We start from the raw sequence: 57,479 nt of genomic DNA, 5'->3' as shown, positions 1-57,479 counted from the left end.
CTTTTTGTGCACGATTTATATGGTCGGCTCCTTCATAGCCGCCTTGCCAGAATGTGACAAATGGATCATCGGCTGAGGCCTTCATAGACTGAATGCTGCAAAAATAATTCTATGGCTCACTGACATCACTAGCTGTTTCGATTCCAATCCTGTTGCCCTGCTCATTAAACTGTCCTTCATTGGTTCACAGGTTGAGACTACCCATAGTTGCTGAAGCGACGCCGGTGAAGCGTCTGCCATAAATCACCATAAAGGTTGCTGAGGTGACACTGTTGTAGCCCCTGTTATAAATCACCATAAAGGTTGCTGAGGTCACACTGTTGTAGCCCCTGTTATGAATCACCATAAAGGTTGCTGAGGTGACACTGTTGCAGCCCCTGTTATAAATCACCATAAAGGTCGCTGGGTGACACTGTTGCAGCCCCTGTTATAAATCACCATAAAGGTTGCGGAGGTGACACTGTTGCGGCCCCTGTTATGAATCACCATAAAGGTTGCTGAGGTGACACTGTTGTAGCCCCTGTTATGAATCACCATAAAGGTTGCTGAGGTGACACTGGTGCGGCCCCTGTTATGAATCACCATAAAGAAAGCTTAAGAGCATCTCTGTTCGGTATCGTACTCTTTATATCTTTGGTTATTTCTGGGGCCATTTTTGCGGTTGTTTCAGGGCATGGTCTGAGTAATTTATTTAAAAGGGGGTTCTCTGCCGCCAGCGCTGAAGCCGTCAGATAAATCAACCTTGGGGTAACCAAAAATCCAGCACGTCAGGCTGGTGGAGAACAGGGTGAAGCTAGGATGAACTGCTTAGAGCTTGTATAAGTTCCAGCTGAGTCATAGATGAACTGCCACTGATATGCTTTTTTCGGGCTTTTTTACGCAAGGCGTCAATAGGCTCTTGCTCTAATCTGCCAGGTTCAGCCTGGCTATGCTGCGTTTTATCAGCATTTTTTGCTGAATGTTTCCGCTTCGCATGTTTTTCCCTTTTAGCCGCCGTAGAACCTGATGCTGCGAATTCATCCACACCGGATCCTTTCGTCATAGGCGGGCGGGCCACAGGCTGAGTTTTTTTGTAAGAAACTGCTTTTTCTTCCTCGTTTTCTTCAAGGTATGTTGCTTTTTTTCTTTGATCTTTGGTGTATTTCTCTTTGTTGCCAGCAGCCATCTCACTCCCCTACAGACTCTCACACCTGCTTCAGCACAGGCTCAGTTTTATAGTGGTCAGGCATTAACTGCCAACAGCCCTGACTGCTGGCAGCAATGACTCTGTTTATTCTTTATCGTGTGTTGCGGCCAACTCTTTCGCCATTTTTAAATGGTTTTGCAGTTTAGGTAAGGTTTTAGTCGCAAAAGCTGCAATCTCAGCATCATCAGAGAGCGTAGCCCGCTGGAATAATTCGATAGTGTCCTCGTGTGCTGCAACCTGGTTTTTTGCATAAGCTTTATCGAAGGATTCACCATCACGTTGTTCCAACATGAATTTTTTCGCTTTGTTGGTCATCTCTGCTTCATCAGAAACCTCCAGATTTTTCCGGCTTGCAATACCTGCAAGTTCCGCATTAGCGGCTGTATGATCAGTAATCATTTTTGTGGCGAAAGCTTTGATATCAGCAGAGCTTGATTTCTGTTGCGCCATTTTTGCGCTCTGTACTTCTGCAATGCCTTTTGCAGATACTTCTTCCACAAAGTCGTCGGCATCGATTTTGTCTGCAGCAAAGGCCAGGCTTGATGCCGCACCTAAGATACATACCAGAGCGCCAGTGGATAGAATTCTCTTCATGTTCATCATTGAATACCTCATTGGATTAATTTTGAATTCAGTCAGATAACCAACAACAGGGTTACCAGAGCGAACCCCATACTGGCGAATAAAAACCCAGGTTTCGGTATGGTATCGAACATTGAATGGTAAAAACCGTAACTCCGGAACAGATAGGGTCACTGTTATTTTTCATCAGAAAAAACAGTTAAATCTTTAGATCACAAACTCATTTTACGGAAACAGAATTCTCTGTACGGCGCCGTACAGACCAGAGAGGATAATAAGATAATGCTAATGCTGGTCAATGTTGACCGTAAATTTATACATGGAGTTTTGGATGCCTCATTTAAAAGGCCCACAGCAGAATCATCTGCTGGCTGCCCTGCCTGCCGAAGTTCGGGAAAGATTGTATCCGCATATGGAGTTTGTTGAGTTGCCTCTTGGCAAAGTGTTGTATGAATCCGGAGATACACTGCGTTACATTTACTTTCCCACCAATTCCATTGTCTCTTTGCTGTATGTGATGGAGAGTGGCGCTTCTGCCGAAATTTCAGTAGTAGGTAAAGAAGGCTTAATTGGGGTTGCACTTTTTATGGGCGGCGACAGCACCACCAGCAGGGCCATAGTACAAAGCGCCGGCCAGGCTTATCGTTTACTGGCACATCGCGTAAAAGATGAGTTTCATCGTCATGGCGCCTTGCTGCACACATTTTTGAGGTACACCCAGGCCCTTATCACTCAAATGGCACAAACAGCTGTTTGTAACCGCCATCACTCTATTGACCAGCAATTGTGTCGCTGGTTGTTATTGTCGCTGGACAGATTGGAGGGTAATGAACTGAGAATGACGCAGGAGCTCATTGCCAATATGCTGGGCGTACGCCGTGAAGGCGTTACAGATGCCGCCGGTCGTTTACAGCGTTTAGGTGTAATTGAATACCACAGAGGCCTCATTCAGGTGCTTAATCGCCCCAAACTTGAAAGCTTAAGTTGTGAATGTTATGCCGTAGTGCGTAAAGAGTCAGACCGTTTATTGCCCTGGGCCAAACAACCCGCCAAAGTATAAGTTCGTTGCCGGTTTGTTTTATTCGCCGGTAGTGGTTGCCTGATGTCTTTTCACTACCCGCTTTAACCGACAACGAAGTTTTTGCAAAAAAGCAGGGGGTAAACATAGCCTGTTTTTTTCTGCCTGCACAGCGTGCCCTGAAGCAGGTAGTACGAGTGACGGTTTCTTCATCTGATACCTATTACTCAGTCAATTCCATTCTTCCTTGCACCCAACAAATCAACGCCAGTCCTTACAAAGTTCAGCCTGACACAGGGCCGGAATAGCTTTCTGTGCGTCAGCGCTCTGAGCAAAGAGCTTAGTGCTGTGGCGAACAGAAATCTGCAATCGAATCAAACAGAATAGAGTTTAGTACTCATTAACAAGGCGCGTCTGATGCATACAGACCAACCGCAAAACAAACTTTTGCAACAACTGTCTGACGAGGAACAACAAAGGATCATGCGGCACTGTAAAACCGTCAACATGGAATTTGGTCAGCTGTTATGTGAAGAAGGAAAAAACTGTGGTTATGTTTATTTTCCTTTGTCGGGTTTTATTTCAATTCTGACGTCTTTGCAACATAATCAACGCTTAGAAGTAGGTTTAATTGGCAATGAAGGCATGCTCGGCGCTTTATCTTGTGTAGATGTGCATGCTTCGCCCGTGCAGGCCGTGGTTCAGGGCGATGGGACCGCCTTACAGATTGAAACTGAAATTTTTGCCACTGAACTGAAGCACTGCGTTAAATTACAGCAACTGCTGCAACAATATCTGGCATTTTATGTCGTTCAACTGACCCGTTTAGTCTGCTGCAATCATTACCATGAAACTGAACCCCGTTTAGCCCGTTGGCTGTTAATGACCCACGACAGGGCTGGCGGCGATCAATTTTTCCTGACCCACCAGTATCTGGCGTCGATGTTAGGAGTAAGACGCAGCAGCGTAACTGAAGCTGCAGGTTCTCTGCTCCAAAAAAAAATCATCGATTATCACAGAGGCCAAATTCATATTTTAAATCGTGCCGCACTGGAGAAAGCCTGCTGCAGCTGTTACCGCGATTTACTGGATAAACAGCAGCTTTTTTTACCTGATTTACCTTATCCAAACACTGGCTTTGTTCGTTGACGAACGGAAGCTGTTGCCTGAACGGGGCAGACTCGGGGTCCGGTATGATGCAGCTGCGCCGGCAGCTCAGGCGAAAGCCTCAAGGAGTTCTCAGTGAATTACAACGATAAAGACCAATATGGCATTTATAAAACCAGTAGCCTGCCTGAACATGGTAATCAGGGCCCAGGCCCAAGCCTGATGGGTGCAGAAACCCTGATAGGTAACGATGTCTACAATCACCATGAAGAACAAGTGGGTGATATCAAAGAGCTGATGTTGGATATGAAGGACGGCAAAGTCAGTTATGCCGTCTTGTCCTTCGGCTCTTTTTTAGGCATGGGTGAAAAACTATTTGCAGTGCCTTGGAATGCACTGATCCTGGATACGGAAAACAAAAGATTTAAACTGGATATTGATAAAGACAGGTTAGAGAACGCGCCTGGTTTTGATAAAGATAATTGGCCGGATATGGCTGACAATACCTGGCGTGAACTGATCCATAGTTACTACAACAGAACCAACTGATTGTACAGCGCTTGATTAAAGAGTGCTGATGGTATCAACAAGCTAAGCCCTGAACCCTGATTTCAGGGCTTTTTCATTATAAGTACGCCAACGCACAGACCGCTAAAACCACTTCACTCAAAGTAGGCTTTTCGCCAACTATATGGAGTACTTCATGTTAGAAACTATTGTTGCGGTGCTGGTGATCTTATGGCTTTTGGGCATGGTTTCATCTTATTCGCTGGGTGGTGCACTGCACCTGTTATTGGTTGTAGCCTTAGTGCTTTTTGTACTGCGTATAGTGCAAAGACGCCGTCTCTGACCACAGAACCCCGGCATTATTCTGCTGTTTTATTGACTCAGGTTGCCCAGTGAACCAGCCCTTTCCGGGCCTGAACCAGGCAACCTTTATTGGAGAATACTTATGACTATTAAACCATTTTTGCTGGCTACCTTGCTGGCAGTGACAGTCCTTGGCAGCGTGAGCTGTGCATCCACCCGTACCTCTGAAGGCACTGGCGAGTATGTCGACGACACAGTGATCACCGCTAAAGTGAAAGCGGCATTTTTGGGCGAAAAAGGCCTAAAAGTGGCAGAGATTAACGTCGAAACTTTTAAAGGCGTAGTGCAACTAAGTGGCTTTATTAATTCACGTACTGATGCAGACAGAGCTATTACTCTGGCTCGTGGCGTATCTGGCGTAATGTCGGTAAAAGATGACATGCGTATTAAATAAGCTTTTCTGACTTTAGCGCGGTAACGCACCGAAGTGCGCTTTGATTCCTCCTACTTTAGTTAAGCGTCACCCCCTGCATGCTTTGCACTTTCGCAGAAGCATGCAGGTCAAGGAGAATACTAATGACTACATCTAAAGATAAAACAGCAAAGATCAGTCCTATTATTGCCGGCACACCTATTAGTACGACCACAACAACCAAAGATCCAAAAACGACTAAAGCCTCAACAGCTGCAACCACACAAAAAAGCCAGAGCCTGGCCAGCCCACAGCAAAACAAAACAACAGACGATGCCTGGAAAAAGCGTGTAGGCGCTGCACATAAAATGTGGAGCAAGCTGTCCGAAAGCGAGCTGAAAAAATCAGCAGGCGAACCGGCTAAATTATCTGAACTGGTGCAAGCACGTTATTCCATCAGTGGCCCGGAAGCCGACAAACAAGTGAAAAAGTTTATCGACAATCGCAGTTAATTAAACCGAGAGAGCCACATGAAACTGATAAAAAAACAACATTCCGCCTTACTGGTACTGATGCTCAGTAGTTTATCAGTTCCAGTGCTGGCTCAGGACAACAAAGCCAGGCAGGAAGTACTTGACGCACGGCTGGAAAGTCAAATTCTGACCACCTATCAGCTCAGCCCTTATTTACGCCACGATGATATCAGTGTTGCAGTGGAAGATGGAAAAGCCACCATCACAGGTAAGGTAGAAAGTGATGTAAATAAAGATTTGGCGACCGAAATTGCACAAGGTGTCAATGGCGTAAGCGACGTTGATAACAAGATGATCACTGAAGAAAACTATCAGACACCAAAGCGTACTGGTGGTCCAAGTTACGCCGAAATCATCGATGATGCCAGCGTTACCGCCGCAGTGAAATCTAAACTGATGTGGAGCCGCTACGTCGACAGCGGCAGCACCAAAATCACCACCCAAAAGGGCATGGTGACGTTAACCGGAACAGCTGAAACGAAAGAAGCAGTTGAACTGGCAGGAAATTTAGCCATGACCACCAGAGGCGTCGTGTCGGTGGACAATAAACTGACGGTAGAAGCCAACCCGGATAACACATCCAAACCCGGCACTGTAATGGCAGACAGCTGGATCACGACCAAGGTTAAATCCACTTTTATGTACTCCCGTAATGTCGACGGTTCGGACATTGCGGTAAATACCACCAAAGGTGTGGTGACTCTTGAAGGCCTGGTTGACAGTGGCTCTGAAAAAGCTCTGGCCGTGCAACTGGCTGAAAATATCAAAGGTGTGCAAAGCGTAAAGGCTGGCAGTTTAACCTTTAAATAACGTGTTTTACGTCACGATTTTGCGGTTACAGCTGCTGATATGGCCCAAAGCAGCACCTGTGACAGCATGAATTAGCTAGTACTCTAATCCAGGTATTAGCTAATTTTTTTTTGATTTTTTCCCCGCCAAACCTTCTCTTTCGCATTTATCCAGCAGATCCGCATAAAAATAAGCCAACTAACCCAATAAAGACTTCAGCCGAACTGGAAAGCCATAGCTAATTGCTGCAGTATAAAAGCCATTATTTGCTTAACTCTGTGTAATGGGAAGCTGCTGTGCCTGATAGTTTAAGTTTATTACCTGCCATAGTGGCTATTGCCGTTGTCATCTGGCGCAAAGAAGTGATTCTGGCGCTGATCCTGGCCGTCGCTTGTGCTGAAGTTCTGCTTTATTTAAAACAACCCGAATTGAGTGTATTCGGCGCTTTGTTGCATGGTCCGGTGCAAAGCCTGGAGCGTATTATTTCTGTCACCTCTTCTGCCGATAACAGCAGGATCCTGTTATTTTCCTTACTAATAGGCGCGCTGATGGCTTATATGCGGGATTCCGGTGGGGTGTCAGCTATGGTGGACTGGTTTATCCGCAAGGGTGTAGCCCTTACTAAACGTCAGGCCGGCTTTATCAGTTATGGCATAGGCATTCTGGTTTTTATTGAATCCAACCTGAGTGCTTTAACAGCAGGCATAGTCTCACGTGGTTTGTACGATAAATTTAAAATGAGCCGCGCCCGTCTGGCTTATATAGTCGACAGCACCAGCGCTCCTGTTTGTATTTTGGTGTTACTCAACGGCTGGGGTGCTTATGTACTGGGGCTTTTAAGCACTTACAACTTGCCGGAGTCGGCTATCTCCGTATTAATTGGCAGTATTCCCCTGAATTTTTATGCCCTCTTTACACTGATGGTGGTGTTCTACACCATCTATACCGACAAGGTCTATGGCCCGATGAAACAGGCTGAAATTGATTTAAATACAGTGTCTAACCAGAGTGATATTGAAATCCCTCCGGGCAGTATGTCGCTGATGTTAGTCCCCTTGCTGACTCTGGTTCTGGGCATGGTTGCCTTTATGCTCTGGACAGGCAACGGCAGTTTAGTTGAGGGTTCAGGCGCCAAAGCAGCCTTGTACGCCACCACTTTAGCTTGTGTGGTGGCTTATGGCCTGATGGCTTACAGCCGGAAATTTAACCATCAGCAACTGGTGACTATTGGTTTTAAAGGCATGAGTGAGCTGCTGCCTTTAGTCTGTATAGTGCTGTTGTCGCTGGCTTTGGGCAGTGCGATGAAAGATCTCGGCACCGGGGCTTATGTCGCTTCTTTTGTCAAAGAGTCCACCCCACTGGTCCTTATTCCCGCTTTACTTTTTATCGCTGGTGCCATTATTTCTTTTACCACAGGCACTTCATGGGGCACTTTTGCCATTTTAATTCCAATTGGCATGCCGCTGGTGGAAATGCTGGGCTTGCCCCCTTCTCTGCTGCTGGCCGCTATTTTAAGTGGTGGGATCTGGGGCGATCACTGCTCGCCTATCTCCGATACCACTGTGGTCAGTTCAGTCGCATCAGGCTGTGACGTATTAGAACATGTAAAAACTCAGCTGCCTTACGCGTTATTTTGTGGCTCTTTAGCGCTGATCGCTTTTTTAATCAGTGGGTGGCTCATGATTAAATAAGTCATTGATTACTCTTTGGGCTAAAACCGGATAAAAGTTGGATGAATAGAGAATGAAAACAAACACCTTAGTCATCTTTAGCTGTTTTTTAGTGATGTCTTGTGCAAACACTGTCCAGCAACAGAGTTCCGCCCCCAAAACTGCAGAAGCAAAAGCAAAACCAATCAAAGTGCAGCAACCTGTTCGGATTGAAGCCACTAAACCTACAGATATAGTGGATGTACTGACGGTTACCAGCAAAGTTCAGGTGAGTATGGCTTATGCTGGCGATAGCAACTTTACCGGCAAAGCAGTACCAGGATATCAGGCCAATAGCTGCTATTTAGAAAAGAATGCAGCACAAGCTCTGGCCAAAGTAGCACAACAGGCAGAGCGTCTGGGTTATCAGCTGCAACTGCTGGATTGTTACCAGCCTCAGCGCGCATCCAACCACTTTATGTTGTGGCTTACCAATGCAGCAGATCAAAGCACCAAAGCGGAGTTTTACCCAAACCTGGAGAAAAACCAGTTAACCCCGGATTATATAGCCGCCCATTCAGGCCATAGCCGCGCATCCACTGTGGATTTAACCCTACTGCGAAAAAATGCCGCAGGACAGTGGCAACAGCTGGATATGGGCGGAACTTATGATTTATTTGACCCTGTGTCGCATTCAGACAGCAATGCGATTAATTCGCAGCAAAAAGCCAACCGTTTATTGCTCAAAGATCTGATGCAACAACAGGGATTTTTCCCTTATGCCATGGAATGGTGGCATTTTACGCTTTCAAACGAAAAATACTCTGGCACCTACTTCGATTTTGAGATCAGCCAGCCGTTAAACTAGTAAAGCTACCAGTGGGCAATTCAATAGCTGTAGCTATACTCAGCAGTGGCACGTCAGCTGAAAAGCTGCACACGCAAAACTATGGGCCTAAGGTTGGATCAACTAAGGTTGCCAGGTTGCAGCATTCTATCAAGAGAATTGTAAATTCATCTGTTTGCTTCAGCCCAGTATGTCCTCTGCCCGTAGTTTTTCCTCCTCGCCAGTAAGCCAGGTACTTTGCGCTCTAAAAATGCAGCGTGCTGCTTAAGGATCACTAGCAGGAACTGATTAAGACTACAACGGAGGTATGGGCAATGTTCGACACCAGGCTAAAAACCGAGTTAATGCAAAGTCAGCAGCAACTTCAGTCTTACACTCATTATCTGAACTCAATTAAGCAAAATATAGCGGTGATCGAATTTACCCCATTAGGTATCATACTGAGTGCCAACCAGACATTCCTTGATACTGTAGGTTATAGCCTGGATGAAATAACAGGCCAGCATCACCGTATTTTTTGCGAAGCAGACTACGCGCAAAGCCGTGACTACAGCAATTTTTGGCAGCAACTGGCCGCGGGCAAAAGTCAGTCCCTGACCTTTTTACGTTTGGGTAAACAAGGCCAGAAAATTTGGCTGGAGGCGACTTATTTCCCGGTGCTGGAACAAGGCGTCGTGACCAAAGTGGTTAAGTTTGTTTCTGACGTCAGCGATAAAACCCGCCAGCAGAAAGAACAGGAAGCTGTGATTGATGCCTTACAAAAATCACAGGCCATTATTGAATTCACCCCTGAAGGTGAAATTCTCAATGCCAACGAAAACTTTTTAACTACTGTAGGTTACCCTCTGGAGCTGATCCGTGGTCGTCACCATCAAATGTTTTGTTTTGATGATTTTTATCGGGAAAATCCGGATTTCTGGCAGGATTTAAAGCAAGGCCACTACAAAACAGGCCAATTTGAACGCAAAAACAGTCAGGGAGACTCGATTTGGCTTGAAGCCACCTACAACCCTGTGTTTGATGAAGACCACAAGGTAGTGAAAGTCATTAAATTCGCCAGCGATATTACGGCGCTGATCAAACAACGTCAGGCCGTAAGCCAAGCCAGCATGACAGTGCAGCAAATCTCACAGCAAAACAGTGCACTGTTTTTGCAAGGCGTTGAATTGCTGAGTCAAAGTGTTCTCAACTCGCTTTCTATTGAACAGGAAGTGGCACAAGCTTCTGAGCTATTGCAACAACTGGCCGAGCAGTCTCAGGCCATTTATGCCATGGTGAATACCATTCGCAGTATTGCCGATCAAACTAATCTGCTGGCGTTAAATGCCGCTATTGAAGCTGCCAGAGCTGGTGAGCATGGCCGTGGCTTTGCAGTGGTTGCGGATGAAGTGCGCAGCCTGGCTTCACGCACTGGTGTCTCTACTGTCGAAATTGAGCAGGTAGTAAAAACCAATCTGGGCCTGACACAAGATGCATTGAGCAGAATGGAGCTTGCCTGCGCTGAGTCTGAAAAAGGCAGTCAGCTGAGTCATCAAACCTCTACTGTGTTCACTGGCATTCAGCAAGCCAATACCAAAATGACAGACGCCATCGCTGAACTGGCAACTTTTGTCTGATGCCATTTGTACCGGAACATCACCTGAGGTAAGGTGCTCCCTTCATCCACATTGACGAAGGGGATAGTTTTGTCTGCACTTTCAGGTAGTCGCCATCTGATCATCATCTGCTGTTCTCTGCTTATTCTTGCCTGTAGTCATAGCGGAGAAATACACCAAGAGAATGTACTTTTGCCTTTACAGCACAAGTTACATCAGGCTGGCTTACCTGCAGATGCCCTCGCCTTTGTCGCTTATCCGCTGGACAATCCGGCTGAAAAAGTCAGCTTTCAGGCCGAAAAATCCATGCAACCGGCCTCGACTATGAAGCTGCTGACCAGTATTACTGCATTGGAACTATTAGGCCCGGCTTACAGAGGTAAAACTCAGTTACGCTCTTATGAACAAGCGCAAAACACCATGCAACAACCGTTGGTGCTTAAAGGTTTAGCTGATATGGATTTTACGCTGCAAGAACTCTGGTATTTGCTGCAACAAGCTTATGATCAGGGCATACGTCAGGTGCCGGCTTTTCAGATTGACCGCAACTGGTTTAATCCGGCCCGTCCTGAGCTAACGGCCTTACCTTTTGATGAAACTCCACGCGAATATTACAACCTGCTGCCAGATGCCTTGTTTTTACAACGTAATATGCTGGGTATCAAACTAGAGTCCTCTGCGGATAAAATTTCAGGGCAATTCTACCCTTCGCTACAAGGCCTGGAGCTGGTGACCACTCAGGTACAGTTAACAGATATGCCCTGCGCCCAGTGGTATCCGCATCCACAACAGCTGGCCTTTAAACGTCAGCCAGACACTGTACAACTGGTATTGCAAGGTGAGTTTCCAAAAAACTGTCAAAAACGTGATTATTTGCAACTGATCAACAGAGTGGATTTCAGCCGTTTAGTCATTCAGCAACTGTGGCAACAGATCTCTGGACAAAAAGAAGTACCTGTAGTGGAGCAAAAGACAGCAAACGCCTCTGTGCTGCTGGCCGAACATCAAAGCCGCACTTTGGCGGAAGTGCTGCGGGATATCAATAAAAGCTCAGACAATGCCCTCACCCGTCAGCTGTATTTAGTGTTAGGCGCACAACAAGGCACAGCTGAAGCTGAATCGACAGCAACAATCTCAGAGCAACAAATACGAGACTTCATTAGCAGTCTGGCTTTGGATCACAGCAGCCTGACGTTAGAAAACGGCTCTGGTTTATCCCGCACTGAACGCATCAGCCCGCTGTTGATGACAGCCCTGCTGCAGCATGCTTACCAGGCCAGCTATCAGCCGGAATTGATCGCAAGCATGCCCCTTGCTGGCGTGGACGGCACTTTAAAGCGACGTTTTACTCAGGCTCAGACCCAAGGCAAAGCACGATTAAAAACCGGCACTTTGCGTAATGTCGTGGCGCTGGCGGGTTTTGTGACGGACCAAAGTGGCCGCACCTGGGTGGTAGCCAGCTTTATCAACGACCCCAAAGCTGGCCGTGGACGGCATGTACTGGATGATTTGATTGAATGGATCACCAGACAAAACGACAAAAATAGCCAGCAATAGGTCCGTCTGTCTGGTGTAGTGCTTTACTTCATGTTAATCTTCTTGATAACTATTCTCATCTAAGTGTAATTAATGGAGTGTTTGATGAAAAGTTCTGCATTGGTATTCAGTTGTGTTGTGTTAGTCGCCAGCTCATTTACGGCTATGGCGTCTGAGCGCCCGGATCATTTTAAAGGCAAAGAAGTCAAAACTCTGGCTGAAGCTGTGGCTAACTTTAAAGAAGCCAATCAACGTTTTGCCCAGCTGCAATCAGCCCCGCTGACGCCTGAAGCTATGGCGGAAATTCATCAGCTCACCTACAGCATGGAAGTTGCGCTGGAAAAAATTCATCAGGAAACCGCACAACTTAAAGTGGTGTTGGAAGAAGTGCATCTAGCTTCTGAAAAAATGGATACCGACACAGTGCAGCAACAAGGTGCTTTGTATCTGAAAAATGCGACGACACTGGTCAAATAACGCCTGGCGACTACTAAACCCTCTTTCGCCTGTGACTTAAAGCCCAGGCGAAAAAAAGGCCAGTCTCAGGACTGGCCCCGCAAATCCTATCAAAAACAGGATTCTGCTGCTTCAGGACATTCATCAGGAATGCGGGTATATACCCGTCGTCCTTGAAGTTGCTGCTTTGTTGACTACGTCATCTCGCCCCAGTCACATAGGTTTACTATGCTCCAGGGGTCTCACTGACTTGTCGCCTCGCCGAAACTTCAAGTAACTTGGGTATACACCCTATTTTTCGTAACTCAAATCCATTTTAGCTACGAAATATTTAGCCCGGTCGCACCCGGACTAAAACCATGCAGAGCAACCCAAAGCGGCTCTGTCAGAATACAAGGACAAACAAAAACTGATGAGTCAGTTTATGCTCCGGTAAGTTCATCTTTACAATGTAACCGATTACAAATCCATCTGTAGTATGCCAGACCCTGAGCTGAAACAGAACGCCCATTCTGAAAAAAATGGCTATTAATCAAGCAAGACACTGAGCAGATCCAGCGCTTGCCAAGTGATTTTGAATAAGCTTCAATGTCAGCTGTAATTCATGAACTGGTCAACAGAGCCAGCAGAGGAATAATGGCTTCTACTTTTTCACCTTTAGACTGGCTGATGTTTGTGTTGTATTTTGTGCTGCTGGCCCTGACCGGCTGGTGGATTAACCGCAGTGGTGCAAAAAACAGTCAGGAATATTTTATTGGCAGCAACAGCATGCCGACCTGGCTGGCAGCCATCTCTGTATTGGCTACAGCTCAATCTGCCGCTACTTTTTTAGGTGGCCCTGATATTGGCTATCGCAGTAATCTGACCTACCTTGCCAGCACTCTGGGTGCTTTAATGGCGGCCTTTTTTGTTGGCTACTTTTTAATTCCACGATTTTATCGCTACAAAGTCAGCACTGTTTATGAACTGCTTGAATTACGTTTTGGCAGCAAAGCAAAAAAACAGGCGGGGTTAATGTATTTGTTTGGCCGTATTTTTGCCAATGGCGCCCGGCTTTATATGGCAGCTATAGCTGTGTCTATGATCTTATTTACCGATATCGCTTTGCACCATGTGATTTGGTCCATCGCCCTGCTTTGTCTGGTGGCATTGTTGTATTCGATTTTTGGTGGCATTAAATCTGTGATTTATGGCGATGCTTTTCAATGTTTTGTTTATGTTGGCGCCGCAGTTCTGGTGCTGCTGTATTTATGGCAGTCTATTCCTGCCGATTTTGCTACGGTCTGGCAGGCGTTAGAGCATCCGCCTGAAAACGCCGCCAGTAAACTGCTTCTGATCGACACCAGTTGGGATTTTAGTTCAGCCAGTGCTTTTACAGTCTATTCCAGTGTCACTGGCCTGTTTTTGCTTTACATCGCCTCTTTTGGCTTGGATCAGGATATGACCCAACGCGCTTTAACCTGTAAAAACGCCCGTCAGGGCTCTTTAGCTATTATCTGGTCTGTGGTTTTAGTCATACCTGTGACCCTGCTGTTTATCGTCATTGGTTTTTTATTACATATCTTTTATCAAAGACCGGATCTGATGGCAGGCTCTGGCGCCCTGATGCAAAGCAGTCAGTTCAGCGGCGAAAATATCACAGTCTTTATGTATTACGTTTTGCATGAAATGCCTGCCGGCTTGCGTGGTTTAGTCACAGTGGGCGTGATAGCTGCAGCAGTCTCTACTCTGACATCAGGTTTAAATTCTATGGCTTCTGTGATTATTCAGGATCTATACAAGCCCTGGCAGCAGCAGCGCTCAGAGAAACCAGAACAGTATTATGTTGCAGCTGCACGCTGGTCTATGTTGCTTTGTGCTACAGCCCTGGCGTTGATGGCGATCTTATGTTTCTACTGGCAACAAAAAAGCGATATGCCCCTGCTGACTTTTGCTTTAGGCGTGATGGTATTTAGCTATAGCGGTTTACTTGGGGTCTATGCCAGCGCACTTTTTAGCAAACGTGGCAGCCCTGCATCCGTATTAGCCGCTTTAATAGCCGGTTTTGTCATCACTTTGCTGCTGCAACCTTATCTGCAAAGCTATTATTTACCGGCCGACTGGCAGTTTGATTTGGCCTTTAGCTGGCAGCTGTGTATAGGTTTTGCCTGCTCTTTTGTGATTTGTCAGTTGGGAAAAAGCAGTGATGTTGTGGCACAAACAACACTGAACGGAGTGCCCGCCTGATGCGTAAATTTCTGCTTTTAGTCTGCTGCATCGCTTTTAGCTCTACTACTTTTAGCTGCGTGGCTCAAACCAAAGAAATCCAAACAGGGGCCAGCCAGCTGGCAGCAAGACCTGACTCCTCCCCTGTTGAGCTGGCATCTAAACAGATAGGTTTGGTGGTCAATCAAAGCTCAGTGGTGGGCAACAGCCATCTGGTTGAATTGTTATTACAGCAAGGCCTGCAGGTAAAAAAGATCTTCTCACCTGAACATGGTTTTCGTGGCACTTTTGATGCAGGAGCCAAAGTAGAAAACAGCATAGACCCGCAAACTGGTTTAGCTGTGTTTTCGCTCTATGGCAAAGACAAAAAACCAACAGCAGAAGCACTCGAAGGTATCAACCTGTTGATTTTTGATCTGCAGGATGTGGGCGTGCGTTATTACACCTATTTATCTACTTTGCATTATGTGATGGAAGCAGCCGCAGAGCAGAATATTCCGCTCTTGGTACTCGACAGACCCAACCCCAATGGCACTTATGTTGATGGCCCAATGCTTGAAAAAAACTATCAATCTTTTGTTGGGCTACACCCTATCCCACTTTTGCATGGTATGACGCTGGGCGAGCTGGCTTTGATGATCAAAGGCGAAGGCTGGATTAGTAAAGCTGAACAGTTAAAGCTCTATGTTCTGCCCCTCAAAAACTACCAACGTGATATGCCTTATAAGCTACCAGTGCGACCCAGCCCAAATTTGCCCAATGCTCAGGCAGTGGCTTTGTATCCGTCTTTAGGTTTTTTTGAGGCAACGCCTTTAAGTATTGGCCGGGGCACCGACTTTCCGTTTCAGGTGTTGGGTTATACCAATCCACCTTTAGGAAAATTTGCCTTTAGCCCTGTGCCTAAAGCTGGCGCAGCCCTTCATCCGCCATTAAAAAACCAGCTGGTTTTGGGGCTGGATTTACGGGAAGTAAAAGCTGGCGGTCTTGATTTAAGTTACTTAATTCAGGCGCAGGCGCTTTTTGCTAAACACCAACTGAAGTTATTTAATTCGCCAGATTTTATGGACAAGCTGTCAGGTAGCAACAAGCTCAGGCAACAACTGGAGCAAGGCTGGACTGAACCCCAAATTCGCCAAAGCTGGCAGAGTGAGTTAATGAAGTTCAGGCAACAACGCCAGCCTTATTTGCTTTATGCGGATCAGCATTAATCAAGCCGGGAAAAGCTCTGCCATCTGAGTCAAAGTAGCACCAGTCACCCTGTTAATGCGCCAGTCGTGCAGCATCACAGCACCTAAGGACTGATAGAAGTCGATAGCGGGTTGATTCCAATCCAGCACAGACCACTCCAGACGGCCACAATCACGCTCTACCGCCAGCTTCGCCAGATAAGTGATCAAGGCTTTGCCTACACCAGCGCCACGGCAAGCGGGTTCGACAAACAAATCTTCCAGATAAATACCAGGCTTGGCTAAAAAGGTGGAGTAGTTATGGAAAAACAACGCAAAACCCACGTCTTTGCCCTGATAATTAGCCAGCACTACTTCAGCATAAGGGGTGTCATTGAATAAGGTGTCACGCAACTTTTGTTCAGTCGCCACCACCTGATCTGACAATTTCTCATACTCAGCCAGTTGCTGAATAAAACTTAAAATAGCAGGCAGATCCGCTTCTGTAGCTAAACGCAGTTCAAGACCCTCTATACGGGTTGAAATAATGCTCATCAGAACTCCTCAAAAATACAATAAGACAAAAAACAAAAGGGGCCAGAGTCATTGATCCGCGATTCGCTTATCAATGACTCTGACCCCTTGGTCAACAACGGGCTAATTACTTAGCGCGGCTGCGGTATTCGTCAGTACGGGTGTCGATTTCAATCTTGTCGCCGATTTCAACGAAAGCAGGAACCATTAATTCGAAACCTGTGTCCAGCTTAGCTGGCTTCATTACTTTACCTGAAGTGTCGCCACGTGCTGCTGGTTCAGAGTAAACCACTTCACGAACAACGAATGGAGGTAAGTCAACAGAGATAGCACGCTCACCGTAGAACACGACTGAACACTGCATATCCGGAACCAGATATTTCAGAGCATCAGTCATGTTGTCTGCTTCGATTTCGTACTGGTTGTACTCAGCATCCATAAATACATACATTGGGTCTGCGTAGTAAGAATAAGTCACTTCTTTAGTATCTAACATGACTTGTTCGAACTTGTCGTCAGCACGGTAAACAGTCTCAAGACCGCCACCAGTTAACAGACCTTTCATTTTCATTTTTACAACAGCGGCGTTACGACCAGATTTGTTGAATTCAGCTTTCTGAACAACCATTGGCTCGTTGTTGACCATGATCACCTGGCCAGCGCGTACTTCTTGAGCAGTCTTCATCATAATTGAAATATCTTCTTGTTAGGAAAAATTGCGCGACATTATAAGTTTATTTTCAGCAAAACGCACGAGGTTGCTGGCAAGATCTTGCTGCTGAATTAAATATTCCTGCCACTTTTTGTTATGCACCTGAATTTGTTCACTAAATTCTTTGAATATCGCAAATTCTGTACTGATATCCTGCTCAAGATTCCATGCCATATGCAGTTTTTCTATACAGGCTTTTTGTTCATCCGTGGCATGCTGCAGGTACTTGTCTAAAAAGGCCTGCAGTTTAATTAAATGCGCCTGCTCTTCCTGTCGGTAAATTTGCCAGATAAAAGGCTTGCCCGCCCAATGGGCTCTGATCACAGAGTCTTCACCGCGCACAAAGTTAATATCACAGCAGGCCAAAAGCTGGTCATACATAGGCTGTGGCATAAAGTCTAAAATGCGGATACTTAATGATTTTTTATCCAAACGGCCAGTTTTTAGTTCGGAGAAAAGTTGGGTTAAATCTGTCGCCAATTGCCCTTGCGGCACCAGTAACAAGGTTGTTTCTGCTGCATCAGCCAGTTGTTCCAGCCAAGGGCAGATCTGGGCCTGGCTATAAGCAAACAAGGAAATTTTTTGCTGATACTGCATCGCATCCAAAAGGCCCAAACTCTGCCAAAACTCGTGCTGTAACCGGTCTGACTGGCTTAATTCTGCCAAAAACCCGACCAGACCCTGCTCTCTTAATAAAGCGCCCGTTTGTGCTGTAAAACCAGGGAAAAAGAAATATTTTTGCAACGGCAACTGTGGATGAGGTGATGGCAACGCATGGCAACCATGCACCCAGTCTTCTGCAGACAGGTATTCCAGATTTAACCATAAAGGTTTTTCGGCAAAAGACGCCATCCAGTGCAAATACGAGGACGGAATAGTGCAGGCCAAAGCTTCAATCACCAGATCTGGCCTGTCCGCTGCTGTAAGCTCGGGCAATACAGCAGCCCAATGCCGCACCAACACATCCTGTTGCAACTGAGTGGCAAGCTCTGGGTTTACACTATGGCAAATTTTCTGAAAGCTGTTTAAATCGTCCACCCACAAGGTGACCTGCCATTGATGTTCATTGTGCAATTGCCGGGCTAAACGCCAGCAAATGCCAATATCGCCAAAGTTATCTACTACAGAGCAAAACAAATCGCAGCGCATGCTTTACCTTTCACCTATCCGATCAGTTGGCTGATCAAAGCTTTCAGCGCTTTGGCCATTAAATACAAAGTGGCGATACTAAGCAGCAGGCAGCCCCAAAGCAAGGCCTGATACCATAATTTGTGAGCACCCTGTTTTAGTTTTTGCCACCAGCTTTGTTGGGGTTGCCAGTCTGGTAAATGCCGGAATAATAACAGCGCCAGCCAGGCTAACAGCACCCAGCCTAATAACACCACTGACAATAACAAAGACACTTCATAAAGCACTGACGGGCCTTGCAGCAGATAATAAACCCCAAAACCCAGCGCATAACACCCCAAAAACACCAGGCCAAGACGCCAGACATAAAGCCGCTCTGCCAGGTACTGTGCTTTGCTCAGCAATTTCATGGGTTCTGCTCTTTCTGCTTATTTGCCAGGGTCAGCGGATACAAAGGCACAAGCCCGGCCTGCCCTGTCATATCCGCCACCAGCCAGATTTGTTCAAACGGATGTTTTGGTGGGATCTGTAATAAATGCGGTGTTTGTTCCAGCTCTTGCGCATGCCAATCCGGATGAGCGTTGCGGATCACCAACCAGACTTTGTCTGAGTCATAACTTTTTTGCGCTTTATTGATAATGAGTTTATCCAGCGCTTGTAATAAACGCTCTGCGACAGGCCACTGTTCAAGCGACTGCAAGGCTTCGAGCGTGCCGCCTTTCAGTTCACGGCCCAGAATTTTCATCGCTTCGGCTTCGCTGCCATATAAATGTGCAATTTCCAGATCCAGTTTTTGCTGCTCCAGATAACAGGACACATCAGGCTTGGCTGGTTCGTTATGCCAGATATGCCGCATTTTGACGCCAAACTTGTGCTGGTACAGTCGCATAAAAAGTTTGGCGGCCTGATGCTCCAACTCTATTTTTTCATCGATACTGCTTTTCATCACACCCAACAAAGTTGTGTTTCGTATAGGAGGGTATCTTAACGGCAAATACCCGGGCAGTCTCAGCTAACCTCAGTCTTATTCGTTAGAGACCGGTTGTTTTTGTTTCAGTTGCTCATAAGCCCCGGCGTTCGTTGCATTGCTGTAACCCAGAGTTCTTAAGGTTTCAAGCGCAATGCCTGAGCGGCGACCACTGCGGCAATACAGCTGAATATCTGCGGTTTTATCTGCGCTGACTGCTGTGATTTTTTGCTCAATTTCGTCATAAGGAATGTTGATTGCACCTTCCAAATGCCCTGCGTTGTACTCTTGTGCAGTACGCACATCTATCCACAATGTTTGAGCTAAAGCCATGTGGCTACAGAGTAAAAGCAACATCATAAAAATGTTCATCTAAGGAGACCTTATCAGTTCAATACCAGCAAAAGGATAAAACAACAGCTTGCCACCGACAGTAATTTCAGCTGTCGCCAGAAACTCAAAGCCACAGCCAGAGCAATAGTGCAAACAGCAGACACTGCATCAAATAGGCTCAGTGCCAGCAGAAGAGCCAGAACTACAGGTAAAACATTCAACAGTTTTAACACAAGCCACTGTTTTGTCGTACACAGAGCTAACCAGAAATAATGCTGAGCCAACAGGTGCTGTTGCCATAACTTCTGCTGCGCATAACAGAGCAAAGCCAGGATCCAGCTAAAAACCGCACTTACAAATAGCATAGCTTCAGGCTTCAGTTGTTGCTCCAGCCAGTAGTGCCATAAAGCCTGTACAAAAATGATCAGCAATACCATGGCTTTATTTTGTTGCTGCCGGATAAACCAATAGAGCCAATAACGAAACAACGATCCCGCTGATAACTGCTGCCCATGTAACTTCTGTTGTAATGCCCATTCCAGCAGCATCAACGCCAATAAAGGCAAACTCCAGAGGCTGATAGCAGGCAAAACAAAAACTGCCACTAAAGCCAGCCAGCTGGTCTGACGGGCTTTAAAGCCCAAACAGAGTGCCATCAGCACCAGCAGTAATTGGATGGCATCAAAACAGGCCATAGTTTTACCGCTCAGCAGCAGATAAGCACATGCCGGCAAGGTTAAAAACCAGAATGGCAGCTGATTTACAGCGGCCATCAATTTATTGCTCAAGCTCGCCACTTTGGCAGAAGGTGCCAGACTTTCAACAAAATACTGCTGTGCCACTGGTTTTTGCTGCCAGGCCACGCCACCTTGCCAGCAGAACAGGATCACCAATAACATCTGCAGATAAGGCCAGCGTTCGACAATCCCAAGCTCCGGGTTAAACAACTGGAATCCCAGCAACACCAATGGAGCCATCAGCCCCAGCAGCGCATGACCTGCCAGCATCACAAACAAAAATGAAAACTTATGCAGAGGCGCAAAGGCGTTACAAGCTTGCTGCCAGAACAGCTCAAAGCGAACTAAAAGATAAGTGCCCACCGGCCTTTAACTCCAGATGTTGATCGACTGCAAGTTCAAAACTTTCGGGGGATAAATGACTGGCGATCAGCACTAAAGCGCCCTTTTCTTTCGCCGCCTGCAACTGGGAGCAGCAATAACGCAAAGAATCCGGGTCCAGCGCGTTAAAAGGCTCATCCAGCAACAATAGCTGCGGCTTTGTCGCCAAGGCCAAAGTTAAACTTAATTTTTTCTGCTGCCCTAACGACAAGACTGCCACTTGCTGTTGCAACAAGGACCCGAGCGAAAAAGCTTCTGCATGAAGCATCAGTTGATCCATAGCTGTGCCACGACAGCGAGCGACCAACTGCAATACGCCAAGCACTGTGTTGTCCTGTAAGGGTGCCACTGCATCCGCGCTTATTGCCACTAACTTTTGGTAAGAAGCACTACCCACTTTATGCTGATCAAACTCAATACTGCCCAGCTGTGCTTTATCCAGCCCGGCTAAAACCCGCAATAAACTGGATTTACCACTGCCATTAGCGCCACTTAACCAATGTAAACCGGCATCTAGCTGCAGATTTACATTTGAAAACAACTGCTGCTTGCCATAGCCAAAGCTTAAATTATTAATATTCAACATCTTAGTTTATCCAGTTGCCATACAGCTCAGTCAAGACTGGCAGCACAGACAACACAAGTAACAAGGCCATAGCCCAGTTAAAAATACGCTGATACAAGGGCTGATTTAATACAGAACGCAGCAAAGCACCACAAGTTAACCAGATACCAATACAAGGAAAACTAACCAGCAAAAAAGCAGCTGTGATTTGAGTCACATCCCACCAGGTGTTACCTGCCACTGTGGTAAAAGCCGCCACAGCCCCTGACGCCATAATCCAGGCTTTGCCATTCACCCATTGAAATAGGGCAGCTTGCAGAAAACTAAAAGGTTTAGCTGTGGAGCCTTCTATGCTACTTGGCGTACTGGAGCCGATTTTCCAGGCCAGCCACAGCAAATACAACACCCCCACCACTTTGATCCAGAGATGCAACTGTGGAAAACGTTCAAACACCACACCAAAACCCAGACCAACCAACAGCACCATCAATGGAAAACCAAAACAAATGCCAAAAAAGTGCGGCAGACTGGCTTTAACACCATAGTTCACACCAGAGGACAACATCATAATGTTATTTGGGCCAGGGGTAACGGTAGTGGAAAACGCAAAAAACAATACAGCAAAAAAAACGTCCACAACAACTCCAGAGGACAAAGCTTTAATGCATTGAATCTAAAGCAGATCAGCTCTTAAACACAAGAGATAAAACTCAGTCTGCTGTATTTATTCAGGTTGGTACCAGAGTGAAGATTCTGCCAAAGGGGTTTCAGGAGGGAGGAACGGATTCTCAAGCTCTGCCAGTTTACGTTCAGACAACTTCATCTTATGAAGGTGACTGACAAAATGTTTTTGAAATAATAAATCAAAACTGCCGTCTTTTAACGACTGCCTTAATCCGCTTTCAATCTGTTGTGCTAACTGCGGTTTTTTAGGTGAAACAAAAAAGTATACAGCCCCCGGATAATGCAATAACCAGTCGGTTTCAATCACCAAACCCTGGTCTGCGAATTGCTGCTGTTCTGCCGTTATTTCCAGCACACTGCGCGGCACAGCCTCAACTCTTTTATGCAACAACATTTGAAACAAGGTTTGATAACCTGAAGCGTCCAGTACTTTGAACTTGTTGTGGCGCAGCACTTCGGTGTCTACCCAGTCATGCACTTGCGACATCATGAGTTGTTTTAACGCAGTTTCACCTTCCAAAGCGCTGAATTTAGCTTGATCTTCAGAGCGAATAAGCAGCAAGCGATAACTGCCAAGGCCCTTGTAAATAGGAATACGAACAGGTAAATAACGTTTTTCTCGCTCAATAGTAGTCATGGTCCAGACTACATCCAGTTCAGCTCCGCTTTCAAGCAAATACAAAGCGCGGCTTCTGGACACTCTGCTGGATGTACTTTGAAGTGTTGCCGTACTCCCCGCCTTTTTCAGTGCAAGCTCGAGTAAAGCAATAGCATAGGTGGAGCGATGATCAGTGGGATCGTCTATAGCAGGATAATTCACTGTGTCAGCCTGGACAGTGAATACCAGACAAAGCAGCAGATAGAGGCAAGATCTAAACATCCGACATATCCCGAAAACAACAACTGCCTAGAGTTTAGGAGATAAATCAAACTAATTCGGGCCAGAGTGAAATTAAAGCTGATAGCTTCACTTACTCTGACCCGAATTAAAGGTTTTAGTCTTCGAAGAAGGTATCGCGCAGGGCTACAGTGCGGTTAAAGACTAAATGATCCGGCGTCGAATCTTTGTTGTCGGCACAGTAATACCCTTCCCGCTCAAACTGGAAAGCTTTTTCGGCTTCAGCCGTTTTTAAGCTTGGCTCAACCCAACCTGTTTTCACTGTAAGTGAAGCTGGGTTAATCACAGCTAAAAAGTCTTCTTCAGCAGCAGGGTTCGGTACTGTGAATAACTTGTCATAAATACGGAATTCAGCAGGTACGGCTTGTGACGCTTCTACCCAATGAATCACACCCCGAACTTTTCGGCCATCCGCTGGATTCACACCTAAAGTATCCGGATCGTAAGAACAAATCAGTTCAACAATATCGCCGGCTTCGTTTTTAATCACTTCATCGGCACGAATGACATAAGCGCCACGTAAACGCACTTCGCCACCTGTCACCATACGTTTGTACTTTTTGTTGGCTTCTTCACGGAAGTCCGCTTTGTCTATATACAAAGTGCGGCCAAACGGCACTTTACGGCTGCCCATGCTTTCTTCTTTTGGATGGTTATGAACCTCTAACCATTCGACATCGGCGGCGTTGTAGTTGCTGATGGTGACTTTTAACGGATCAATGACCGCCATAGCCCGTGGTGCATTGGCATCCAAATCTTCACGGATACACGAGTCCAACGCACTGATTTCAATCATATTGTCTTGCTTGGTGACACCAATACGCTTGGCGAATTCACGCAAAGACGCTGGCGTAAAACCACGGCGACGTAAACCTGCAATAGTAGGCATACGCGGATCATCCCAACCAGCTACATGACCACCTTCCACCAGATTGTGCAGCTTACGTTTACTCATCACCTGATACTCAAGGTTCAGACGGGAGAATTCGATTTGCTGTGGATGACAAGCAATAGTGATGTTGTCCAGTATCCAGTCGTATAAACGGCGGTTGTCCTGAAACTCCAGTGTACATAACGAATGCGTAATGCCTTCCAGCGCATCAGAAATACAGTGGGTGAAGTCGTACATCGGGTAAATGCACCACTTGTCACCTGTTTGATGGTGATGGGCAAACTTAACGCGGTAAATCACCGGGTCGCGCATACAGATAAACGCTGAGCTCATATCAATTTTGGCGCGCAGCGAACACTCGCCCTCTTTAAAACCACCGGCACGCATTTTTTCAAACAGCGCCAGGTTTTCTTCAGGTGAAGTATCACGGGTTGGGCTGTTTTTACCTGGCTGAGTTAAATTGCCACGGTACTCACGCATTTGCTCTGCGTTTAAGAAACAAACATAAGCCAAACCTTTGTTAATCAGCTCAACTGCGTAGCCATGCAGCGTATCAAAATAATCTGATGAATAACGCACATTGCCAGACCAATGAAAGCCTAACCACTTCACGTCCTGCTGAATAGAATTGACAAAGTCGATGTCTTCTTTTTCAGGGTTAGTGTCGTCAAAACGTAAATTACACTGGCCCTGATAATCTTCAGCTATACCAAAGTTCAGGCAAATAGACTTCGCATGACCAATATGCAGATAACCATTAGGCTCTGGTGGGAAACGAGTCACAGTTGTGTTGTGTTTGCCTGAAGCCAGATCGGCATCGATGATCTGACGAATAAAGTTAGTTGGGCGATGTTCAACGTCCGCCATAAAATTCAAATCCTTATTTGAAGAACCAGCAGCAGAGTGTGCCGGATAAAATTACTGAAATATGGCGGCATTATAACAGCTGAAATGTTTCTGACTATAGCCGTTGTACTTGAAGCTGCAGCTGTGTTGACCAGGCGCTCTGTACCAACAGCTTTTTGAATTTACGAAGGGCGGGGACAAGCCTTTTTCAGTCTCTGTTTTGAATTTGATACGGGCGGGGGCAAGCCCAGCCCCTACGCCGTCTTCGATTCAGGTGAATAAGTTAGCGGGTCATTTTTTTGACAAAAACCACCACAAAAAGCGCAATGGTAAAGCTGCCGGTAAAGGCTTCAATGGCGGCAACCAGCCGCGAGCCGCCAACAGGAGTGATATCGCCATAACCCAGGGTAGTAAAAGTGACCACTGAGTAGTACATACAATTTAAAAACAAATTCAGATTTTGTTGCCAGCTTTGTTCAGAGGAGTACATCAGCACTTCCCCCTGATAGCTGACACCTAAAAACAAGTAAAAAAAGCTGCAGATAAAAATCAGCAATAACGAAAAAAACACCACCCGCACCGGATCTTCACCATAGCCACAAAACACATCTATTAACTTGGAAAACAGGCGTTTATGTGACCAAACCGGGTATTGAAAACGCCGCATCCTCAGTTCTTGCTGAATGTAAAAGCCTGCTCTGCTAAACAAGCCTTCATGTTCAGCCGCTTTACGCAGGTCACGGTAAATTTCCTCTGATTGTTCAAAATAGTCCTGCGCCATGGCCCAGTCCTGAATTTTAACCGCCTGACGGGCAATGATTTCCTGTCGTAGTTGATCCCCCAACTGAATATGCTCAATACGGGCGCCTGTCCATTTTACGCCCAATAAATTAGCCTGCTGCAATTCAACCCAATGCGCATTGGCGTCACGCAAATCGGCCTTCATTAAATTAGCCTGATGCAGTTTTACTTTGTATAAATGAGCTCCACGTAAATTGGCGCGGTATAAATCGGCATGGGTCAGGTCAAAGCCCGACTGTGAAGGACCTGCTGCCAGATTTAAACCCGGCATATCAGCACGGCGCAAAGAAATACCCCGCATCTGACCGCCATTACGGGCATAAGCTTCCAGGGCACAGCAATCTTCAGCCGTTTTACATTGAGTGGGGTCGTGCCAGTAACAAAGACCTGATGAACCTGCGGGTTCGGTACATTTATGACCTTCATCTTCTTCATAACAACATAAGGGGACAAAAGCCGCAGCAACCACAACCATAACAACACCTGTTCAGTTCCGGGAGCTTTTAGTCTAGCCCAGCCGCACAGGTTTTGAGTTGAAACAGCACTTAACCCAGCATTTCCATATAAACCAATTCCCAGACATGACCATCTAAATCCTGAAAGCCATGGGCATACATAAAGCCATGATCTTGTGGCTGGTTATAGGTTTTACCACCGGCTTTCAGCGCCTTTTGCACCAGTTCCTCCACTTCAGCTTTGCTCTGGCAACTTAAGCAGTTCAGCACCTGGGTCTGCTGATGGCTGTTGACTAAAGGATTGGGGCTGAAGGAAATAAACTTCTCTTTGGTCAGCAGCATCAGATAAAAGCTATCAGCCAGCACAATGCAACTGGCAGTATCGTCACTAAATTGTGGGTTAAAACCAAAACCCAACTGCACAAAAAAGTCGGTAGAAGCTTTTAAATGGGTAGTGGCTAAGTTGATAAACAATTTGCGGCTCATGCTGTTTCCTGAGCTAAACAAGATGTAGAGCAGAGTACTCCTACACAGGCAAAATGCAATATGCTTGCACTAGCTTATGGCGGACTGCATGCGGCGAGCCCAGCCTGCAGCCTTTATCTGTAGGATGCATTCGACGTAAAGCGACAATGCATCACTCTACAATCATCTTCATATACAACTGGCCTCGCTAAAGTTTTTCTGTTCTCTATATAAATACGAAGGCAACTGCACTAAAGCCAAAGCTTTGTTTTTATCTGCAAGCGACACAGGCTGCTTGCTTAACTGAAGATTTTGCTGCTCTGACTGATAAATCCCAGCGACACTTTTACCATCAGGTTTGAGGATCACTAGTTCTTGCTGTTGTGGCCCTTGCTGCATCAAGGCAAAGTAGTTTTCAAACTGCAATAAAGCACGACCCGGACTGGTTTTATCCAGCGTAAAATCACGCCCTGTCATGGTATGGCAGCTGGATAGGCCCATCATAGACAATAAAGTTGGCGCTAAATCTATCTGACTGGCTAAAGTATTTAACAGTTCTGGTTGAGTATCAGCACCTAAGATCAGCCCTGGGATATGAAACTTGTCAACCGGGATCAAGGTATCGCCATATACTCTGCTGTCATGATCAGCTACAACCAAAAACAAAGTATCCTGCCAATAGTCGCTTTGTTTAGCCTTTTCAAAAAACTGTCCCATGGCCCAATCGGCATATTTCACTGCATTATTGACAGTGTTTTTTGGTTCCTCGTATAAATCGATACGGTCATCCGGAAACTCAAAAGGCTCGTGATTACTGGAGGTAAAAATCAGACTAATAAAGGGTTTTTCCTGCTGATGCAAGGCTTTTAGTTGTTGGTGCGCAGTAGTAAATAGATCCTCATCACTAACGCCCCAACTGCCGGTAAACACAGGGTTTTGTATCTGGTTTTGATCCACAATCTGCTCCACACCATTGCCGGTAAAAAAACTGCGCATATTGTCAAAATGCGCTTCACCACCATAGACAAACTGGGTCTGATAACCCGCAGATTTCAGAATAGAAGCAAGGGTAGTGAAATGCTGCTGGCTATTGGATAACTTCACTGTACTTTGGGCTGGCGTCGGCGGAAAACCAGCCACTACAGCTTCAATACCCCGCACAGAACGAGTGCCTGTGGCATACAGATTTTCAAACCAGATGCCCTGCAGCTTTAACTTTTCAAGCTCTGGTGTAACGGCCAAACCACCTAAAGATTGTACAAAAGTAGCCCCCAGACTTTCCTGTAGTACTATCACCAGATTCAGTGGTTTCTCACGTTTGATCACCGCCTGTTGCCAATGCGCTGTTGGGTAATTTGGGTTAGTAAACTGATAGGACTTCAGCCAGGGCCAGTCCAGGCTTAGTTTTAGCATGTGTTCTGTCGGCAATCCGCCATACATTTGGCTGGAATGCGCCTCATGCTTCAAATTGTAGATGGCATAAAACACTGAATAGGCTGAACTTAATACTAAAGAATTAACCATAGCATCGGAGGTAATAGCAAATAATGCCGGATTAGCAGGCCTGTGCTCAGTGGTAGAACGAATACCGGCAAACAACAACAGCAACGCCAGACACCATATGCCAATTGTTTTAAACGCAGACCACTGCTTGGCATTGCATTGCCCTAGCTTGAAAATACGCCGCAACAGCAAGCTCAAGATCACTGTTGCAAAAACTCCAAACAGCAGAGGCATACGAAAACCAAACCATAAAGTCGACAACACTTCCTTTGGGTATTTCAGATACTCGACAAAAAGCCGGTTCGGCCGTATATCGTATTGCAAAATAAAAGCAGGTGTTGCTAGTTCCATAAAAACCAGCAGCACCAAAGCACTCAGGCACCACAGATAACTAAACTGAAACCAGAGCTTGCCTAATCCACGCACTGACGCCAGCGGAATAAGCAGCACTGGTACAACTAAGAGTAAACAAATCACGATAATATCGGCCCGTAGGCCCTGCACAAACAACTGCATCAGTACATCAGTCTGCACAACTCTGTCGTATTGCCACAACACTAAAGCCAGCCTGCTCAGACTCAACAGCACCATCCCCAACACCGCAGTACGGATCAAATAACGATAAGGACCTAAGCAAAACAAATTGGCAAGAAAGGAGGATTTTTCGACGCTGACAACAGACATAAAGAGGCCTCAGTTTTTAGTTGAGGCCAGCATAAAAGTGGATACTTAAGAGAGGCTTAAGGCGGAATTTTTGTCGCTATTAGAGGCCAGGCATTTAAACCAGTGCGCTTGTGGTCGTCTGCACAGACCATGCTTTTTACGCTGTGAGGTTACTTGCAACTAAAAAGCAGAAATGAATAAAGAACTAAAGTCTAACCAGAGAATATATCCGCTTCGTATCCCCTGTTGAACTGCCACTTTGCGACGAGTGAAACCTACGCAGCAACAAAATACAGCGACCACTAAAACTCATACTCCAGCGCAAAACGTAAGGTGCGATCTACTGTGTCGTTGTCTATGGCGACTATCACGGCCAGCTCCCATTTCAGCTGCTTTTGTTTATCAAACTTATGCACGCCCATTAAGCTTGGGCCTGCGCCTTTGTAGTTTTCGCCGGCATATAATTCAATGGCTGGTTGTACTGCGGGTAACCAGCGGTAGCGGTATTGAGCGCGGAATTCGCCTTCCCATTCGGCGTCCAGTGTCTGGCCCCATTCGTACACAGCCAGAGCATTTAACGTCAGGCTGGTTGGGCCGAATTCTTTTTCCATTAATAGCCCGGTGGTGAATTCGTAGTTGTCCTGATTATTTTGTCGCTCCAGTTCAAACAACATACCCCAGTCGGCGCTGTACTGGCCCTGCTCCGTCAGCATCCAGCGCAGCTCCAGCTCGTAGCCTGTCAGTTTGTAATCTTCAGGGCTGATACGATCTGCTATGACATAAATTTCCAATGCTGCACGTTCAGTCACAGAAAAACCGTACCCCAGTTTTTGCCCCATAGTGTTGTTGTCTGGATGATCGGCCTGACGCTGGTAAAAGTAGCGGTATTCAAATTCACGCTCCAGCGGCTGCACATAAGGGTGATACACCTTGTCGACCACTCGCCCATCCGCCAAGGCCGAAGCGCTACTGCACAGACAAACAAAACACAAAGCCTTCACCACCGCTTTTTTGCTGTAAAGCTTCATCTTTTTTTCTCCATAAAGCTGCAACACCAGAACAACAAACCAAAACACAGTAAATACAACAGCAGCTGCGACAGGCTGGGTGTGGCTTCGTAGCCCATTAGCGCCTGTAAAAAGAAACCCAGTTCAGATTGCTCCGACAACAACTGTTCGGTTTGCCAAAGCTGTGGCCCTGCGGGGAGCCAATCAGACTGGAGCAATAAGGCTGATGCCATCATCACCTGACGAGCGCCGGTCAAGGACAACAGCAAAGCAAAACTGCTGATACGCCACTGTTTCAGCTCACTAAGCAGGTAATACCAAAGCACAGCTATGCTGGCCCCTATACCTACACCTAAAGCTGAACCTAACACCAAATCGGCCGGTGTGTTTTCTGCCTGTGTTGGCAACCAGATGTATAACAATAAGTTACTGCCACTGATACTGAACAAACAAGCTGCGGCAAGCGCTGAACTCACCAGCGCACACTGGGCTTTCAGGGCCGACAAACAGAGCAAAACAAAACAGCTCAGATATAAAAAGCTGTATAAAAGCTCCACCCCAAGACCATCGAGTTGCTCAGAGATCCATACCATCCTAAGGCTAATAAGGCTAAGCATCAGCACTGAGGGCAAGGCAAAATACAAAGCAAAACTACGCCAGACACTTCTATGCCACACCAGCAAAGTCGCCAGCAGCAAACAAAGCGGTAACAACTCGCGTAAAAACATCAGCACCGTATTAATAAGCATGATTCGCCTTATACCGCAGCCACTGTTCTTCAGGCAGGGCTATTAACACGCCTTGTGCGCTGTCTGGATTGTATTCGCCAAAAAACTGGTACTTGCCAGGCTGCAAAGGCCCAACAAATAAGGTGGCTTTGCCTTTGCCTAAAATCACTTTTTCGCGGTTTAAGCTGAAGCTTTCAAACTCTTCAGGCGACGGGTCCTGGTTCAGCACCAGCAGCTTCACTTTTTCACCAGCGGGTACGTAAAGCACTGAGGGTTGAAACAGATGATCTTTAATCTGCAGCTCAAATACCTTTTGCTCTGCTACAACAGGCAGAGTCAGTAATAACAATGCTGCAACGGGCAATGCCTTTTTACTGTTTTTTCTCAGCGCTTTGTTTTTCAACTCTTTATTTCTCACAGGGGCAGTTCCACTGTCACTTTTAATCCGCTGCTAAAATCAGAGGCGCCAAGGCTGATACGGCCCTGATGCAAAACTACTATATCCCGCACTATCGCCAGGCCTAAACCAGAACCTATAGTGCCGGATTGATGCCTGTCACCACCCACCCGATAAAAGCGGTCAAACACTCTGTTGTATTCTTCAGGCGCTATGCCAGGGCCATTATCCTGCACCACCAACATGGCTTTATCCTGCGCCGCAGACAATTCCAGTTGAATAGAACCACCCACCGCACTGTATTTACTGGCATTACCCACCAGATTGCTGACTAATAAACGCAACGCAAAAGCGTCCCCTTTCAGTGACAAATGCTCAAGGCCCAACAGTTCAATTTGTTGCTGCTTTTTCTCAATGTGTGGGTACCAGTCAGCCACCACCTGACGGCACAACCCAGCTAAATCCAGTTGTTCAGTGCGGGCCTGAAAATGCTCGGGGTTGGTGCGATTGAGTAGCATAATTTGTTCGATCAGCGCACTCATGCGCTCTACACCAGCCTGCAAGGCCAACATAGAACCTTCAGGGTCGCTAATGCCACAACGCTGCCACTGCGAAGATGCATTGTGCAAATTCACCTGCAATACGCTTAAAGGGGTACGCAGCTCGTGGGCTACATCAGAGGCAAAACGTTTTTCCCGCTCAAAAGCATCGGCTAAACGGGCAAATAACTGATTGGTGGTTTTCAGCATCTGATCCAGCTCTGCCGGCACCTGGTCCAACTCAACCGGGCTTAAATCATTGGCTTTTTTTGACGACAACTGGGCAGAAAAACGTTTTATAGGCGACAAGGCTTTACTCACCACCAGCCATATCAATAAGGCTTGCAGCGGTAAACTCAGCACAACCGGATAAATAGAGGCTGTGATCACTTCATCCGCCAGTTGCTGCCGTTGTGTAAGGGGTTGTGCCACTATCACTGTCAACAGATCGGTAGGCGTCTGACGAAACACCCGCCACCTTTTACCGGAAAAATTATGCTCACTAAAACCTTCAGCGTCCGACATGCTTGTTTGTGGTGCCAAAGCACTACGATACACCAGCTTACCTTTTTGCCAGACTTGCAGCGCTAGCCCCAGCTCTTGCTGTGAACCGGCCTGATACTGCTGCGACAAACTGGACGCCAGGATCTGCAAATCCTGATCAAACAAAGCTTCGGCCCTGATGGCGCTTTGTTTATAGCTTTGTAAAGCCGCAACAAAACTTATCAGCGTAAAGAGCGCGATCAGCACTGTGACTAAATAGCGGCGCAAGGATCTCATATAGTTAGGCTCATGCCGAATTCACACTGACACTGTAACCGACGCCTCGCAGGGTTTTAATGAAGTCTTTCGGCAACTTTTTACGCAAATTGGATATATGCACTTCCAGTGCGTTGCTGGCAACTTCTTCGCCCCAGGCGTATAAACTGGCTTCAAGCTGCTCGCGGGTTTTGATCCGACCAGCCGACTCCATTAATTCTTTCAGCAGCATATATTCGCGGCGGGACAAGCCGACAACCTCTCCTTCAACCCGCACCAGATGCGCGCTGGTATCCAGTTCAACCTGTTGTAGTTTAATTAAGTGCGTAGCTGCTGTGCCAAGCCGTCGCTCTATCACCCGCAAACGCGCGAAAAGTTCAGCCATAGCAAAAGGTTTCACCAGATAATCGTCGGCGCCTAAATCCAGACCGCGGATCCTGTCATCTACCCCATCACGGGCAGTCAGCACCAGCACCGGTAAATGACCTTCTCTTTGACGGCTTTGTTTAAGTATATCCAGACCGTCCATATCAGGCAGACCTAAATCGAGGATCACAGCATCACAGTCTTTCGCTTTAATGCTGCCTAGTGCATGTTGACCCAAACTTACGTGATTCACCACAAAACCCTGACTGGACAATGCCAGCACCAGGCCTTTGGCTAAATCTAAGTCGTCTTCGACCAGCAATAGTCTCATACATGCCCCTGTATTCGAACCTGAATCTGAACTGGGGTAACCCCTAAACAGCATCTGATTGAAATTTGATACGGGCGGGGGCAAGCCCCGCCCCTACACCTTTTATAGATTAACGTTTTAGCTTTTTCGCTACTTTGGCTTCCAGTGCAGCGATGTCCTGCAACCGGCCTTGATCCGCTGTTGGACGATCCGGACGAGGCGCAGCCTGTTTTGCCTTTTCAATGTAACTCATGGCTGTTTTATAGTCGCGCTCTTCAGTTAAAAATTCTGCATAAAAATAATTGGGATCAATACCTTGAGGGTTAATGCTCAGCGCTTTTTCCAGCATCTTTTTTGCATTTTTATCGCTGCCAAAGCCAATAGGCCAGCCTGGAACTTTGTAGTACAGCACACCTAAACTGGTGTAAGCCGAACCTTGTAAGGCCTGACTGTCCATTTTAAGCGCAGCTTCAAGGTCAGCTTTAGATTCTTCAGCCAACGACATAGCACCCAAACCACCTTTTACTCCGGCATAACTGGATTTAATAATGCCACGCCAAATCAAGGCTTCAGCTTTCTCTGGATTAGCCGCAACCACTGCATTGGCTTGGTTGACCAGTTCTGGAAAAGCTTTTTCTTTCTGCTCTTCGCTCATAGCGTAATTCACTTCAGCCCAGCGGTCCTGCAAAGGCTTAATATCCTGCAGTACATCGGCCTGTGCCACTTGAACTAAAAATAAAGCTGGAATTAAAACTAATTTATTCAATACGTTATTCATATCTACCTCGTTAGTGGTTTTTGCCCACTGCAAATAATTCAATCAGTGTTAATTTACTTTTTAACCCCATATCCACCAGCGCCGGGAACACCCCGTTCAGGCGAACAAAAATCCGTTCAGGCCAACCAAGAAAACGGCGCAGCTCGTTCGACTTCAGCTGTTTAACCAACTGCTCTGCCACCCACTTAGGGCTATCCATACTGTTGCCAAGCTGTTGATTGAGCTGCACTACATCGCTGGAGTTAATAGCGGTTTCTGTCGCTCGTGGTGCAAAATACTTCACCTGTATACCGCTATCGGTCAGTTCACGCTGCAAGGCTTCGGTAAAACCTCGTAAACCAAATTTGGTGGCGCAGTACCCGGTAAAGCCTGGATGACCAATGCTACCGAAGGCTGATCCGACGTTGACGATTTGCCCTTTGTGTTGACGCAACATAGGCAGAAAAAGCTGGCATAGCTGCATAGGCACCAACAGATTAATGCTGACCAAGTCGCTAAATTGCTGCTGCTGACATAAACCAAACTGACTGATCCCAGCATTGTTAATCAGCACATCAATACCACCTTGCTGCTGACAAAATTGCAGTAAGCCGTGTTGCTCTGTTGTGCTGGTTAAATCACAGCAATACACCAAAGTTTCTGCCGCCAACTGGTTTTGTAGCGCACGCAGTTTTTCAACAGAGCGACCGGTTAAAATCAACCGTGCGCCCTCGCCGCTTAACTGCCCGGCGACTTCAGCACCTATGCCGCCCGTCGCGCCTGTCAGCAGCACAGTTTTGCCTGCTAACAAGCTCATGCTATTGCCTCCTCTACCAGCACTTTTTTAGTCAGGCCATGAGGTTGTTCCAGGCTACGAAACACATCGCCGTATAAGTGGAAAAAGCGTTTTGCGCTATCAATGATCAACGCCTGATCGGCTGGCTCTGTGATCTTATTCATCAGGCTTTCAAAGAACTTGATATGGTCTTGATCCAAAGCACCGTGTGAATTCAGGTAACTAAAGGCTTTAGGTGGCAGCTGCAAAGTATCGGCTATTTTGCTGGCCGCCTGCTCAGCAAGAGCTATAGAGGTGCCTTCCAGCACCAGTACCATGCCAAAAAAGCACAAAGGATTCACACGGCGTACCGAATCATAGGCGTAAGACACCATCAGCTCAGTGGCAAAAGCCGGAGTACTGGCACGGGCCTGCTCTTTGTCATAACCACAAGCTGCTATATCGTTTAATACCCATTCCTGATGGCCCAATTCTTCTTCAATGTATTCGGCTACAGCTTCACGTAGCCATTCTTTTGATTCTGGTAACAAAGCGCCCACTGACATCAGCAGCGGTACTGTATGTTTGACGTGGTGATAGGCCTGAGTTAAAAAAGCCACGTAGTGATCCAAGGTAAAATCCCCGGCGAAAGTGCGGCGGATCATCGGAGCATCCAGTAAATAAGCCCGCTCTTGTTCGGTGGCATTAACGAGCCTTTGATAAAAACTCATGGGATCCTCCTGTTACATCATTAGAAAAAAATAAATCATTGATTTCGCTTTGGTATTTTTTAACTACTTCAGCACGGCGTGGCCGGCCATTGGCTGTTAAAGTGCCGTCGGCAACAGACAAAGGTTGAGTTAACAGCTGATAGGCTTTGATTTGGGCGTAATCCGGTAACTGCTGGTTGACGTGAGCCAGATAACCGGGCAACTGCGCTACCGCTTTGAGATCCGCCAGATACAACAAGGCCGCACAATAAGGCTGAGCATCCCCCACCAAAACCGCCTGACGAATTAAACCGCTTTGAGTCAATAATGCCTCTGGCCATTCAGGCGAGATGTTGCGACCCAGGCTTGAGATCAATAAGTTTTTGCGACGGCCCAGAATACGTAACCGGCCTTGTTTATCCAGCTCACCTAAATCGCCGGTAAAGACTTTATCGCTTAGTGACGCCGCATCGCCCAGATAACCCAGAAATGGCTGTTTAACGACAATTTCACCATCGATAATCTCGATATCGCGATGGGCCAAAGGCAGGCCCACTAATTCCAGCTCTGTAGCCGTGCTTTGACCGGCATCCACACTGGATAAAGCCACCACAGAAGCACATTCGCTTAAGCCATAGCCCTGATACACAGGTAAACCCAAACGTGCAGCCTGTTGCAATAAAGCGGCGGATACATGAGCACCACCTACGGCAATAAACTCCAGTGATTCTGGTGCTTGCCAGCCTTGAGCACGTGCCATCACCAAGAGTTGCAGCAGTTCAGGTACTAAAATCAGGCTTTTTGGTGCTGTGCTGCTGATTAGCGCCAGCAAAGCCTGTGGATTAGTCAGTTGACTACCGCTAAAACCACGCAAAAAGTCAGGAGCTATAAGCACTTCGCCACCAGCCAATAAAGGTGCATAAATACCAGCGATATTTTCCAGCAAGGTGCTTAAAGGTAATAAACACAGATGCTTAGGCGCGTCTTGGTTTATGCGTTCCAGCAGACTGTGCGCTACATCAAGTTGACTTTGCGCGGATAAACAGACGCCTTTTGGCTGACCCGTAGAACCCGAAGTAAAAGTAATCTTCTGACAAGTGGCAGGAATAGCAGCGCCAGGGCTTTGTAATTCACGGCGATACAGCAATAAATCGCCCACTTGCTCCAGCAAGGTAAATTCTGCTGCCTGTTGCTCTTTGTCTGAAATATAAAAATCAGGCTCCAGCTGTGTCATTACATGGGCAAGCTGGCTTTCAGATAAATAAGTAGGCAATGGCACCAAAAGTAAATCCGCATCCAGACAAGCTAAATCCAACAAGGCCCACTCTGCAGAACTATTCGCAGCCAACGCAATACGCTGTGCGCCGTAGCCCAGCAATAATTGCTGCCATATAGCCATGTGTTTTTTGATGTGAGCTTGTGAATAAACCAAACCTGTCGCCAAATCGCGTAGTACCGCCGTTGTTGGTAATTCAATACGCATCAGCAACCTCCTTCTGGTAAACGAGCCACTAATTGATGCAACTGCGGCCAGTGCTGATGCGCCAGCACTGTTAATTTTTCATCGCTGTGAATAAGGCGGGTCACGGCTGCTAAATCCATCACACAAACTTTTGGATTGGTATCGTAGTAGCAGCCCCAACTGGCTGCATCTTTACCTAAAGCTTCAGCTTTGGCCTCACCAAGTTCAGTCAGCTCAATGCCATGACGACTTAAAATAGCGCGCACCTGGGTAGTGGCTGCACATAACAAATAACGGTAATTCAGTTGGTCCAGCGCATAAGCCATCAGTACAAACAGCTGCAATAAGCTTTGTCTGTTGATGGCATATAAGTGACCAATTTCAATCAATTGGGAACGTTCGGCATGTATGCCATAAGTGGCCAGTAACTGCTCAACAGGAGCTGACAGGTAGTGTTCGATAAATAAATGTGTTTGCGCAGCACAACGTAATCCAAGCACCGCCTGCCATTCACCCGCTCTGCTTACGCCAAAAAGATTTGGCATAAAACTATGCACATCGGCCTGATACGCTTTAGCAAAACCTGAGGCAATAAACTGCTCAATAGAAGCACGCTGCATGTCTGAGGCTGTCACTAACTGCAACTGTGCCTTGGTATCCGGCACTGACACCTTGACAGCTACAGACGGGTCGAACTGATAAGAAGACAACATAAGCACACTCCTGCATACTGATTTAGCAGGCAGTGTGCGGCAACAAGCTTAAAGAAAACTTAAGGAAACTTCTGGAAGCAGAAATGTTGAAATGAGTAAAATTGATCCAGCGATAAAAAAAACACCGGACCGAATAATTTGCTTTAACGCCATTCGTTATCCAGCCAATCGTACATCAATAGGCTGTAACTTGCGGCGATCATCAGAGCTTGCTCCGCATCAGTGGCCTGTTGATGAACCCAAAGTCTTGGCACTTTGCCCTCAAAAGCTAAAGCGGCCTGTTGCAGTTGATTGGCGCTGATAATGACGCCTGTGATTTGCCGAGCCCAACCCGGGCCCTGGACCCATTGATTATTGATCAGCTCCAGTCGATCGGTCACAGCTTTGATCTGAAAGCTTTGCCTGTCCGATCGTAGTTGCATACGTGCCTGAGCATTGTGTTTTGTTTCCACTACTAATTGCCAGTTTTGACTGCTCGTGCTCAAACTGCACCCCAGGTAACTATGCTCTCGTTGCTGATCTGTGGAAACTACTTGCTCTGAGTTTTCAGAATTACGAAATTCGGTCACCGCATTTAAGTACATAATACGGCAGTGAGTTTGCACCAAAGTTTGTCCTGCAAAGTTGACATCAAAGGCAAAATCGCGTTTGCCAGTCTCTTCCATTTGCTTCACAAAATCACTTTGGTTGTCAGTCAGGTCGTCCAGAATAAAGTTTAACAAGCTCTTTGGCTGCTGTTGCTGACCCGGGATGCCTGAACTAATAAGGCCTGGGCTGGATTGAGTGGTGTTTTGCCAACTCACCTGGGTTGATGCAATACTGAATTGCCCAATTTGTTGTTGATACGCCTTTTCAGTAAATTGCCAGGCTGGCTTTTTTAGCTCATATTTGCTGCTGTTTTTTTCAAAATCTGAGTCCAGCGCTATAGTACTGTCCTGAACATTCTGACAGGCGGTTAACAAAGCAATACTGGTGAGAGTACATAAAAACCTATAGTTAGTAGTGAATAGTTTAGAGGCCATAAAAATTCTTAGCATCAATGCTTTTAGTGAATTGTTCAGATTCTAAGGGATTGATAGTAAGAATTCATTGGTTTGACTTACATATCAGAACATTTATTTAAAACCAGCTCTGCGTTACTCCACCACTTCATAAAAGCGTTTTTTGTGATCCACATAATGTTGCCAGATACTATCCAGTTGCATCTGATACAAAGCAGGAGTTTTGTGATAGTGCAGTCCATGTTCAATCAACAAATCAGCCAGTTGCATGGCTGTTGCCATCGCATTAAAGATGCCTTGTGACGACAAGGGGTCAAAACTCAGAGCCGCATCACCAATGGCAAACCAGCCTTCTCCACAGCCTTTTGATAGTTTTGACGAATTAGCTGCAACCACAGCATGCAGCTGTTCAGTGCCAGGAATGATCTGCTGCACTAAAGTACCAAGGCCCGGCGCTTCGGCTGCTGCTTTTAAAAAGGTGCGGCTGCACTGGCTTAAGTTTTTGTCCAGTTGACTGGCCTGGATTTGTAAGGCAAAAAGCCTGGCCTGAATTGCTGTTCCGGTGAAATCGGCTTGAGCCTGCAGATCAGGCTCAAAAGGCAACTTAGGTAAAGGCGCGCTGTACCACCAGCCCACTGATACTGAACTTAACACACTGATATGCTTCCGAACTTTTACTGCAGCCGTCAGCCAGACCGACAACTGCTGATCAAAGTTTTGTCTGCTTTGCCCCTGCGCACGGGCAAAACTGCTATGACGACCTGTGGCATCAATCACCAGTTGGCAATGAACCTCTGTCCGCTGCGAGTTGTGCTGCAGTTCAACACACCAGCCTTGCGGTTTTTGTTCACTTTTGACAAAACGTGCTGGCCAAAGACAAGACACACCTCGCATTTGTACCACTTCACGCAATTGCTGCTCAAACAATTGCCGATCCAGATGCCAGCCATGCCCATCAGGATTGGCGAGTTGATCAACCACTGTAGGTGTTTCAGTACCCCAATAAGACAACAGGCCGTGAGAGTTTAAATGACCTTCATTCAACAGCTCCAACAGCCTGAGTTTATGCAAAATACGCCCTGCGGCAGGAGCCAGACACTCACCTACCCTTTCTTTTGGTACAGAATGCAGATCCACCAACACCACTGAATAAAATGGCGCTAAAGCAAGGGCGGCAATACAGCCGCCTATGCCTGCGCCTAACACCACTATTTGGGTTTTATTGGCCAGCTTGTTATCATCCATGTCTTGATCCTCTCCCTGCTTCGCCCGCTTAGCGCTTGCGTAATCTGTTGGCTTTGTCAGTCTGACTAAGATCCGGTCTGCGTTGCTGTGGCGGTAATGCTTTTAAATCTTCTTGCTTATCCGCTTTGGTTTTTAACAACCGCACTGGTTTATCCGGTGTCATTCCCACTTGCATCACGGTCGGGAAATGGCTGACGCCCGCTTTGCTTTGTGGCAATACCACAGCCAGATCGGCAAAATGATCAATCATGCTGTTAATTTGCGCTATATAGTCGGTGGATGGGCCTATAGGCAAATCATCCAGCCAGAACTCACGCTCATTAAAGGCCTGCTGACGTTCAGGCAAAGGTAAACTTTCGTTAATCACTTTGGCGTAATTAGCCTGATTCAGCATATTGTTAGGCACACGCGCTGGCCAGAAGGTAGGCAAATATGGGTCATAAGCCAGATTATACCCATCACGGCAACTGGCGGTGTCGGTTTGCCATGGAATAGCCATCCAGCGGGTAATACCACCTGCTACCTGACCACTGCGGATAGGACCGTTGATTTGTAATGCAATTTGCGATGTCATTTCAGGGCCATAATTAATGCCATGAGTGGGCGCTGTATCTTCAGCATGGCGCAAGCGAAAAGCTTCAGAATACATACCAGCAGTGCGCATAGGCCAGGTCATTTCACAGCCGGGATGAAAGGCATCAGCCAGACAAAACTCCATAGCGGCACGGGTTAACATATCAGGTTGCTCACAAAGCGGCACTTGCTCCAGAAGTTGAGGCGGCAGCTTATGGGGTTCATAATCGGCAATAAAATTGCCATTTACCCAGTCAGCTAAAGCACGCAACTGCAACGAAGTTAAAGACACAAACTGGCGAGGTGAAGCCGTGGCGCTGACGCTCATCGCATCGCCATATAACCAGGGCCACAACTGAGGTGAAGCAGCGGCAAAACTTGGATCCCAGCTTTGGGTATTGCTCTGACCATTCGGTGTGCTGAACGCAGTATCCAGTGAACGGAAATTATGCGCCAGAGTGCGACGCGCTTCCTGCCAGGTGCTGGATGGATCAGACAAACGTTTCATCCACTCTTCGGAGGTAAAATCAAAAGCGCTGTTCCAGCCAAAACCAGCGGCATAACCGGCGTTCACCCATTGCAGATCAGTTAAACGCTGAAAAATGGGCAAGATATCATCAGTAAAAGACGGACGTCCCGGCATAGGCAACTGCCCCGCTTCAACAGCTATATCCCGCATTAAGTCCCACATAGTGCGAACCGACTTTTGCATAGGTGCATAGTCAGGCGGCGCGCAGACTACCCACGCTGGTTTGACAGGCAGAGCTTTCCCCCCGTAGTGCACTTTCGCTGTGACAGGACCGTCCGAGGTATCGTCATACCAGCCTTCATTATTACCAAAGGTAATAGCAGGTTTACCTTCAGGGTTGGCCGACTTGCCATGGCCACCCAACATCAGTAAACGCCCTTCGTCATCGGTACGCATTTCGCCCAGATACACAGAAACACCGGTAAAAGTGCCAACAAACTTAGTGCTGCTGCCATCCACCTGTTTGCCAGACACCGTATTGGCGCCACCATCTATTAATAAAGTGCTGCGATCTTTAACCAAAGCATTTCGCAACAACGAAGGATCGGCTTCTGCCGCTTCAGGAATATCCAGCGCCAATTGAAATTCATACCAGGAGGCTTTTTGATTCGCCACCCGAGCACTCCACTCTATGCTGGCATTGTCTGCAGTTAATTCTTTTACCACCTGACCAGAAGCATCAAAACCATAGACGCGAAAACGCGCCGCCTGGCGTTTTAACGCCCCGGTTGCATCCCGATAAAAGGCTGGGCTTTGGGCTATAGGTTGATTCACTTCAGGTCCGATAAAAAACTCATTTGGGCTATTGCCTACCCTCATCACCCCTATAGGCGGATAAATAGCGGCACTGACAATTTCTGCTTCGGGTTCCGAGCAAGACGAAGAAAAAAGCTGACTCATAAGAATATTCCTTTCACTGGGCTAATAGATTAAGGCTTCTGCGTACGGCTAATGCAGTGTGTTGTTTTAATGATAGAAACACGAAAACCAGCCTAGCCCAATAAGGAACAGATGTAAATGCAAGGTGATATTTTTCAGAATGTTGCAGGAGATGGTTAAAGCAGTGTTGGTGATATAACTGTACTTATATAACTGTACTTTAGCTGGTCAGCCAACAGAAAATGAAGTGGTAAAAATGTGGTGTTCTGACATTATTCGCCCAGCGCTAGTCGGGGCTAAGGGGACAACTCAACCCCCGAGCCCCGAAATGTCAGAAGATAAAATCCAGACCGACACTGACCATACTTGCATCGTTGTGGTAACTGAAATCGTACCAGGGTAGGCGATCGCCCTGATCTTTAAACTTGTTAAACTCCAGTTTCACGGCTGCATTGCTCATGGCGTTATAGCGGATACCAAAGGTTGTAATTTGGTGCTCTTCAGCCTCACCTACACCAAAACCCTGATAATCTTTTGTAAGTTTCAGCTTGGCTTTAGACAATCCAACATAAGGTTGCCAGGTCTCATGGTTATAGACTGCACTCAGATAATAAGTCGGGAATTCTGAGCCATAGCCATCATCGTAGGTGACATAGTTGTAATCAAACAAGAAGATAAAATGATCAAAGGTCATACTACCTCCCAAACCTATAAAACTCAGATCAAAATCAGTTAATGGTGATTCGCCCGAACGAATAGGAGTCCCATCCGGATTAGTGCGTCTTTCGATAATTTGGTCTGGAACACCATCGTTATCCAAATCTATTTCATCGAAAAACATCACATCGGCGGTGGTGGAATAGTGAGTTTTAAAATACGAAGCCCGAATATCCAGCCAGTCATTGGATACGGACAGATTCAAGCCCATAATCTCACTCCAGGTGACATCGGCAGTACCAGCTATATAGACACCTTCCGGCGGAAAATAGTAGCCGCCACGGTTGCGCCAAAAGTCATGAGACTTGATATCGCGTTGAGTTTCACGCCCGCCAAAAACCCCCAGATCAACAGACCAGTTATCCAGATAAAAATTATGCAGATAGGTGGCACCATTAAATTGAGTGATCTCCCACCAGTACAGATTTGCCGGCGGTCTGATCCATGGATAGGCATAACCCACTTCCATATACTCGGAAAAATAGTACATAGGTAACATCCGTCTGCCTAACATCACAGTGCCGTTGTCAGACAACTTATAACTTATATAAAGCCAGTCAATGTCAGGGCTCCATTCATCTGCGCCTTTCGCAACCAGCTGAGCAGTAGCCGTCATTTTATCGCTGATATCAGTGCTCATCTGCAAAGCAACCATCGACTCCTGCTCCCAATCCCACTCTTCTACGTAATAGGCATAATCATAAAAATCAACCTGAAATTCGACCTCTCCTGAAGGATCAGGGTCCCCGCTCACCACCTTACCAGCCACAATAGAACCATAACCACTGACACGAATCTCCGCAGTTGCATCAAAAGCAGCCAGTAATGCGCTAATACACAAAATAATCAGTATTCTCATGACACACCTCAGAATGTTGCTATAACTTTGACATTGTCATTAACACTGGACGCATTAACAAAACCAATGGTGTTTGGATTTTTTGCAACAAGTTCAAGCATTTCCTGCACTGTTACTTCTTTAGGGGGAGTGCCTTTTCCAGTAAAGATCAATTTCGACCAATAGGCTTTCACCTGAGCGTCTGTTTTGCCTAATACAGCAGTGTTAAACTCGCTTCGCAAGGGTTCACCTTCGCTGAGTGATAACACTAATGCAGTTTTTCCGTCAGAAAAGCCTTTTTGCTTTCCATAAAACAAACTTTTTACATCATCAATCGATATGGTTGCACTATTGGAAGGGTTCACAATCACAGCAATTTGAGCAGTTGTGGTAGGACTAACAAAACTAAGGATGGATACAAACAAAGCTACAGCGGTTTTCACTGGTGTCGTCATAAAAAACTCCACATGTTTGGTATAAATTACGAGCGGAACACAGCTAAGCTTAGACTGTTAATTTAAAATTGCTAATGTACTTACAATTACTTATCGATATAACGGCTCATGTTTTATGCACTCCACCAGGCCGGGTTACTTCGCTTTTTTGAAAAGGTCTTTAGCCAGCTCAATCACTGCATGCCCTCCCTGTACCCAAGTCGAAATCTTTGGTTTCACCACATCAGACTTGACCCCGATGGTTGGGTTAGTTTGACCAAACAGAGTTCAGGGCGATAACATCATTTGCGTCCATAAAATTCACCTTGCGTAACCTTATTTGTTCATCATACTTAGTTTAATTAGGCTGTTTTAGCCACTTAGCTCAAGCAAAGGCAGTTTTCAACAGTGAGAAGCAGTTATGTCAAACTACATGCTAGGGATATGTTTTCTGCTCTCGCTATTATCGCCAGGCATCTTAGCTGCGCCAGTTCAATCGCTGCATAAGGACAACACCATCTATCTGGCATCATTGGAATGGCCTCCATTTACCAGTCAGCAGTTAGCCAATAACGGTAAAACAGCGGAGCTTGTCAGCCATATATTTAAGAACATGGGGTATAGGGTTGTGATTGATTTCTTGCCCTGGTCGCGAGCCGTAAAACTCAGTAGTGGTCGTAACCCTAAGTATCTGGCTTATTTTCCGGAATATCCGTTACAACATGATGACTTTAAACTGTCTGGCTGTATTGGCTATAGCCATGTCGGCCTGGCAGAGCATAAAGAATCGCCCCTGAATATTAATTCCACAATCGATTTGCAAAATTACCGACTCGGAGTAGTGCAAGACTACGTCAACACCACAACAATTGACCAGATGATTAAAGATAAACGGCTCAATATTGAAGTAAGCCTGACCGACAAGCAAAATTTGCTGCGTCTGTCGCTACAAAGGCTGGACGCTGTGGTAATAGACTACGATGTCATGCAATACCTGATTGCCAGCGACCCGGAGCTCAAAGCCATTGCGCATGTTTTACATTTTAACAGTAGCGAATACGAATTAAAGACGCTTCACATGGCTGTGAATATTCATCATCCTGCAGCCAGCTTGCTAAAAGAATTTAACCAAGTGCTTAGCGCGCAGTCATTACCCAGCAATTTCATTACAACAACGACAGCACATGCTGGCCTATGCCAGCCTTGGTTAAACAGATAGCAACAGCTTACAACTTTAGTGTGAGAGCCAACCTTGGTATCAGGTGCGATACTTAGGGGCAGGTTTTGAGTCAAGCCCCGTTAAAACGGAAACACACCAGAAAATCAGCTCATTAAGAAAACAATAACCAATTCAAACATAGCCTACAGTTCTCCGACACTTAATGGCGATGTACAATCATATCTTTGATTATTATGGTGTTTTCGATAAAAACGCAGGAAAAGTTCGCTGAACTAAGGCAATTGCCGGAAGAACTAACCAGTTTGCTTAAGCCTGTCTTTAGCCAGCTCTATCACGGCATGCCCCAACTGGACCAAAGTGGCAAAATTGGGGGTAGTTTCCGGTTTTAACGAGCGGTAAGCGCTGGTTCTGCTTTTAATACCAGCTTTGGCAATCACCTGACTATGCCCAAATTGCTCCACGTAAGAGCGAACAGCGGCCTGCAAAATATCAGGGCGCCCTTCCTGCATCGAATCCCAGGACGCCTGTTTAATCACAGTTTCCATCTCTTTTACATCAAAGCCGGTTTCTATGGTTTTGTGTTCGCCTTGGGTGATAGCCCGCAATGTCGCAGCAGATAATTCGTTACCGCTCCAGTTTAATGAGCCATCTGTGGTTAAAGAGAACTTCTTAAAGTCTGAAACCTCAGAAAACGGTACATTGCTGAAATACAAAGACAAATCAGCCTGCCCCTGATAACCGTCGTTAAAGGTCAGCTCCAGTTTCTGGTCGCCAATCCACTCTACATCTATGATTTTTAACATACACCACCCATATCACCTAACTTGCCGGGGTTTTCACCTCTAACTGCTTTTTGCCACATCAGCATCAATTGTGGCTTATGCTGAGCAATATAATCTTCAGCTCTTTTACGCTGCTTATTGGGTAAATACCCTTCCAGATTTTCACCTGTTTCAATAGCTATGATCAGCTCGTAGCTGCCATATTTCACATGAAGATGTGGCAACTTATGCTGCTTGTTATCAAAAAAGTACAAGCAAAATGACAGGCCTAAAAAGGCATCAATCTCTGGCATAACAAGGTTGAATTGGTTATTCCAGAAAGACTATAGCAGTGTATCTCTAAGGAGACAAACCACACCTTGATCGTTTTTCCGGGTGCTGGCAAGACTTGCCCCCTATTGGTAGCGCTATCTTATTGAACCTTACTGCTTTAATAACGAAATCATTTCCTTTAACTTCCCTAATAAAACGAATCTATACCGCCAATCACGCAACCGGTATCTCGTTCTAAAAACAAAATCCCGAAATGGTGTATTAGAAAATGCACTTGTCGCTTGCATGTATCGCACAAATGCAACAAAAGCTTTTTCAACATCTTTTTCGCTAATCTCTGCCGCACAGGTATAACGATCAAATATAAGATACTGTTCTGGAAACTCAAAAATCTCGGATTTGTAGGGGTACAAAAGTATCAAAACAGAACCATTAACAAGTTGGCTGAAAACCAATGCAGCACCTCTCTCAGAAATAGTGTTTCTGATTCCCTCCCAAGTATCATATTCAGCGCCGAGCTTTCTAAAACCACAATGGATCTGAATATGATTCGGTAAAACATCGATAGGGTAATCTCGATTAATATTAAGATAAAAGCGATCAACATTATCAAATTCTGATTCAGATATCGTTTTGAAACAACGCTTCACGTATTGCGTTACGTTTAGCCAGGCTACCGCGCTGATGTAACGCTTTCTCTTGCCTCTAGAGATTCTATCCGAATACTTTTTAAGTGCTTTTTCTATTAATGTACTCATGTGGTCAATCTATACCTTCAAGTAAATCGAAAAAAAATCAGGGTAAGCCTTGATATCAAAAATGAATCAGGTGTCAGGTCTTGCACATTGCCCCGAAAGACAAATCAACGCTTAAACTGACAAAGGTCTTTCACAACGGCTCTGGTTTCTTCAGAAAACAGCTCCATCTGTGCATCAGTCAACACACCATACTGCTTAAGCGCGGCAATTTTAAAGTAGGCGCTATTGCGTGACAGGCCATCAAACATGTCAGCTATGGCCTTATCTTCTTTTTTGATCTGATTGTAAAGTTCAAGATAACTTTTATGCTGCTGCCCTGCTCTGCCAGCTGAGAGCTTTTCAATGCGCTGGAAAATTTGTTCACAGGCGACGTTGAGTAATTCGTCTTTTAAATCCCTGATCCTTTTCCAATCTCGTTCGGGTATAGATTTCATTTGATGATCTCCGGGATGCAATAAGGCAAGAGTACTGCACCTCTGACCAAAGCCTCAGTTTTGTTCGATTGGTTTGCACCAAATTAACGCTGATGTACCTGTATTTCAACATGTTTTTAAGGCAAGTGATCAGATTATTTCTCAACGATGAAGCTTAAAGACTTGGTTCTATTGGCATGTTTTACATTACAGGCATAGCCATCCAAACTTCGTTGTGTTTTTTTGTAGATCTCTGTATCACAACAAATCCCATGTTTTCATAAGATGATTGCAAGCGATCATGAGCCAGCTGCAAAGCGATAAGCTCTAGGTTTACAACGGATGAAATTTTGCGGGCTAAAAGAATAATTTCGGCAACAATCAGTTCCGACGCTTTGAATTGTGACTGCTCGTAATACTGACCGCGAAAATCTGGTAAAACATAAAGGTATTCAATCACCATCCAGCTTGTTCTGTTGTCTGGCTTTGAAATAGATAAGCTGAAAATTCCTATGAGGTTTTGTGTATCCAGCGCTTTAGCGTAATAAAGAGTGGTTTCTTTACTCTCGGCCTGTTGAAAACAAGCCCTAAGCCAATTACGTTCATATTCAGTCAGAGGCGACAGTCTGCTAACCTCTTTCTTGACCACACTAGGTAAACGAATCGACCTGGAAACATCCTGTTTCTCGAAGACTATCATAAAATGCTACTGGGTTTTACCTTGCGCCTGAATGTATTTAATAGCATCCAACAATCTATCGGACACTTTTGCTGCCTTTGCCCTTTTAATAGCTGCAGCAGAAAATACAGGCATGGTTTTATTTGGTTTATCTTGCTTAGTTGTTGAAGATTTGCTCATTTAATCACCTCAAGGGCATAGTAGCACATCATAAATGACATTCAAGCTGGATCTGCGAACAGTAACCTATATGCACAAATAATAAGGGCGGGTATAAAACCCGCCCTTACGGCAACTGGTTAATCAGGAGGACTGCTCCCCCGAATTAATTACCAGCCAGTCAGTTCTTTCAGTGCTTTACCGATATCGGCTAAGCTTTTCACGGTTTTCACGCCTGCGTCTTCCAGTGCAGCGAACTTCTCGTCAGCTGTACCTTTACCACCAGAGATGATGGCGCCTGCGTGGCCCATGCGCTTACCAGCTGGTGCAGTTACACCGGCTATGTAAGACACAACTGGCTTAGTCACGTGTTGCTTGATATAAGCAGCAGCTTCTTCTTCAGCTGAACCACCGATTTCACCGATCATGACGATGGCTTCAGTTTGTGGATCGTCCTGGAACAATTTCAGGATATCGATGAAGTTAGAACCTGGGATTGGGTCACCACCTATGCCTACACAAGTAGACTGGCCGAAACCGTAATCCGTAGTTTGTTTTACTGCTTCATACGTCAGAGTGCCTGAACGTGAAACAATACCTACTTTACCTGGTAAGTGAATGTGGCCTGGCATAATACCAATTTTACATTCGCCCGGAGTGATCACGCCTGGGCAGTTAGGGCCAATTAAGCGTACGCCTAATTCGTCACAACGTACTTTAGCATCCAGCATATCCAAAGTAGGAATGCCTTCAGTGATACAAACGATCAGCTTGATGCCACCGTTTGCAGCTTCCAGGATAGAATCTTTACAAAAAGCTGCAGGTACATAAATTACTGATGCTTCTGCACCAGTCGCTTCTACTGCTTCTTTAACTGTATTGAATACTGGTAAACCTAAGTGAGTTTGACCGCCTTTACCAGGAGTCACACCACCAACCATTTTAGTGCCGTAAGCAATGGCTTGTTCAGAGTGGAAAGTACCCTGAGCACCAGTGAAGCCCTGACAAATTACTTTGGTATCTTTATTAATTAAAACGCTCATTGATAACCCCTTATGCCTTAGCCGCTGCAGCAACTACTTGCTTGGCAGCACTAGTCAGGTCTGTGTCAGCGATAATATTCAGGCCGCTTTCAGACAGCACTTTAGCACCCAGTTCTGCATTGTTACCTTGCAGACGAACAACAACTGGTACTTTTACGCCGACTTCTTTCACTGCGCCGATCACACCTTCAGCAATCATATCGCAACGAACGATACCGCCGAAAATGTTGATGAATACCGCTTTAACAGCGTCATCAGACAGGATAATTTTGAAGGCTTCAACAACACGTTCTTTAGTCGCACCGCCGCCAACGTCCAGGAAGTTAGCTGGTTGGCCACCGTGTAATTTCACGATGTCCATAGTACCCATAGCTAAACCGGCACCGTTAACCATACAGCCGATATCGCCACCTAAAGCTACGTAGTTCAGTTCCCATGAAGCAGCATGTGCTTCACGTGGATCTTCCTGTGAAGGATCCTGCATAGCTTTTAAATCAGGGTGACGGTACAGAGCGTTGCCGTCGATCACCAGTTTGGCATCTAAGCAGTGCAGATCGCCGGCAGGAGTGATAACCAGAGGGTTCACTTCCAGCAGAGCTAAATCTTTGTCTTTAAACAGCTGAGCTAAGCCCATGAAAATTTTCACGAACTGTGCAACTTGCTTGCCTTCCAGGCCTAATTTGAATGCTAATTCACGACCCTGGAATGGCTGAGCGCCTACCAGTGGATCTATTGCAGCTTTCAGAATTTTTTCCGGAGTTTCGTGGGCAACAGTTTCAATTTCCACGCCGCCTTCAGTAGACGCCATAAACACGATACGACGTGAAGAACGGTCTACTACTGCACCTAAATACAGTTCTTTCGCGATGTCAGTACAAGGTTCAACCAGGATACGACTTACAGGCTGACCTTTTTCGTCTGTCTGGTAAGTCACCAGTTGCTTACCAAGCCATTTTTCAGCAAAAGCTTTGATGTCTTCTTTGCTCTTAACCAGTTTAACGCCGCCCGCTTTACCGCGACCACCAGCGTGAACCTGAGCCTTGACAACAAACATGTCGCCGCCGATTTTATCTGCAGCTTCTACCGCTTCTTCAACAGTTGCTGCGGCGATGCCTTTCGATACAGGCAAACCATATTGGGCAAACAGTTGTTTACCCTGATACTCGTGCAAATTCATGGCTATTTTCCGTTCATTTTGACATTGAAGGCTACACCGAAGGTGCAACCTGACCTTTAGATCGGCGCGTATTATAGTGCCAATCAGTCTGATAAAAAATGCTGTTGCTACAAAACAACAGCATTTTTAGTTACTTTTTCCAGATATCAGATATCCAGCAGAATACGGGTTGGATCTTCCAGTAATTCTTTGATAGTCACCAGGAAGCCTACTGACTCTTTACCATCGATGATACGGTGGTCGTATGACAGTGCTAAGTACATCATTGGCAGAATTTCCATCTTGCCGTCTACCACCATGACGCGGTCCTGGATTTTGTGCATGCCCAGAATAGCGGATTGTGGCGGGTTGATGATTGGAGTAGACATCAGAGAACCAAACACACCACCGTTCGTGATAGTGAAGTTACCGCCCGTTAAGTCGTCCATAGACAGCTTACCGTCACGGCCTTTTAAGGCTAAGTCTTTGATGGCTTTTTCGATTTCAGCCAGGTTCATTTTGTCACAGTCACGCAGTACAGGTGTTACCAGACCACGAGGTGTAGACACAGCGATGCTGACGTCGAAGTAGTTGTGGTACACGATGTCATCGCCATCAATAGCAGCGTTCACTTCCGGGAAACGTTTCAGCGCTTCAGTCACAGCTTTGACGTAGAAAGACATGAAACCTAAACGGATGCCGTGACGCTTTTCAAACACGTCCTGGTACTGCTTACGCAGGTCCATGATTGGTTTCATGTTCACTTCGTTGAAGGTCGTTAACATGGCTGTAGAGTTTTTCGCTTCTAACAGACGGTTAGCGATGGTTTTACGTAAACGTGTCATAGGCACACGTTTTTGTGAACGATCACCTTGCACCGGAGCAGGAGCAGCAACAGCAGCTTTAGCAGGAGCAGCTGGTGCACCGGCCAGGAATTTCTCTACGTCTTCTTTAGTCACACGGCCATTTTTACCAGAACCCTGGATTTTAGCAGCGTCTAAGCCTTTTTCAGCGATCAGGCGGCGAACAGACGGCGTTAATACGTCATCTGATTCTGCAGCAGGAGCAGCAGCGGCCGGAGCAGCATCAGCTTTGGCAGCAGGTGCGGCGGCAGGAGCTGCAGCGCCAGCGTTCATATGACCAATCACTTGTTCAGCCAATACAGTTGCGCCTTCAGCATGAACGATTTCGCCCATAACACCATCGGCCTGAGCTACCACTTCAAGTACAACTTTATCGGTTTCAATGTCCACCAGGACTTGATCACGGCTAACGGCTTCACCTGTTTTTACATGCCAGGTGGCGATTGTTGCATCTGCAACTGATTCTGGTAGTACCGGGACTTTAATTTCCACTTTGTCACCTTTTTTAAAATTTGGGTTCTGAATCGTTACTTAAACTAAAGTCAGAGCGCCTTGCGGCAGCACTGACTGAATACAAAAACGGCACAACCACAGTTGTGCCAAATTATTAAGCAATAGTTAAAGCTGCGTTGACTAAAGCCTGTTGCTGTTTGTTGTGCACAGACAAGTAACCTACTGCAGGTGAAGACGAAGCTTCACGGCCAGCGTACGTCAGTTTTCCACCGGCTGGGATTGAAGCCCAGAAATGGTGTTGACTGCAGTACCAGGCGCCCTGGTTTTGAGGTTCCTCCTGACACCAGACAAAATCTTTTACGTGCTGGTAGTCTTTCATGATCGCTTCCATCTCTTGTGCAGGGAATGGATACAACTGTTCAATACGGACAATAGCAATGTCAGTCAGATTGCGTTTACGGCGTTCTTCCAACAGATCGTAGTACACCTTACCGCTACACATCACCACACGTTTCACATCAGCTGGCTTGATTGGATCAATTTCAGCAATGGCGTTCTGGAATACACCAGAAGCGATTTCTTCTAAAGTAGAAGTGGCTAACGGGTGACGTAATAACGACTTAGGTGACATCACAATCAGAGGACGACGCATTGGGCGTACCATCTGACGGCGGATCATGGCATACACCTGAGCCGGAGTGGTTGGAACCACAACCTGCATATTGTGATCAGCACAAAGTTGCAGGAAACGTTCTAAACGGGCTGAGGAGTGTTCCGGGCCCTGACCTTCGTAGCCATGAGGCAACAAGAGTGTCAGACCACATAAACGGCCCCACTTCTGCTCGCCTGAGCTTAAGAACTGGTCAATCACGACCTGAGCGCCGTTGGCGAAGTCGCCAAACTGGCCTTCCCAAATCACTAAAGCACGAGGTTCAGCTGTGGCATAACCATATTCAAAAGCCAATACCGCTTCTTCTGACAAGGCAGAGTCGTACACCTGGAAAGGACCTTGTGAGTCGCTGATATGTTCCAGTGGCGTATAAGTTGAAGCATCGTTTTGGCTGTGCAACACGGCATGACGGTGGAAAAAGGTACCACGGCCAGAATCCTGACCTACGATACGAATACGGTTTCCTGCGCCCACTATAGAAGCGTAAGCCAGAATTTCTGCAAAACCCCAGTCGATCTTTTTCTCGCCTTTGAGCATTAAAGCACGGTCTTCGTAGACTTTGCCAACCTGACGCTGCAAGGTATGAGATTCAGGCACTGCAATGGCTTTTTCACCTAAAGTGACTAAATCTGGCACTGTCATACTGGCATCGTAAGCCACATTCCAGTCATGGCCTATGTATGGAGTCCAGTCGACTGAAACTTCAGTCATAGGACGCCATTCTTCTACCACGCAGTCGCCTTTATCTAAGGCATCACGGTAACCATCGACCATCTGCTGCACTTGTTCAGCTGTCACCACGCCTTCAGCAATCAGCTTCTGGGCATATAACTCACGTGGAGTTGGGTGTTTTTTGATTTTCTGGTACATCAGCGGCTGAGTTGCATTTGGCTCGTCCGCTTCGTTGTGACCGTTACGACGGTAACAAACTAAGTCTATCACCACATCACGTTTGAAGGTGTTGCGGTAGTCTACGGCCAACTGAGCCACAAAAATCACAGCTTCAGGATCATCACCATTCACATGGAAAATAGGTGCCTGAACCATCTTGGCGATGTCAGTACAGTACGGCGTAGAACGGGTGTCTTCAGGGTTAGATGTAGTGAAACCCACCTGGTTGTTAATCACCAGACGAATAGAACCACCTACTTTGAAAGCACGGGTTTGAGAAATGTTGAAGGTTTCAGCTACTACGCCCTGACCAGCAAAAGCTGAGTCACCATGAATAGTGATAGGCAGAGCTAAAGTACCGTCAGTGCTGCCACGGCGGTCTAAGCGGGCACGTACAGATCCCATAACCACAGGGTTTACGATTTCTAAGTGCGACGGGTTAAAGGCCAAAGCTAAGTGAACATTGCCACCTTTGGTTTCGAAGTCAGACGAGAAACCCATATGGTATTTCACGTCACCTGCACCAACCACTTCGTATTTACCCGCAAACTCGTCAAACAGCTTGCCCGGGTTTTTACCCAGTACGTTGATCAGCGTATTTAAACGACCACGGTGCGCCATACCAATAATACAGTCTTTTGCGCCCTGCTCGCCTGCACGATGGATCATGGCTTTGAGCATTGGCACCATGGCGTCACCGCCTTCTAAACCAAAACGCTTGGCGCCCGGGAATTTAGAAGCCAGGTATTTTTCCAGACCATCAGCGGCCACTAAGCCTTGCAACAGTTTGGTTTTTTCTTCTTTTCCGAACGCACGTGAAGCCTGTTGGCTTTCTAAACGTTGTTGGATCCAACGTTTTTCGTCCGTCGAAACAATGTGCATATACTCAGCACCGATAGAACCACAGTAGGTGGCTTCCAGGGCTTTGTATAAGTCGCCTAACTTCATACTGGCGTCGCCACCAGCAAAAGAGCCGACATTAAATTCGGTATCAAAGTCTGCCTGAGTCAGGTCGTGATAGGACAACTCCAGATCACGCACACGCGGCTGCTTCCACAGGTTCAGCGGATCGAGGTTTGCATGCTGATGACCACGGAAACGGAAGGCATTGATTAATTGCAGAACTTTCACCTGGCGCTGATCCGAACCACCAGCATTCACCGTAATAACTTCACGGTGTTTGTTTTTGGCGAGTTCAGCAAATTGCTGGCGAATGTCACTGTGACGGGATTCGAGTTCTACGCCGTCAATTTTGGGCAGACTGGCAAAAAACTCACGCCATTCATCACTGACGCTGGTCGATTCAGCTAAGTAGGATTCATAGAGCTCATCTACATAGGCCATGTTGCCACCGCCTAAATGAGAAGACTCTAACCACGCCTTCATTACACCTTCGTGCATTTAGTTTCCCTTATTCGAAGCACCTGGAAAAAATTCGCAAAAAGCGGCCTGAGGTTTCAGGCGCGCTTCATTTTATACCAATCAGACCAATTAAGCTCTGACAAAGGGCGCTTAAAGCGCCCGGTTTAATAGCATAGACTTGATCTGACCTATAGCTTTGGTCGGGTTCAAACCTTTTGGACATACGTTGACACAGTTCATGATGCCATGGCAGCGGAACACGCTGAATGCATCATCTAAATCGTTTAAACGTTGTTCAGTGGCAGTATCACGGCTGTCAGCTAAAAAGCGGTAGGCATGCAATAAACCAGCTGGTCCGATAAATTTATCCGGATTCCACCAGAACGATGGGCAAGAAGTTGAGCAGCATGCACATAAAATACACTCGTACAGGCCATCTAACTTTTCACGATCTTCAGGTGACTGCAGGTATTCGCCCGCAGGTGGTAACTTATCATTGATCAGGTAAGGCTTTACCTTTTCATACTGAGTGTAGAACTGAGTCATATCCACAACTAAGTCACGCACTACAGGTAAACCTGGTAATGGACGGATCACCAGTTTGCCGCCTTTGCCCTTGCCAAGTGCTGACAATGGAGTAATACAGGCTAAACCGTTTTTACCGTTCATATTCAGACCGTCTGAACCACAGACACCTTCACGGCAGCTGCGACGGAATGATAAGGTTGGGTCTTGTTCTTTTAATTTCAACAGTGCGTCTAACACCATCATGTCACGACCCTCTGGATTCTCCAGAGTATAGTCCTGCATACGTGGCGCTTTATCGACGTCAGGGTTGTAACGATAGACAGAGAATTCTAACTTCTTCATTCTGCATCCCTCTTAGTACGTACGTGCTTTAGGCGGGAAAGCTTCACGGAACTTAGGTTCCATATTCACTTTACGCTTAAACATTGATTCAGTATCTGGCGTGTAGACGCTGTGGCATAACCAGTTTTCGTCATCACGATCAGGGAAGTCAAAACGAGCATGGGCGCCACGGCTTTCAGTTCTGTAGTTGGCAGCAACTGCAGTAGAAAACGCGGTTTCCATCAGGTTGTCCAGTTCTAAACATTCAATACGCATGGTATTGAAGTCTGAGCTCTTGTCATCCAGACGTGCATATTTCAGACGTTCACGGATTTCTTTCAGCTCTGCTAAACCTTCAGCCATAGCAGCGCCTTCACGGAATACCGAGAAGTTCAGTTGCATACATTGCTGTAAGTCTTTTTTGATTTGAACCGGGTCTTCACCCTGACCTGGTTTGCTGTCTTCCCAACGTTGAGTACGGGCTAAAGCAGCTTGCAGATCGGAATCAGAGGCAGCACGGTATTCAGAGGTTGCAGAGAGTGCTTCACCTAGGTGTAAACCTGTAGCACGACCGAATACCACTAAGTCTAACAAGGAGTTACCACCTAAGCGGTTGGCACCATGTACAGACACACAAGCGATTTCGCCACAAGCGAATAAGCCTGGAACCACAACTTCAGAACCGTCAGCTTTTGGATGAATTACCTGACCATGTACGTTGGTTGGAATACCACCCATCATATAGTGACAGGTTGGGATCACAGGAATTGGTTCTTTCACCGGGTCAACATGAGCGAATGTCTTGGACAATTCACAGACACCTGGTAAACGGCTTTCTAAAACTTCAGCACCTAAGTGGTCCAGTTTCAGCTTGATGTGTGGACCCCAAGGACCATCACAACCACGGCCTTCACGGATTTCAGTCATCATAGAACGAGCTACAACGTCACGACCCGCTAAGTCTTTGGCGTTTGGCGCATAACGCTCCATAAAACGCTCGCCGTCTTTATTTAATAAGTAACCACCTTCACCACGACAACCTTCAGTCACCAGAGTACCGGCACCTGCAATACCTGTCGGGTGGAATTGCCACATTTCCATATCCTGCAGCGGCACACCGGCACGTAAAGCCATACCTACACCGTCACCAGTGTTGATGTGCGCGTTGGTTGTAGAGGCGAAAATACGACCTGCACCACCAGTAGCCAGAACTACTGCACGGGATTTGAAGTAAACAATTTCACCGGTTTCGATTTCAATGGCAGTACAACCTACCACGGCGCCGTCCTGGTTTTTCACCAGATCCAGTGCATACCACTCAGAAAATACCTGAGTTTTGTTTTTTACGTTTTGCTGATACAGCAGGTGCAATAAAGCATGACCAGTACGGTCAGCAGCAGCTGCGGTACGGGCGGCCTGTTCGCCACCAAAGTTTTTCGACTGACCACCAAAAGGACGCTGATAAACACGGCCGTTCTCAAAGCGAGAGAAAGGTAAGCCCATGTTTTCCAGTTCAGTAATGGCTTCAGGGCCAGTTTTACACATGTATTCAATCGCGTCCTGGTCACCGATATAATCGGAACCTTTGACGGTATCAAACATGTGCCATTCCCAGTTGTCCGGGTGAGAGTTACCTAACGCAACAGTGATACCACCTTGCGCAGATACAGTGTGAGAACGGGTTGGGAATACTTTGGATAACAAAGCACAGGTTAAACCTGATTCAGTAATTTGCAGAGCGGCGCGCATACCTGCACCACCTGCGCCTATTACTACGGCATCAAATTCGCGTACTGGAATATTCACTTAAACACCCCACAGAACAAAGAGACCAACAGCCACATAGCCAAAAGCTAAGGTGTACAACAGGAACTGTAAAACGCCACGCAGAGCTGCATTTTTGACGTAATCAGTTAATACCTGCCACAAACCAATTTTGGTGTGAACTGCGATACAAGCTAAGGTTAATAAAGTGAATGCTTTCATCAGCAGACCGGAAAATAACGCTTTCCAGACATCGTAAGTCACTTCAGGAGTGACCAGGAAAAATCCCAGAATAAACAGAGTGTACAGCGTCAGAATAATGGCTGTGGCACGTAACGAAACGTAGTCTTTGACACCGTCACGCTTTAAACTGGCTTGATTCAGAACCATAACCAAACTCCTGTTAAAACAGCTAATACAATCCACAGTACTATAGTAATGACTGCGCTCAGGTTACCGGACTTCAGTTCTTCCCAGTGGCCCATGTCCATAATCAAGTGACGGATGCCACCAATCATGTGATAAAGCAATACTGTGATAGTACCCCAGGCGATAAACTTGGCGATGAAGGATTGTAATACCAGTTTCACTTGCTCAAAGCCTTCCGGAGAAGACAAAGAGACTGCCCAAGCCCAGATCACAAACACTAAAGCGAAAAACATGGCGACGCCAGTTACGCGGTGCAGGATCGACGCTAACGCAGGAGCAGGAAAAGATATTGTTGTAAGGTCGAGATTTACAGGTCTTTGCTTTTTCACAGTTTCTTGCCCATCGACGCTCTTTATAGAGCTTTGTTGTCATTATGTGTTGCTGAATATTCAGTCAACGCCCAATGGATATACAGGCTACAGCTCAATGTGGTTCAGCCTGTTTTTTTATCTATCAAACGCTGAACAGGTTTAAAACCCGCGACAGTATATAATTCACCACTTCGGATTACAATTTATGTTTGATTTGGTTATCGAATTTCTGCGTACTCTAGCCTACAGC

At 46.3% G+C, this 57,479-nt stretch carries 62 protein-coding genes, 1 pseudogene and 1 riboswitch (1 of these 64 cut by a window edge); of the genes and pseudogenes, 16 read left to right on the top strand and 47 right to left on the bottom strand.

Features of this window, described 5'->3' with window-relative positions; all coding sequences use genetic code 11:
- The 4 genes from RHEIN_RS13290 to RHEIN_RS13270 all read right to left on the bottom strand — a co-directional run.
- Positions 1-85 carry the start of an NAD(P)-binding protein gene (locus RHEIN_RS13290; protein ID WP_008899492.1) on the bottom strand. The gene continues 3,752 nt to the left of window position 1, outside the view, so only the first 85 of its 3,837 coding nucleotides appear in the window; it begins with the start codon at positions 83-85; its stop codon lies beyond the left edge, outside the window.
- Positions 86-184: 99 nt separating this feature from the next.
- Positions 185-346, bottom strand: coding sequence for a hypothetical protein (locus RHEIN_RS21060; RefSeq protein ID WP_158005487.1), 162 nt, complete (start codon positions 344-346; stop codon positions 185-187).
- Between the two features lie 447 nt (positions 347-793).
- Positions 794-1,165, bottom strand: coding sequence for a hypothetical protein (locus RHEIN_RS13275; protein ID WP_008899491.1), 372 nt, complete (start codon positions 1,163-1,165; stop codon positions 794-796).
- Between the two features lie 105 nt (positions 1,166-1,270).
- Positions 1,271-1,780, bottom strand: a complete 510-nt coding sequence (locus RHEIN_RS13270; protein ID WP_202797825.1) for a DUF4142 domain-containing protein — start codon at positions 1,778-1,780, stop codon at positions 1,271-1,273.
- A 319-nt stretch (positions 1,781-2,099) separates the two neighbouring features.
- Between RHEIN_RS13270 and RHEIN_RS13265 the strand changes: the two genes are divergently transcribed.
- The 15 genes and pseudogenes from RHEIN_RS13265 to RHEIN_RS13205 all read left to right on the top strand — a co-directional run bounded on the left by RHEIN_RS13265 (position 2,100) and on the right by RHEIN_RS13205 (position 15,933).
- Positions 2,100-2,828 carry a Crp/Fnr family transcriptional regulator gene (locus RHEIN_RS13265; protein ID WP_008899489.1) on the top strand — a complete coding sequence of 243 codons (729 nt, stop codon included), beginning with the start codon at positions 2,100-2,102 and terminating at the stop codon, positions 2,826-2,828.
- 375 nt (positions 2,829-3,203) lie between these two features.
- A complete protein-coding gene (locus tag RHEIN_RS13260) occupies positions 3,204-3,935 on the top strand; it encodes a Crp/Fnr family transcriptional regulator (RefSeq protein WP_008899488.1) in 732 nt (243 codons plus the stop codon).
- 93 nt (positions 3,936-4,028) lie between these two features.
- Positions 4,029-4,442, top strand: a complete 414-nt coding sequence (locus RHEIN_RS13255) for a PRC-barrel domain-containing protein (RefSeq protein WP_008899487.1) — start codon at positions 4,029-4,031, stop codon at positions 4,440-4,442.
- A 154-nt stretch (positions 4,443-4,596) separates the two neighbouring features.
- Positions 4,597-4,743 (top strand): lmo0937 family membrane protein, encoded by a 147-nt coding sequence (locus tag RHEIN_RS20925; RefSeq protein ID WP_008899486.1) that lies wholly within the window; start codon positions 4,597-4,599, stop codon positions 4,741-4,743.
- A gap of 102 nt (positions 4,744-4,845) precedes the next feature.
- Entirely contained in the window at positions 4,846-5,157 is a 312-nt protein-coding gene (locus RHEIN_RS13250; protein ID WP_008899485.1) for a BON domain-containing protein, read from the top strand.
- Between the two features lie 122 nt (positions 5,158-5,279).
- Complete coding sequence (locus RHEIN_RS21250; RefSeq protein WP_008899484.1) at positions 5,280-5,627, top strand: hypothetical protein; 348 nt, start codon at positions 5,280-5,282, stop codon at positions 5,625-5,627.
- A gap of 18 nt (positions 5,628-5,645) precedes the next feature.
- Positions 5,646-6,458: a BON domain-containing protein gene (locus RHEIN_RS13240; RefSeq protein ID WP_008899483.1), complete on the top strand. Its 813-nt coding sequence runs from the start codon at positions 5,646-5,648 to the stop codon at positions 6,456-6,458.
- Positions 6,459-6,733: 275 nt separating this feature from the next.
- The gene (locus RHEIN_RS13235) at positions 6,734-8,128 is read left to right on the top strand and encodes a Na+/H+ antiporter NhaC family protein (protein ID WP_008899482.1); all 1,395 of its coding nucleotides are present in this window, start codon (positions 6,734-6,736) and stop codon (positions 8,126-8,128) included.
- A 52-nt stretch (positions 8,129-8,180) separates the two neighbouring features.
- Positions 8,181-8,954 (top strand): M15 family metallopeptidase, encoded by a 774-nt coding sequence (locus RHEIN_RS13230; RefSeq protein ID WP_008899481.1) that lies wholly within the window; start codon positions 8,181-8,183, stop codon positions 8,952-8,954.
- A gap of 37 nt (positions 8,955-8,991) precedes the next feature.
- Positions 8,992-9,078, top strand: a riboswitch (cyclic di-GMP riboswitch).
- Between the two features lie 169 nt (positions 9,079-9,247).
- Positions 9,248-10,015, top strand: a pseudogene (locus RHEIN_RS21455) (PAS domain-containing protein); the annotation flags it as partial.
- Between the two features lie 27 nt (positions 10,016-10,042).
- A complete protein-coding gene (locus RHEIN_RS21450) occupies positions 10,043-10,549 on the top strand; it encodes a methyl-accepting chemotaxis protein (RefSeq protein ID WP_443216047.1) in 507 nt (168 codons plus the stop codon).
- 69 nt (positions 10,550-10,618) lie between these two features.
- Positions 10,619-12,085 carry a D-alanyl-D-alanine carboxypeptidase/D-alanyl-D-alanine endopeptidase gene (gene dacB / locus RHEIN_RS13220; RefSeq protein ID WP_158005486.1) on the top strand — a complete coding sequence of 489 codons (1,467 nt, stop codon included), beginning with the start codon at positions 10,619-10,621 and terminating at the stop codon, positions 12,083-12,085.
- Positions 12,086-12,169: 84 nt separating this feature from the next.
- Complete coding sequence (locus RHEIN_RS13215; protein ID WP_008899478.1) at positions 12,170-12,541, top strand: DUF6746 family protein; 372 nt, start codon at positions 12,170-12,172, stop codon at positions 12,539-12,541.
- 567 nt (positions 12,542-13,108) lie between these two features.
- Positions 13,109-14,746 (top strand): sodium:solute symporter, encoded by a 1,638-nt coding sequence (locus RHEIN_RS13210; protein ID WP_237704365.1) that lies wholly within the window; start codon positions 13,109-13,111, stop codon positions 14,744-14,746.
- Positions 14,746-15,933 (top strand): exo-beta-N-acetylmuramidase NamZ family protein, encoded by a 1,188-nt coding sequence (locus RHEIN_RS13205; RefSeq protein WP_008899476.1) that lies wholly within the window; start codon positions 14,746-14,748, stop codon positions 15,931-15,933. Before RHEIN_RS13210 ends, RHEIN_RS13205 begins: the two co-directional genes overlap by 1 nt.
- Here RHEIN_RS13205 and RHEIN_RS13200 read toward each other — a convergent pair whose 3' ends face one another.
- The 29 genes from RHEIN_RS13200 to RHEIN_RS13060 form a co-directional block, all read right to left on the bottom strand.
- Positions 15,934-16,446, bottom strand: coding sequence for a GNAT family N-acetyltransferase (locus RHEIN_RS13200; protein ID WP_008899475.1), 513 nt, complete (start codon positions 16,444-16,446; stop codon positions 15,934-15,936).
- A 106-nt stretch (positions 16,447-16,552) separates the two neighbouring features.
- Complete coding sequence (efp, locus tag RHEIN_RS13195) at positions 16,553-17,113, bottom strand: elongation factor P (protein WP_008899474.1); 561 nt, start codon at positions 17,111-17,113, stop codon at positions 16,553-16,555.
- An 18-nt stretch (positions 17,114-17,131) separates the two neighbouring features.
- On the bottom strand, positions 17,132-18,286 hold the full coding sequence (gene earP, locus RHEIN_RS13190) for an elongation factor P maturation arginine rhamnosyltransferase EarP (protein ID WP_008899473.1): 1,155 nt from the start codon (positions 18,284-18,286) through the stop codon (positions 17,132-17,134).
- Positions 18,287-18,300: 14 nt separating this feature from the next.
- On the bottom strand, positions 18,301-18,675 hold the full coding sequence (locus RHEIN_RS13185) for a hypothetical protein (protein ID WP_008899472.1): 375 nt from the start codon (positions 18,673-18,675) through the stop codon (positions 18,301-18,303).
- Positions 18,672-19,211, bottom strand: coding sequence for a hypothetical protein (locus tag RHEIN_RS13180; protein ID WP_008899471.1), 540 nt, complete (start codon positions 19,209-19,211; stop codon positions 18,672-18,674). Before RHEIN_RS13180 ends, RHEIN_RS13185 begins: the two co-directional genes overlap by 4 nt.
- A 78-nt stretch (positions 19,212-19,289) precedes the next feature.
- Positions 19,290-19,604 (bottom strand): rhodanese-like domain-containing protein, encoded by a 315-nt coding sequence (locus RHEIN_RS13175; RefSeq protein ID WP_008899470.1) that lies wholly within the window; start codon positions 19,602-19,604, stop codon positions 19,290-19,292.
- Positions 19,605-19,618: 14 nt separating this feature from the next.
- Positions 19,619-20,665: a hypothetical protein gene (locus tag RHEIN_RS13170; protein ID WP_008899469.1), complete on the bottom strand. Its 1,047-nt coding sequence runs from the start codon at positions 20,663-20,665 to the stop codon at positions 19,619-19,621.
- Positions 20,637-21,269 (bottom strand): ABC transporter ATP-binding protein, encoded by a 633-nt coding sequence (locus RHEIN_RS13165; RefSeq protein WP_008899468.1) that lies wholly within the window; start codon positions 21,267-21,269, stop codon positions 20,637-20,639. Before RHEIN_RS13165 ends, RHEIN_RS13170 begins: the two co-directional genes overlap by 29 nt.
- 1 nt (position 21,270) lies before the next feature.
- Positions 21,271-21,885, bottom strand: coding sequence for a LysE family translocator (locus RHEIN_RS13160; protein ID WP_008899467.1), 615 nt, complete (start codon positions 21,883-21,885; stop codon positions 21,271-21,273).
- Between the two features lie 87 nt (positions 21,886-21,972).
- A complete protein-coding gene (locus tag RHEIN_RS13155; RefSeq protein ID WP_008899466.1) occupies positions 21,973-22,812 on the bottom strand; it encodes a transporter substrate-binding domain-containing protein in 840 nt (279 codons plus the stop codon).
- Positions 22,813-22,927: 115 nt separating this feature from the next.
- The gene (gene glnS / locus RHEIN_RS13150; RefSeq protein ID WP_008899465.1) at positions 22,928-24,589 is read right to left on the bottom strand and encodes a glutamine--tRNA ligase; all 1,662 of its coding nucleotides are present in this window, start codon (positions 24,587-24,589) and stop codon (positions 22,928-22,930) included.
- 262 nt (positions 24,590-24,851) lie between these two features.
- Positions 24,852-25,844, bottom strand: coding sequence for an ion channel (locus tag RHEIN_RS13145; RefSeq protein WP_008899464.1), 993 nt, complete (start codon positions 25,842-25,844; stop codon positions 24,852-24,854).
- A gap of 70 nt (positions 25,845-25,914) precedes the next feature.
- Positions 25,915-26,310, bottom strand: a complete 396-nt coding sequence (locus RHEIN_RS13140) for a VOC family protein (protein ID WP_008899463.1) — start codon at positions 26,308-26,310, stop codon at positions 25,915-25,917.
- A gap of 168 nt (positions 26,311-26,478) precedes the next feature.
- On the bottom strand, positions 26,479-28,476 hold the full coding sequence (locus tag RHEIN_RS13135) for an LTA synthase family protein (protein WP_008899462.1): 1,998 nt from the start codon (positions 28,474-28,476) through the stop codon (positions 26,479-26,481).
- A gap of 281 nt (positions 28,477-28,757) precedes the next feature.
- Positions 28,758-29,483, bottom strand: coding sequence for a hypothetical protein (locus tag RHEIN_RS13130; RefSeq protein WP_008899461.1), 726 nt, complete (start codon positions 29,481-29,483; stop codon positions 28,758-28,760).
- Positions 29,480-30,211: a hypothetical protein gene (locus tag RHEIN_RS13125; RefSeq protein ID WP_008899460.1), complete on the bottom strand. Its 732-nt coding sequence runs from the start codon at positions 30,209-30,211 to the stop codon at positions 29,480-29,482. The genes RHEIN_RS13130 and RHEIN_RS13125 overlap by 4 nt, the downstream gene beginning before the upstream one ends.
- Complete coding sequence (locus RHEIN_RS13120) at positions 30,201-30,608, bottom strand: cupredoxin domain-containing protein (protein WP_008899459.1); 408 nt, start codon at positions 30,606-30,608, stop codon at positions 30,201-30,203. The genes RHEIN_RS13125 and RHEIN_RS13120 overlap by 11 nt, the downstream gene beginning before the upstream one ends.
- Positions 30,605-31,906, bottom strand: a complete 1,302-nt coding sequence (locus RHEIN_RS13115) for an ATP-binding protein (RefSeq protein WP_008899458.1) — start codon at positions 31,904-31,906, stop codon at positions 30,605-30,607. The genes RHEIN_RS13120 and RHEIN_RS13115 overlap by 4 nt, the downstream gene beginning before the upstream one ends.
- A gap of 10 nt (positions 31,907-31,916) precedes the next feature.
- The gene (locus tag RHEIN_RS13110; protein ID WP_008899457.1) at positions 31,917-32,582 is read right to left on the bottom strand and encodes a response regulator; all 666 of its coding nucleotides are present in this window, start codon (positions 32,580-32,582) and stop codon (positions 31,917-31,919) included.
- Between the two features lie 109 nt (positions 32,583-32,691).
- The gene (locus tag RHEIN_RS13105) at positions 32,692-33,339 is read right to left on the bottom strand and encodes a tetratricopeptide repeat protein (RefSeq protein WP_008899456.1); all 648 of its coding nucleotides are present in this window, start codon (positions 33,337-33,339) and stop codon (positions 32,692-32,694) included.
- Positions 33,340-33,349: 10 nt separating this feature from the next.
- A complete protein-coding gene (locus tag RHEIN_RS13100; protein WP_008899455.1) occupies positions 33,350-34,135 on the bottom strand; it encodes an SDR family oxidoreductase in 786 nt (261 codons plus the stop codon).
- Complete coding sequence (locus RHEIN_RS13095) at positions 34,132-34,824, bottom strand: TenA family transcriptional regulator (RefSeq protein WP_008899454.1); 693 nt, start codon at positions 34,822-34,824, stop codon at positions 34,132-34,134. The genes RHEIN_RS13100 and RHEIN_RS13095 overlap by 4 nt, the downstream gene beginning before the upstream one ends.
- Positions 34,799-36,286 carry an AMP-binding protein gene (locus RHEIN_RS13090; protein WP_008899453.1) on the bottom strand — a complete coding sequence of 496 codons (1,488 nt, stop codon included), beginning with the start codon at positions 36,284-36,286 and terminating at the stop codon, positions 34,799-34,801. Before RHEIN_RS13090 ends, RHEIN_RS13095 begins: the two co-directional genes overlap by 26 nt.
- Positions 36,286-36,978 (bottom strand): thermostable hemolysin, encoded by a 693-nt coding sequence (locus tag RHEIN_RS13085; protein ID WP_008899452.1) that lies wholly within the window; start codon positions 36,976-36,978, stop codon positions 36,286-36,288. Before RHEIN_RS13085 ends, RHEIN_RS13090 begins: the two co-directional genes overlap by 1 nt.
- Before the next feature lie 143 nt (positions 36,979-37,121).
- Positions 37,122-38,000, bottom strand: a complete 879-nt coding sequence (locus RHEIN_RS13080) for a hypothetical protein (RefSeq protein ID WP_008899451.1) — start codon at positions 37,998-38,000, stop codon at positions 37,122-37,124.
- Between the two features lie 114 nt (positions 38,001-38,114).
- Positions 38,115-39,224, bottom strand: a complete 1,110-nt coding sequence (locus tag RHEIN_RS13075; protein ID WP_008899450.1) for an NAD(P)/FAD-dependent oxidoreductase — start codon at positions 39,222-39,224, stop codon at positions 38,115-38,117.
- A 28-nt stretch (positions 39,225-39,252) separates the two neighbouring features.
- Entirely contained in the window at positions 39,253-41,226 is a 1,974-nt protein-coding gene (locus tag RHEIN_RS13070) for a LodA/GoxA family CTQ-dependent oxidase (RefSeq protein ID WP_008899449.1), read from the bottom strand.
- A 310-nt stretch (positions 41,227-41,536) separates the two neighbouring features.
- Positions 41,537-42,781: a porin gene (locus tag RHEIN_RS13065; protein ID WP_008899448.1), complete on the bottom strand. Its 1,245-nt coding sequence runs from the start codon at positions 42,779-42,781 to the stop codon at positions 41,537-41,539.
- An 8-nt stretch (positions 42,782-42,789) separates the two neighbouring features.
- Positions 42,790-43,215 (bottom strand): phosphate ABC transporter substrate-binding protein, encoded by a 426-nt coding sequence (locus tag RHEIN_RS13060; protein ID WP_008899447.1) that lies wholly within the window; start codon positions 43,213-43,215, stop codon positions 42,790-42,792.
- A 400-nt stretch (positions 43,216-43,615) separates the two neighbouring features.
- Between RHEIN_RS13060 and RHEIN_RS13055 the strand changes: the two genes are divergently transcribed.
- Positions 43,616-44,413, top strand: coding sequence for a substrate-binding periplasmic protein (locus tag RHEIN_RS13055; RefSeq protein ID WP_008899446.1), 798 nt, complete (start codon positions 43,616-43,618; stop codon positions 44,411-44,413).
- Between the two features lie 254 nt (positions 44,414-44,667).
- Here the strand turns inward: RHEIN_RS13055 and dhiA are convergent, their stop codons facing one another.
- The 14 genes from dhiA to sdhC form a co-directional block, all read right to left on the bottom strand.
- The gene (dhiA, locus tag RHEIN_RS13050) at positions 44,668-45,177 is read right to left on the bottom strand and encodes a type II toxin-antitoxin system antitoxin DhiA (RefSeq protein WP_008899445.1); all 510 of its coding nucleotides are present in this window, start codon (positions 45,175-45,177) and stop codon (positions 44,668-44,670) included.
- Positions 45,171-45,449, bottom strand: coding sequence for a type II toxin-antitoxin system toxin DhiT (gene dhiT / locus RHEIN_RS13045; protein WP_008899444.1), 279 nt, complete (start codon positions 45,447-45,449; stop codon positions 45,171-45,173). Before dhiT ends, dhiA begins: the two co-directional genes overlap by 7 nt.
- 129 nt (positions 45,450-45,578) lie before the next feature.
- On the bottom strand, positions 45,579-46,187 hold the full coding sequence (locus RHEIN_RS13040; RefSeq protein ID WP_008899443.1) for a hypothetical protein: 609 nt from the start codon (positions 46,185-46,187) through the stop codon (positions 45,579-45,581).
- Between the two features lie 104 nt (positions 46,188-46,291).
- On the bottom strand, positions 46,292-46,621 hold the full coding sequence (locus RHEIN_RS13035; protein ID WP_008899442.1) for a hypothetical protein: 330 nt from the start codon (positions 46,619-46,621) through the stop codon (positions 46,292-46,294).
- Positions 46,622-46,802: 181 nt separating this feature from the next.
- The gene (locus RHEIN_RS13030; protein WP_008899441.1) at positions 46,803-47,300 is read right to left on the bottom strand and encodes a GNAT family N-acetyltransferase; all 498 of its coding nucleotides are present in this window, start codon (positions 47,298-47,300) and stop codon (positions 46,803-46,805) included.
- Between the two features lie 6 nt (positions 47,301-47,306).
- Positions 47,307-47,459: a hypothetical protein gene (locus RHEIN_RS21055; RefSeq protein WP_008899440.1), complete on the bottom strand. Its 153-nt coding sequence runs from the start codon at positions 47,457-47,459 to the stop codon at positions 47,307-47,309.
- Between the two features lie 149 nt (positions 47,460-47,608).
- The gene (gene sucD, locus RHEIN_RS13025; protein WP_008899439.1) at positions 47,609-48,481 is read right to left on the bottom strand and encodes a succinate--CoA ligase subunit alpha; all 873 of its coding nucleotides are present in this window, start codon (positions 48,479-48,481) and stop codon (positions 47,609-47,611) included.
- 10 nt (positions 48,482-48,491) lie between these two features.
- Positions 48,492-49,658: an ADP-forming succinate--CoA ligase subunit beta gene (sucC, locus tag RHEIN_RS13020; protein WP_008899438.1), complete on the bottom strand. Its 1,167-nt coding sequence runs from the start codon at positions 49,656-49,658 to the stop codon at positions 48,492-48,494.
- Positions 49,659-49,804: 146 nt separating this feature from the next.
- Positions 49,805-50,992, bottom strand: a complete 1,188-nt coding sequence (gene odhB / locus RHEIN_RS13015) for a 2-oxoglutarate dehydrogenase complex dihydrolipoyllysine-residue succinyltransferase (RefSeq protein ID WP_008899437.1) — start codon at positions 50,990-50,992, stop codon at positions 49,805-49,807.
- Positions 50,993-51,107: 115 nt separating this feature from the next.
- Positions 51,108-53,915, bottom strand: coding sequence for a 2-oxoglutarate dehydrogenase E1 component (locus RHEIN_RS13010; RefSeq protein ID WP_008899436.1), 2,808 nt, complete (start codon positions 53,913-53,915; stop codon positions 51,108-51,110).
- Positions 53,916-54,026: 111 nt separating this feature from the next.
- Positions 54,027-54,746 carry a succinate dehydrogenase iron-sulfur subunit gene (locus RHEIN_RS13005; RefSeq protein WP_008899435.1) on the bottom strand — a complete coding sequence of 240 codons (720 nt, stop codon included), beginning with the start codon at positions 54,744-54,746 and terminating at the stop codon, positions 54,027-54,029.
- A gap of 12 nt (positions 54,747-54,758) precedes the next feature.
- The gene (sdhA, locus tag RHEIN_RS13000) at positions 54,759-56,531 is read right to left on the bottom strand and encodes a succinate dehydrogenase flavoprotein subunit (RefSeq protein ID WP_040555159.1); all 1,773 of its coding nucleotides are present in this window, start codon (positions 56,529-56,531) and stop codon (positions 54,759-54,761) included.
- Positions 56,532-56,879: a succinate dehydrogenase, hydrophobic membrane anchor protein gene (gene sdhD / locus RHEIN_RS12995; protein ID WP_008899433.1), complete on the bottom strand. Its 348-nt coding sequence runs from the start codon at positions 56,877-56,879 to the stop codon at positions 56,532-56,534. It lies immediately after the preceding gene.
- A complete protein-coding gene (gene sdhC / locus RHEIN_RS12990; protein ID WP_083826317.1) occupies positions 56,870-57,247 on the bottom strand; it encodes a succinate dehydrogenase, cytochrome b556 subunit in 378 nt (125 codons plus the stop codon). Before sdhC ends, sdhD begins: the two co-directional genes overlap by 10 nt.
- Positions 57,248-57,479 lie beyond the last annotated feature (232 nt).

This window comes from Rheinheimera sp. A13L (genome assembly GCF_000217935.1).
GTDB lineage: Bacteria > Pseudomonadota > Gammaproteobacteria > Enterobacterales > Alteromonadaceae > Pararheinheimera.
The sequence above is the reverse complement of the archived record's forward strand: the minus strand, read 5'-3'. Positions and strand labels throughout refer to the sequence as shown.

Coding starts and splice junctions, on each gene's coding strand:
- RHEIN_RS13250 (WP_008899485.1), top strand. CDS start 4,846: ATGACTATTAAACCATTTTTGCTGGCTACCTTGCTGGCAGTGACAGTC.
- RHEIN_RS13135 (WP_008899462.1), bottom strand. CDS start 28,476: ATGTCTGTTGTCAGCGTCGAAAAATCCTCCTTTCTTGCCAATTTGTTT.
- RHEIN_RS13180 (WP_008899471.1), bottom strand. CDS start 19,211: ATGAAAAGCAGTATCGATGAAAAAATAGAGTTGGAGCATCAGGCCGCC.
- RHEIN_RS13145 (WP_008899464.1), bottom strand. CDS start 25,844: ATGGTTGTGGTTGCTGCGGCTTTTGTCCCCTTATGTTGTTATGAAGAA.
- glnS (WP_008899465.1), bottom strand. CDS start 24,589: ATGGCGGACGTTGAACATCGCCCAACTAACTTTATTCGTCAGATCATC.
- RHEIN_RS13080 (WP_008899451.1), bottom strand. CDS start 38,000: ATGGCCTCTAAACTATTCACTACTAACTATAGGTTTTTATGTACTCTC.
- RHEIN_RS13055 (WP_008899446.1), top strand. CDS start 43,616: ATGTCAAACTACATGCTAGGGATATGTTTTCTGCTCTCGCTATTATCG.
- sucC (WP_008899438.1), bottom strand. CDS start 49,658: ATGAATTTGCACGAGTATCAGGGTAAACAACTGTTTGCCCAATATGGT.
- RHEIN_RS13100 (WP_008899455.1), bottom strand. CDS start 34,135: ATGAGCTTGTTAGCAGGCAAAACTGTGCTGCTGACAGGCGCGACGGGC.
- RHEIN_RS13075 (WP_008899450.1), bottom strand. CDS start 39,224: ATGGATGATAACAAGCTGGCCAATAAAACCCAAATAGTGGTGTTAGGC.
- RHEIN_RS13265 (WP_008899489.1), top strand. CDS start 2,100: ATGCCTCATTTAAAAGGCCCACAGCAGAATCATCTGCTGGCTGCCCTG.
- RHEIN_RS13060 (WP_008899447.1), bottom strand. CDS start 43,215: ATGACGACACCAGTGAAAACCGCTGTAGCTTTGTTTGTATCCATCCTT.
- RHEIN_RS13095 (WP_008899454.1), bottom strand. CDS start 34,824: ATGAGTTTTTATCAAAGGCTCGTTAATGCCACCGAACAAGAGCGGGCT.
- RHEIN_RS13200 (WP_008899475.1), bottom strand. CDS start 16,446: ATGAGCATTATTTCAACCCGTATAGAGGGTCTTGAACTGCGTTTAGCT.
- RHEIN_RS13230 (WP_008899481.1), top strand. CDS start 8,181: ATGAAAACAAACACCTTAGTCATCTTTAGCTGTTTTTTAGTGATGTCT.
- RHEIN_RS13040 (WP_008899443.1), bottom strand. CDS start 46,187: ATGAGTACATTAATAGAAAAAGCACTTAAAAAGTATTCGGATAGAATC.
- RHEIN_RS13070 (WP_008899449.1), bottom strand. CDS start 41,226: ATGAGTCAGCTTTTTTCTTCGTCTTGCTCGGAACCCGAAGCAGAAATT.
- RHEIN_RS13205 (WP_008899476.1), top strand. CDS start 14,746: ATGCGTAAATTTCTGCTTTTAGTCTGCTGCATCGCTTTTAGCTCTACT.
- dhiA (WP_008899445.1), bottom strand. CDS start 45,177: ATGTTAAAAATCATAGATGTAGAGTGGATTGGCGACCAGAAACTGGAG.
- RHEIN_RS13210 (WP_237704365.1), top strand. CDS start 13,109: ATGTCAGCTGTAATTCATGAACTGGTCAACAGAGCCAGCAGAGGAATA.
- sucD (WP_008899439.1), bottom strand. CDS start 48,481: ATGAGCGTTTTAATTAATAAAGATACCAAAGTAATTTGTCAGGGCTTC.
- dhiT (WP_008899444.1), bottom strand. CDS start 45,449: ATGCCAGAGATTGATGCCTTTTTAGGCCTGTCATTTTGCTTGTACTTT.
- earP (WP_008899473.1), bottom strand. CDS start 18,286: ATGCGCTGCGATTTGTTTTGCTCTGTAGTAGATAACTTTGGCGATATT.
- RHEIN_RS13175 (WP_008899470.1), bottom strand. CDS start 19,604: ATGAACATTTTTATGATGTTGCTTTTACTCTGTAGCCACATGGCTTTA.
- RHEIN_RS13155 (WP_008899466.1), bottom strand. CDS start 22,812: ATGTTTAGATCTTGCCTCTATCTGCTGCTTTGTCTGGTATTCACTGTC.
- RHEIN_RS13065 (WP_008899448.1), bottom strand. CDS start 42,781: ATGAGAATACTGATTATTTTGTGTATTAGCGCATTACTGGCTGCTTTT.
- RHEIN_RS13085 (WP_008899452.1), bottom strand. CDS start 36,978: ATGTTGTCTTCTTATCAGTTCGACCCGTCTGTAGCTGTCAAGGTGTCA.
- RHEIN_RS13035 (WP_008899442.1), bottom strand. CDS start 46,621: ATGAAATCTATACCCGAACGAGATTGGAAAAGGATCAGGGATTTAAAA.
- RHEIN_RS13215 (WP_008899478.1), top strand. CDS start 12,170: ATGAAAAGTTCTGCATTGGTATTCAGTTGTGTTGTGTTAGTCGCCAGC.
- RHEIN_RS13090 (WP_008899453.1), bottom strand. CDS start 36,286: ATGCGTATTGAATTACCAACAACGGCGGTACTACGCGATTTGGCGACA.
- RHEIN_RS13165 (WP_008899468.1), bottom strand. CDS start 21,269: ATGTTGAATATTAATAATTTAAGCTTTGGCTATGGCAAGCAGCAGTTG.
- RHEIN_RS13105 (WP_008899456.1), bottom strand. CDS start 33,339: ATGAATAACGTATTGAATAAATTAGTTTTAATTCCAGCTTTATTTTTA.
- sdhD (WP_008899433.1), bottom strand. CDS start 56,879: ATGGTTCTGAATCAAGCCAGTTTAAAGCGTGACGGTGTCAAAGACTAC.
- RHEIN_RS13115 (WP_008899458.1), bottom strand. CDS start 31,906: ATGAGATCCTTGCGCCGCTATTTAGTCACAGTGCTGATCGCGCTCTTT.
- RHEIN_RS13110 (WP_008899457.1), bottom strand. CDS start 32,582: ATGAGACTATTGCTGGTCGAAGACGACTTAGATTTAGCCAAAGGCCTG.
- RHEIN_RS13240 (WP_008899483.1), top strand. CDS start 5,646: ATGAAACTGATAAAAAAACAACATTCCGCCTTACTGGTACTGATGCTC.
- RHEIN_RS13125 (WP_008899460.1), bottom strand. CDS start 30,211: ATGCTTATTAATACGGTGCTGATGTTTTTACGCGAGTTGTTACCGCTT.
- RHEIN_RS20925 (WP_008899486.1), top strand. CDS start 4,597: ATGTTAGAAACTATTGTTGCGGTGCTGGTGATCTTATGGCTTTTGGGC.
- RHEIN_RS13005 (WP_008899435.1), bottom strand. CDS start 54,746: ATGAAGAAGTTAGAATTCTCTGTCTATCGTTACAACCCTGACGTCGAT.
- RHEIN_RS13010 (WP_008899436.1), bottom strand. CDS start 53,915: ATGCACGAAGGTGTAATGAAGGCGTGGTTAGAGTCTTCTCATTTAGGC.
- RHEIN_RS21060 (WP_158005487.1), bottom strand. CDS start 346: ATGGTGATTCATAACAGGGGCTACAACAGTGTGACCTCAGCAACCTTT.
- RHEIN_RS13275 (WP_008899491.1), bottom strand. CDS start 1,165: ATGGCTGCTGGCAACAAAGAGAAATACACCAAAGATCAAAGAAAAAAA.
- RHEIN_RS13270 (WP_202797825.1), bottom strand. CDS start 1,780: ATGAAGAGAATTCTATCCACTGGCGCTCTGGTATGTATCTTAGGTGCG.
- RHEIN_RS13185 (WP_008899472.1), bottom strand. CDS start 18,675: ATGAAATTGCTGAGCAAAGCACAGTACCTGGCAGAGCGGCTTTATGTC.
- RHEIN_RS21250 (WP_008899484.1), top strand. CDS start 5,280: ATGACTACATCTAAAGATAAAACAGCAAAGATCAGTCCTATTATTGCC.
- RHEIN_RS13140 (WP_008899463.1), bottom strand. CDS start 26,310: ATGAGCCGCAAATTGTTTATCAACTTAGCCACTACCCATTTAAAAGCT.
- RHEIN_RS13030 (WP_008899441.1), bottom strand. CDS start 47,300: ATGATAGTCTTCGAGAAACAGGATGTTTCCAGGTCGATTCGTTTACCT.
- RHEIN_RS13130 (WP_008899461.1), bottom strand. CDS start 29,483: ATGAAGCTTTACAGCAAAAAAGCGGTGGTGAAGGCTTTGTGTTTTGTT.
- RHEIN_RS13260 (WP_008899488.1), top strand. CDS start 3,204: ATGCATACAGACCAACCGCAAAACAAACTTTTGCAACAACTGTCTGAC.
- RHEIN_RS21055 (WP_008899440.1), bottom strand. CDS start 47,459: ATGAGCAAATCTTCAACAACTAAGCAAGATAAACCAAATAAAACCATG.
- RHEIN_RS21450 (WP_443216047.1), top strand. CDS start 10,043: ATGACAGTGCAGCAAATCTCACAGCAAAACAGTGCACTGTTTTTGCAA.
- efp (WP_008899474.1), bottom strand. CDS start 17,113: ATGATGAAGACTGCTCAAGAAGTACGCGCTGGCCAGGTGATCATGGTC.